The organism is Planococcus halocryophilus, assembly GCF_022489025.1.
GTDB classification, from domain to species: domain Bacteria; phylum Bacillota; class Bacilli; order Bacillales_A; family Planococcaceae; genus Planococcus; species Planococcus halocryophilus_A.
The window spans coordinates 286,466-344,136 of sequence record NZ_JAKVTG010000002.1; the positions used below are offsets into that span (position 1 = coordinate 286,466).

At 37.7% G+C, this 57,671-nt stretch carries 55 protein-coding genes (2 of these 55 running past the window's edge); 12 read left to right on the forward strand and 43 right to left on the reverse strand.

Annotated features, from left to right (window positions below; all coding sequences use genetic code 11):
• The 5 genes from MLE13_RS04290 to MLE13_RS04310 form a co-directional block, all read right to left on the reverse strand.
• Positions 1-48, reverse strand: the 5' end (the start) of a protein-coding gene (locus tag MLE13_RS04290) for a LacI family DNA-binding transcriptional regulator (RefSeq protein WP_240748278.1). The gene continues 990 nt to the left of window position 1, outside the view; 48 of the gene's 1,038 nt are visible here — the first part of the coding sequence; its start codon is at positions 46-48; its stop codon lies beyond the left edge, outside the window.
• A gap of 95 nt (positions 49-143) precedes the next feature.
• Positions 144-986 (reverse strand): carbohydrate ABC transporter permease, encoded by an 843-nt coding sequence (locus MLE13_RS04295; RefSeq protein ID WP_240748225.1) that lies wholly within the window; start codon positions 984-986, stop codon positions 144-146.
• 4 nt (positions 987-990) lie between these two features.
• Complete coding sequence (locus MLE13_RS04300) at positions 991-1,932, reverse strand: carbohydrate ABC transporter permease (protein ID WP_065528360.1); 942 nt, start codon at positions 1,930-1,932, stop codon at positions 991-993.
• Positions 1,933-2,021: 89 nt separating this feature from the next.
• Positions 2,022-3,308 carry an ABC transporter substrate-binding protein gene (locus tag MLE13_RS04305; protein ID WP_240748226.1) on the reverse strand — a complete coding sequence of 429 codons (1,287 nt, stop codon included), beginning with the start codon at positions 3,306-3,308 and terminating at the stop codon, positions 2,022-2,024.
• Between the two features lie 338 nt (positions 3,309-3,646).
• Positions 3,647-4,840, reverse strand: coding sequence for a DUF4317 domain-containing protein (locus MLE13_RS04310; RefSeq protein WP_240748227.1), 1,194 nt, complete (start codon positions 4,838-4,840; stop codon positions 3,647-3,649).
• Positions 4,841-5,284: 444 nt separating this feature from the next.
• On the opposite strand from MLE13_RS04310, the gene MLE13_RS04315 reads away from it, so the two are divergent.
• From MLE13_RS04315 to MLE13_RS04335, 5 genes are all read left to right on the forward strand, one after another.
• Positions 5,285-6,982 (forward strand): PQQ-binding-like beta-propeller repeat protein, encoded by a 1,698-nt coding sequence (locus MLE13_RS04315; RefSeq protein WP_240748228.1) that lies wholly within the window; start codon positions 5,285-5,287, stop codon positions 6,980-6,982.
• Positions 6,983-7,392: 410 nt separating this feature from the next.
• Entirely contained in the window at positions 7,393-8,652 is a 1,260-nt protein-coding gene (pgaC, locus tag MLE13_RS04320; protein WP_240748229.1) for a poly-beta-1,6-N-acetyl-D-glucosamine synthase, read from the forward strand.
• Complete coding sequence (locus MLE13_RS04325) at positions 8,610-9,068, forward strand: hypothetical protein (protein ID WP_240748230.1); 459 nt, start codon at positions 8,610-8,612, stop codon at positions 9,066-9,068. The genes pgaC and MLE13_RS04325 overlap by 43 nt, the downstream gene beginning before the upstream one ends.
• Complete coding sequence (locus MLE13_RS04330) at positions 9,065-9,943, forward strand: polysaccharide deacetylase family protein (protein WP_240748231.1); 879 nt, start codon at positions 9,065-9,067, stop codon at positions 9,941-9,943. The genes MLE13_RS04325 and MLE13_RS04330 overlap by 4 nt, the downstream gene beginning before the upstream one ends.
• A 350-nt stretch (positions 9,944-10,293) precedes the next feature.
• Positions 10,294-11,391, forward strand: a complete 1,098-nt coding sequence (locus MLE13_RS04335) for a hypothetical protein (protein WP_240748232.1) — start codon at positions 10,294-10,296, stop codon at positions 11,389-11,391.
• Between the two features lie 141 nt (positions 11,392-11,532).
• Here MLE13_RS04335 and MLE13_RS04340 read toward each other — a convergent pair whose 3' ends face one another.
• From MLE13_RS04340 to MLE13_RS04355, 4 genes are all read right to left on the reverse strand, one after another.
• The gene (locus tag MLE13_RS04340) at positions 11,533-13,686 is read right to left on the reverse strand and encodes a sensor domain-containing protein (protein ID WP_240748233.1); all 2,154 of its coding nucleotides are present in this window, start codon (positions 13,684-13,686) and stop codon (positions 11,533-11,535) included.
• Between the two features lie 181 nt (positions 13,687-13,867).
• Complete coding sequence (locus tag MLE13_RS04345) at positions 13,868-15,151, reverse strand: aminotransferase class I/II-fold pyridoxal phosphate-dependent enzyme (protein WP_240748234.1); 1,284 nt, start codon at positions 15,149-15,151, stop codon at positions 13,868-13,870.
• Positions 15,152-15,648: 497 nt separating this feature from the next.
• Positions 15,649-16,608: a nucleoside hydrolase gene (locus MLE13_RS04350; RefSeq protein WP_240748235.1), complete on the reverse strand. Its 960-nt coding sequence runs from the start codon at positions 16,606-16,608 to the stop codon at positions 15,649-15,651.
• Positions 16,609-16,773: 165 nt separating this feature from the next.
• Positions 16,774-17,370, reverse strand: a complete 597-nt coding sequence (locus MLE13_RS04355) for an ankyrin repeat domain-containing protein (RefSeq protein ID WP_240748236.1) — start codon at positions 17,368-17,370, stop codon at positions 16,774-16,776.
• Positions 17,371-17,547: 177 nt separating this feature from the next.
• Between MLE13_RS04355 and MLE13_RS04360 the strand changes: the two genes are divergently transcribed.
• Positions 17,548-17,685: a hypothetical protein gene (locus MLE13_RS04360; RefSeq protein WP_240748237.1), complete on the forward strand. Its 138-nt coding sequence runs from the start codon at positions 17,548-17,550 to the stop codon at positions 17,683-17,685.
• Positions 17,686-17,899: 214 nt separating this feature from the next.
• Complete coding sequence (locus MLE13_RS04365) at positions 17,900-18,589, forward strand: class I SAM-dependent methyltransferase (protein WP_240748238.1); 690 nt, start codon at positions 17,900-17,902, stop codon at positions 18,587-18,589.
• A gap of 608 nt (positions 18,590-19,197) precedes the next feature.
• Here the strand turns inward: MLE13_RS04365 and MLE13_RS04370 are convergent.
• A complete protein-coding gene (locus MLE13_RS04370) occupies positions 19,198-19,569 on the reverse strand; it encodes a winged helix-turn-helix transcriptional regulator (protein WP_240748239.1) in 372 nt (123 codons plus the stop codon).
• Positions 19,570-19,786: 217 nt separating this feature from the next.
• Here MLE13_RS04370 and fdhA point away from each other — a divergent pair, with 217 nt between their 5' ends.
• Complete coding sequence (fdhA, locus tag MLE13_RS04375) at positions 19,787-21,004, forward strand: formaldehyde dehydrogenase, glutathione-independent (protein ID WP_240748240.1); 1,218 nt, start codon at positions 19,787-19,789, stop codon at positions 21,002-21,004.
• A gap of 268 nt (positions 21,005-21,272) precedes the next feature.
• Here the strand turns inward: fdhA and MLE13_RS04380 are convergent, their stop codons facing one another.
• The 6 genes from MLE13_RS04380 to MLE13_RS04405 all read right to left on the reverse strand — a co-directional run bounded on the left by MLE13_RS04380 (position 21,273) and on the right by MLE13_RS04405 (position 26,984).
• A complete protein-coding gene (locus MLE13_RS04380; protein ID WP_240748241.1) occupies positions 21,273-21,764 on the reverse strand; it encodes a hypothetical protein in 492 nt (163 codons plus the stop codon).
• The gene (locus tag MLE13_RS04385; protein WP_240748242.1) at positions 21,761-22,360 is read right to left on the reverse strand and encodes a hypothetical protein; all 600 of its coding nucleotides are present in this window, start codon (positions 22,358-22,360) and stop codon (positions 21,761-21,763) included. Before MLE13_RS04385 ends, MLE13_RS04380 begins: the two co-directional genes overlap by 4 nt.
• Before the next feature lie 226 nt (positions 22,361-22,586).
• Positions 22,587-23,651, reverse strand: coding sequence for a DNA sulfur modification protein DndB (locus MLE13_RS04390; RefSeq protein ID WP_240748243.1), 1,065 nt, complete (start codon positions 23,649-23,651; stop codon positions 22,587-22,589).
• A gap of 4 nt (positions 23,652-23,655) precedes the next feature.
• A complete protein-coding gene (locus MLE13_RS04395) occupies positions 23,656-24,726 on the reverse strand; it encodes a DNA sulfur modification protein DndB (RefSeq protein WP_240748244.1) in 1,071 nt (356 codons plus the stop codon).
• Positions 24,727-25,118: 392 nt separating this feature from the next.
• Positions 25,119-25,757, reverse strand: a complete 639-nt coding sequence (locus MLE13_RS04400; RefSeq protein ID WP_240748245.1) for a recombinase family protein — start codon at positions 25,755-25,757, stop codon at positions 25,119-25,121.
• Positions 25,758-26,063: 306 nt separating this feature from the next.
• Positions 26,064-26,984 carry a phage/plasmid replication domain-containing protein gene (locus MLE13_RS04405; RefSeq protein WP_240748246.1) on the reverse strand — a complete coding sequence of 307 codons (921 nt, stop codon included), beginning with the start codon at positions 26,982-26,984 and terminating at the stop codon, positions 26,064-26,066.
• 312 nt (positions 26,985-27,296) lie between these two features.
• On the opposite strand from MLE13_RS04405, the gene MLE13_RS04410 reads away from it, so the two are divergent.
• Positions 27,297-27,896 (forward strand): helix-turn-helix domain-containing protein, encoded by a 600-nt coding sequence (locus MLE13_RS04410; RefSeq protein WP_240748247.1) that lies wholly within the window; start codon positions 27,297-27,299, stop codon positions 27,894-27,896.
• Positions 27,893-29,458: a recombinase family protein gene (locus MLE13_RS04415; RefSeq protein ID WP_240748248.1), complete on the forward strand. Its 1,566-nt coding sequence runs from the start codon at positions 27,893-27,895 to the stop codon at positions 29,456-29,458. Before MLE13_RS04410 ends, MLE13_RS04415 begins: the two co-directional genes overlap by 4 nt.
• Here MLE13_RS04415 and rlmH read toward each other — a convergent pair.
• Both rlmH and MLE13_RS04425 read right to left on the reverse strand, forming a co-directional pair.
• Positions 29,430-29,909: a 23S rRNA (pseudouridine(1915)-N(3))-methyltransferase RlmH gene (rlmH, locus tag MLE13_RS04420; protein WP_240748249.1), complete on the reverse strand. Its 480-nt coding sequence runs from the start codon at positions 29,907-29,909 to the stop codon at positions 29,430-29,432. The two genes, MLE13_RS04415 and rlmH, sit on opposite strands and share 29 nt — an antisense overlap.
• Positions 29,910-29,999: 90 nt before the next feature.
• A complete protein-coding gene (locus tag MLE13_RS04425; RefSeq protein WP_430905199.1) occupies positions 30,000-30,221 on the reverse strand; it encodes a CxxH/CxxC protein in 222 nt (73 codons plus the stop codon).
• Positions 30,222-30,601: 380 nt separating this feature from the next.
• Here MLE13_RS04425 and MLE13_RS04430 point away from each other — a divergent pair, with 380 nt between their 5' ends.
• Positions 30,602-31,351, forward strand: a complete 750-nt coding sequence (locus MLE13_RS04430; RefSeq protein WP_240748250.1) for an SDR family NAD(P)-dependent oxidoreductase — start codon at positions 30,602-30,604, stop codon at positions 31,349-31,351.
• A 290-nt stretch (positions 31,352-31,641) separates the two neighbouring features.
• Here the strand turns inward: MLE13_RS04430 and MLE13_RS04435 are convergent, their stop codons facing one another.
• The 14 genes from MLE13_RS04435 to rpsF form a co-directional block, all read right to left on the reverse strand.
• Entirely contained in the window at positions 31,642-32,847 is a 1,206-nt protein-coding gene (locus MLE13_RS04435) for a S1C family serine protease (RefSeq protein WP_346429152.1), read from the reverse strand.
• Positions 32,848-33,256: 409 nt separating this feature from the next.
• Positions 33,257-34,045 (reverse strand): MBL fold metallo-hydrolase, encoded by a 789-nt coding sequence (locus tag MLE13_RS04440; RefSeq protein ID WP_240748252.1) that lies wholly within the window; start codon positions 34,043-34,045, stop codon positions 33,257-33,259.
• Between the two features lie 13 nt (positions 34,046-34,058).
• Positions 34,059-34,868 carry a two-component system regulatory protein YycI gene (locus MLE13_RS04445; RefSeq protein ID WP_240748253.1) on the reverse strand — a complete coding sequence of 270 codons (810 nt, stop codon included), beginning with the start codon at positions 34,866-34,868 and terminating at the stop codon, positions 34,059-34,061.
• Positions 34,855-36,189: a YycH family regulatory protein gene (locus tag MLE13_RS04450; RefSeq protein WP_240748254.1), complete on the reverse strand. Its 1,335-nt coding sequence runs from the start codon at positions 36,187-36,189 to the stop codon at positions 34,855-34,857. Before MLE13_RS04450 ends, MLE13_RS04445 begins: the two co-directional genes overlap by 14 nt.
• Positions 36,180-38,006 (reverse strand): cell wall metabolism sensor histidine kinase WalK, encoded by a 1,827-nt coding sequence (gene walK / locus MLE13_RS04455; protein WP_240748255.1) that lies wholly within the window; start codon positions 38,004-38,006, stop codon positions 36,180-36,182. Before walK ends, MLE13_RS04450 begins: the two co-directional genes overlap by 10 nt.
• 4 nt (positions 38,007-38,010) lie before the next feature.
• The gene (gene yycF / locus MLE13_RS04460; RefSeq protein WP_065528579.1) at positions 38,011-38,718 is read right to left on the reverse strand and encodes a response regulator YycF; all 708 of its coding nucleotides are present in this window, start codon (positions 38,716-38,718) and stop codon (positions 38,011-38,013) included.
• A gap of 223 nt (positions 38,719-38,941) precedes the next feature.
• The gene (locus tag MLE13_RS04465) at positions 38,942-40,228 is read right to left on the reverse strand and encodes an adenylosuccinate synthase (protein ID WP_008497638.1); all 1,287 of its coding nucleotides are present in this window, start codon (positions 40,226-40,228) and stop codon (positions 38,942-38,944) included.
• Positions 40,229-40,360: 132 nt separating this feature from the next.
• Entirely contained in the window at positions 40,361-41,716 is a 1,356-nt protein-coding gene (gene dnaB, locus MLE13_RS04470) for a replicative DNA helicase (RefSeq protein WP_240748256.1), read from the reverse strand.
• Between the two features lie 12 nt (positions 41,717-41,728).
• The gene (gene rplI / locus MLE13_RS04475; RefSeq protein ID WP_240748257.1) at positions 41,729-42,178 is read right to left on the reverse strand and encodes a 50S ribosomal protein L9; all 450 of its coding nucleotides are present in this window, start codon (positions 42,176-42,178) and stop codon (positions 41,729-41,731) included.
• Positions 42,175-44,148: a DHH family phosphoesterase gene (locus MLE13_RS04480; RefSeq protein WP_240748258.1), complete on the reverse strand. Its 1,974-nt coding sequence runs from the start codon at positions 44,146-44,148 to the stop codon at positions 42,175-42,177. Before MLE13_RS04480 ends, rplI begins: the two co-directional genes overlap by 4 nt.
• 14 nt (positions 44,149-44,162) lie before the next feature.
• Positions 44,163-45,122 (reverse strand): YybS family protein, encoded by a 960-nt coding sequence (locus MLE13_RS04485; protein WP_240748259.1) that lies wholly within the window; start codon positions 45,120-45,122, stop codon positions 44,163-44,165.
• A gap of 214 nt (positions 45,123-45,336) precedes the next feature.
• Positions 45,337-45,573: a 30S ribosomal protein S18 gene (gene rpsR / locus MLE13_RS04490; protein ID WP_006830564.1), complete on the reverse strand. Its 237-nt coding sequence runs from the start codon at positions 45,571-45,573 to the stop codon at positions 45,337-45,339.
• Between the two features lie 49 nt (positions 45,574-45,622).
• On the reverse strand, positions 45,623-46,096 hold the full coding sequence (gene ssb / locus MLE13_RS04495) for a single-stranded DNA-binding protein (protein ID WP_008497641.1): 474 nt from the start codon (positions 46,094-46,096) through the stop codon (positions 45,623-45,625).
• A 50-nt stretch (positions 46,097-46,146) separates the two neighbouring features.
• Positions 46,147-46,434 carry a 30S ribosomal protein S6 gene (gene rpsF / locus MLE13_RS04500; protein WP_008427712.1) on the reverse strand — a complete coding sequence of 96 codons (288 nt, stop codon included), beginning with the start codon at positions 46,432-46,434 and terminating at the stop codon, positions 46,147-46,149.
• A gap of 178 nt (positions 46,435-46,612) precedes the next feature.
• On the opposite strand from rpsF, the gene MLE13_RS04505 reads away from it, so the two are divergent.
• Positions 46,613-47,170, forward strand: coding sequence for a DUF3267 domain-containing protein (locus MLE13_RS04505; RefSeq protein WP_240748260.1), 558 nt, complete (start codon positions 46,613-46,615; stop codon positions 47,168-47,170).
• Positions 47,171-47,183: 13 nt separating this feature from the next.
• Here MLE13_RS04505 and MLE13_RS04510 read toward each other — a convergent pair whose 3' ends face one another.
• From MLE13_RS04510 to mnmE, 11 genes are all read right to left on the reverse strand, one after another.
• Positions 47,184-47,564: a gamma-glutamylcyclotransferase family protein gene (locus MLE13_RS04510; RefSeq protein ID WP_240748261.1), complete on the reverse strand. Its 381-nt coding sequence runs from the start codon at positions 47,562-47,564 to the stop codon at positions 47,184-47,186.
• A 222-nt stretch (positions 47,565-47,786) separates the two neighbouring features.
• Complete coding sequence (gene ychF / locus MLE13_RS04515; protein WP_240748262.1) at positions 47,787-48,887, reverse strand: redox-regulated ATPase YchF; 1,101 nt, start codon at positions 48,885-48,887, stop codon at positions 47,787-47,789.
• A gap of 88 nt (positions 48,888-48,975) precedes the next feature.
• A complete protein-coding gene (locus MLE13_RS04520; protein WP_008427706.1) occupies positions 48,976-49,176 on the reverse strand; it encodes a DUF951 domain-containing protein in 201 nt (66 codons plus the stop codon).
• A 14-nt stretch (positions 49,177-49,190) separates the two neighbouring features.
• Positions 49,191-50,084 carry a mechanosensitive ion channel family protein gene (locus MLE13_RS04525; RefSeq protein WP_240748263.1) on the reverse strand — a complete coding sequence of 298 codons (894 nt, stop codon included), beginning with the start codon at positions 50,082-50,084 and terminating at the stop codon, positions 49,191-49,193.
• Between the two features lie 19 nt (positions 50,085-50,103).
• Positions 50,104-50,817 carry a DUF554 domain-containing protein gene (locus MLE13_RS04530; RefSeq protein ID WP_240748264.1) on the reverse strand — a complete coding sequence of 238 codons (714 nt, stop codon included), beginning with the start codon at positions 50,815-50,817 and terminating at the stop codon, positions 50,104-50,106.
• A gap of 129 nt (positions 50,818-50,946) precedes the next feature.
• Positions 50,947-51,780 carry a ParB/RepB/Spo0J family partition protein gene (locus tag MLE13_RS04535; protein ID WP_240748265.1) on the reverse strand — a complete coding sequence of 278 codons (834 nt, stop codon included), beginning with the start codon at positions 51,778-51,780 and terminating at the stop codon, positions 50,947-50,949.
• The gene (locus MLE13_RS04540; RefSeq protein WP_240748266.1) at positions 51,773-52,534 is read right to left on the reverse strand and encodes a ParA family protein; all 762 of its coding nucleotides are present in this window, start codon (positions 52,532-52,534) and stop codon (positions 51,773-51,775) included. The genes MLE13_RS04535 and MLE13_RS04540 overlap by 8 nt, the downstream gene beginning before the upstream one ends.
• A 221-nt stretch (positions 52,535-52,755) precedes the next feature.
• Positions 52,756-53,619, reverse strand: coding sequence for a nucleoid occlusion protein (gene noc, locus MLE13_RS04545; protein WP_240748267.1), 864 nt, complete (start codon positions 53,617-53,619; stop codon positions 52,756-52,758).
• Between the two features lie 86 nt (positions 53,620-53,705).
• Positions 53,706-54,419, reverse strand: a complete 714-nt coding sequence (gene rsmG, locus MLE13_RS04550) for a 16S rRNA (guanine(527)-N(7))-methyltransferase RsmG (protein WP_240748268.1) — start codon at positions 54,417-54,419, stop codon at positions 53,706-53,708.
• A 124-nt stretch (positions 54,420-54,543) separates the two neighbouring features.
• Positions 54,544-56,433 carry a tRNA uridine-5-carboxymethylaminomethyl(34) synthesis enzyme MnmG gene (mnmG, locus tag MLE13_RS04555; protein WP_240748269.1) on the reverse strand — a complete coding sequence of 630 codons (1,890 nt, stop codon included), beginning with the start codon at positions 56,431-56,433 and terminating at the stop codon, positions 54,544-54,546.
• A gap of 22 nt (positions 56,434-56,455) precedes the next feature.
• Positions 56,456-57,671 carry the 3' portion of a tRNA uridine-5-carboxymethylaminomethyl(34) synthesis GTPase MnmE gene (gene mnmE, locus MLE13_RS04560; protein ID WP_240748270.1) on the reverse strand. The gene runs 170 nt beyond the window's last position, so 1,216 of the gene's 1,386 nt are visible here — the last part of the coding sequence; the start codon falls outside the window, past its right edge — the gene reads right to left on this strand; its stop codon occupies positions 56,456-56,458.

Below are 57,671 nucleotides of genomic sequence, written 5' to 3' on the forward strand. Positions count from 1 at the left end.
CGGGGATACACCAGCCATTTTTGCGATATCTTTTATTTTTAAACTCATTTGTACACCCTCTTTTGCTTCCATAGTAAAGATTCTTATCATTATCATAATGAATCTGTAAATATTAAAGTAGTTTTAGAAACCAAAAGATGTGATTATTTAACTGAACCTTCTGCAATACTCGAGATAAACAGACGGTTAAACAATAAGAAGATAATGATTAATGGCACAGTTGCCCAGAATACACCAGATAAGATCATTCCAAAGTCAACATTAAACGTATTGCTCAAAGAAGCTAACGCTACTTGGATTGTATAATTTTCTGGATCTCTTAAAATTGTAAACTGCCATAAGAATTCGCCCCATACAGCTGTAAACACAATAATCCCAAGCGTTGCAAAGGCTGGCAAAATGATTGGCAGAACGATACTTCTGTAGATTTTAAAATTCGAGCAGCCATCTAATTTTGCGGCTTCTATCAACTCATCAGGTACAGAATCACTTACATATTGTCTCATCAGAAAAATTCCTAATGGATTCAAAAAGAACAAAATCATAACACCCGACAAGGTATCAAGTAATCCCGCTTTCGCAATTAGAAAATATTGTGGGATCAATCCAAGTTGAGGTGGAATGATCATGGTCAACAAAATCGTAATAAAGAGAAAGTTCTTAGCTGGGAAATGAAATTTTGCAAAAGCAAATCCCGCTAGTGAACTGATAAATAACACGACGAGGGTGACAATCGTACATAGCAAGAACGATGTCCATAATGCCCCGAAAAAATCAATTTGAAGAAGAACTTTTTGAAAGTTTTCGACTAGCAAGTTTCCCGGTGTAATCGTAGGTGGTATTGAGTTATACGCCGAGCTTGTTTGAGTTGCCATAACAAACATCCAATAAAACGGGAAAAGAGAAAGAGCAGAAGCAAGAGTCAGAAATAAATAAACAAACACTTTACCCATAGATGGTTTTCTTTTTTTAGCTGCTTTATTCATTTGTCTAGCCCCTCCTTCTCTTTTTGCCAATTCCAGATGTTAAGTACGTATTAATTGCAGCGAAAATGATGATGACCACTAGTAAGATAATCGCTGTTGCAGAAGCTGTTCCAAACGATTGAAGTTTGAATGCGTCACGGTATAGGTACATTACAACCGTCATCGCTTCGTCTCTCGTAAAGGCTGATGCTCCTAAAAATACCGTTGGTTCAGAAAACAGTTGGAGTGCACCGACGGTTGAAAAGAAAACCGTTAAAAGAATGAACGGCTTCAGCAAAGGCAAGGTAATGTGGATTACCTGTTGGAATTTGCTGGCTCCATCAATTGTTGCAGCTTCGTAGACATCATTTGGAATACTTTGAATACCAGCTAGATAAATAATCGTATTGTATCCAACCCATCTCCAAAATACCATGATGGATATGGCTATCTTTGTTCCCCACTCTGAAGTTCCCCAGCTTACTGGATCAGCGCCGAACAATCCAAGCACGTAATTTGCCAATGAAGACTGGTGGTCACTGAAAATAACACTAAAGATCAAGGCAACCGCAACCATTGACGTAATGTAGGGCATGAAGATTGTAACTCTAAAAAAACTTCTGAAACGGAGAAATGCTACGTTTAACAAAATTGCTAAAATGATACCGATCACAATCTGTGGAGCTGTACCGATTAAACCGATCACGATTGTATTATAGAGTGATTTCCAAAAAAGTGGATCTTCCAATACAATTTTAAAGTTGTTTAGTCCAACAAAACTCATTTCCCCTAGGCCATTCCACTTTTGGAAAGCCAAATAGAAACTAAAAAGTGCTGGATATAGACCAATAACGCCGAAGATGATGAAGAAGGGTGCGATATATAAGTACGCGGACACTCGGTCTTTCTTGCTTTCAGATAAATTCTTTTTCTTGCCTTTTTTCCCTTTTTGATAAGTAGAGTCCATTTTCACTCCCCGTTTCCGCTAAAAATAATAAGGATATGGCTTCCGCGAGGTCACCATATCCATTAACAAGTTTGTTTTGCTTATGCCTTTTAACGATTTACTAGATCTTGTGCACGTTTAACAGCTTCGTCCCACTCTTTTTCAGGGTCTGCTCCGTTTTGTACGTTTTTCAAAGCCGTTAGTATTTCGTTGTTTACAGGGAAGTATTTTACGCCTTTGTAGACAGCTGTATCAATATCTTGTGCAGCTTCAGCGAATACTGATGATGTTACTTGACCACCGAAGAATTCATCTTCGTTCGACTTGAATTCGTCCATTTCATAAACAGCTGGAGATGATGGGAACAATCCTTTGCTTTGGAATGATTCTAATTGGTTTTCAGCAGAAACTAACCATTCAGCAAAGTCATATGCTTCTTGTGCGTGATCTGTTTCGTTTGGAATCGCAAGGTACGAACCACCCCAGTTTGCTGCGAACTCAGTAGGAAGTGTAGCAACTTTCCATTTACCTACAGCATCAGGTGCGTTTCCTTCCATCCAGCCTTTTAACCAACCTGCTCCTAGCTCAACTGCAAATTCACCGTTGTTAACTGCATTTGCCCATTCAGGTGACCACATATCAAATTTCCCTACAACTCCAGCTTCATTAAGTTCAACTGCGTAGTCGTATGCTTTTTTCACGTCGTTACCAGATTCAGCGATCAACAATTCGCCTTCTGGATTCAAATACGTTTGTTCTGAAGCATCCAAGTAAGCTCTGTAAGCCATTTCGATACTATCAACAAAAGGTTTTCCAGTTTCCTCTAACACTTTCTCTCCAGCTTCTTTAAATGCTTCTGGAGAATTAATCAATGCTTCTACCTCTGACGGATCTGTTGGTAATCCAGCTGCCTCAAATACATCCGTACGGTAGTACAAAGCTTTTGGTCCGATATCTGTCGGTAAACCAAAAAGGAAATCACCGTCTGTGTTTTCTCCTGCATTCCATTTCCACTCTAAGTATTGATCTTGAACGTCTTTCGCGCCAAGGTCGTATAAGTTTTCAAAACTACCTTGTGCTTCTTTAAAGCGATCAAATTGATCAACTTCTAACATTGCAATATCAGGCGCGCCACTTCCAGCTGATAAAGACGTGAACAATGCATCGTGATGTTCTGCAGTTTCTGAAGCTTTTACTTTAATTGTTACGTTTGGATTTTCTTCTTCGTATGCTTTTGCTAATTCTTCGTAGTTAGTAGCTCCAAAAGACCAAAAGTTCAATGTTACTTCCTCATTGCCATCCCCTGAACCCTCTGATTTCTCATCTCCGCTACATGCTCCAAGTGCTAAAGAAAGAGCTAGTGCTGCACCAAGTACAGGCCATTTTTTGTTAATCAATGTGTTTTCCCCCTTGTATTTAAATAATTTCTCCTACCCCAAATGTAAATGCACTGTTTTCGATAATTAACGAAACCGGTTTCGTTAATCGATAAAAAAATTAGAATTAAACCGCTTACACTCATAATATATAATGATTTATCAGAGAAATCAATCTTTTTTTAAAAATAAATGAAAACCGGTTTCGTTAATTGTTAGAAATTTCTGTATCATTCGCTTTAGACCGGCTTTTGTAGCAAAAAAAAAGCAAGGTAACTATTCGTAAATAGTTCTACTCACTTGCTCTTTTCATATTAGATCATTAAATTTGTTGGCGGATTAATTGCTAACCGCTGACTTTACTCCAGTAAATCTTCAGAAATTAACTTAAATCCTTCAATCATTGTATCTTCTTCAACTTCAATTAACACACAACGTTTGCCATTGTAATTGACTTGTTTGACGTAACGTAAGTCTTGAGGATTGATAGCAATATCCGCTACTTTCGTGCTGATTTTGATGGATTTTGATGTGTAACTTGGTACGATATGACTGGCTTTCATCTCGTAGGTTTTGTCTTCAACCACTTGTTGAAAAGCTCTTTCCACTTTTTCTGTGCTAATGTCTTTCATGCCACTCGCTTTTAATACACGTTCTACTTCTTTAACGTCCATCATAGGAGTTTCTTCATCATCATCGTCGCTTTCCGCTTCGATGACTAACATTTGATTGATTTCATCGTATACACCCGCAAGTGTTCTCGAATCGACTTCGTCTCCAATGACCGCTTTGATGATTTCCTCGAATACGGCTTTATCTTCTTCAGCCGTAACGATTTCATCACCATTTAAGACATTTTCGATAAATTGGAAGTCAGGTTTATTGGCTTTGCTCGCTGCATACAAAACGTGATTGATATCTGCCGCATTGTCCGTAAAACTAGGGAACAAGAAACCGCCAATTGGCGAAGAAAGTTTAATAACCGGATCGACTAACACATTCGACTTAAATTCTTTCTCCACAAAATCAAACACTAATGAACTTTTTGGCAGTTCAGTTTGGTTCATACTGCTTAAAATAAACGGAGTCGTATATGTTTCATCTCGAAAGTCCATTTCGGACTCATCTGATTTGCGTTTTGTTGTTTTATGGTAATTTCCCCGAATGAACGTAACCACTATGTCTTTTTCATATTGAGAGTCTTGAACCATTTTTAACGCAATTCGTTGCATATTTTCTTTCCATTCTGCTACTTCTTTTGACTCAAGTCCCTCATACAATAAGTGTTGCGTGTGGTCAGTTTGCCCTTCTTCTTGCGGTTGAAACTTTACTTCAAACAACTTGATGTCTAGCTTGCCACCTAAAACTTTTTTAAAATTGGCAAGAAACAACTCTTGCTGCTCCCGGTCCAACAAGGAAAACGAGCGACTTTCCTCATGAAAAATCTCACTGCTTTCCTGCTGAATGTAGACGTTGTAAATATCAGTGATTTTTAGTAACTCGCTATCTAGTTTAAAACGCTTGCGAATATCGGCTACATCTTTATTGTTCATCTCTAATCCAACTCCCTAACTAATAAAATCCATAAAATGTAAAAAAAGAGGATCAAAGCTGTAATTTCACTTTTGATACTCTTTGATTATAACAATATTCAACGTTGGTATAGTAACACAGTCAATACTTGCGGTAGTCAAATTAGGAACAACTCTCCTTCCCTTTATGTACTCTTTTGATTTGTAGAGAAGACTCCTTTGCTGATATTACTTAGAAGCCATGTAACGTTAATAGAGAGTACCTATTCATTGGAACGGAATTTTTATCATTCATTTATCATGAATTGATGAAATCGTGCAGATAGTTTTTCCGCCTAGAAGTACGGGGTGTTATTGAAGATTGAACAAACAGACATATATCCTGATTATAATATTGAACGCTTTCGTTAATTCACTCTTTTATTATTTCGATGTATGATACAACAAAGACGAAGGGGGTAAAATATGAACTTACCAAACGGATTAACTTTAGTCATCAAAAATCAAGGGCAGGTGACAAGGAAAGTCGGCAATGCCGTTTTAAGTCCTTACGAGCAACGTTCAGTTTCCTTCAAAACAATCAATCAAGTGCGTGAAGTACTCCGGCTGGAAAGACAGCAGGTAATTCAATTATTTACAGATATTCCTCAATCTGTTTACGATTTATTGAACCATTCAGAAGCAGAACAAAAAGAGGAAATATCATTAGTTGATAATTTATTTTATCGAGATGAGCTTTTGCGCTACATGGATGAAATAGATAGCAAGATAGCCAGCAAGGCCGAGAAGACAAAAGTGATTGAGCATGAAGTTTTATGGGAAGTGAAAGTAGATGATGAACCCATCTATTCTACTCCCGTTTTTGCTATTTTTAGCAACGGGAAGCGAGTAGTTATTTATCAATCTTGGGATTGGTATATTTATGTCCGAGAAGTAGATACTGGAAAATTGGTTTGGAGATATGCGTTCGGTGCACCGAATTATGGTCGACCTCAAACAGCCGATGTGAATGGGGATGGTAAAATTGAAGTTTTTGGCGCATCCCATGATGGGCATGTTTATTGCTTGAATGAAGAAGGAGTAAGGATCTGGTTCCATTCAAATCTTTACTACCGCGAAGGAAGTGGCAATGTTACATCAGCAACCGAGTGGGGGATAACGGATTTAACGAAGAATTGGATCGAAAATTCCTTCCTAAGGATAGATGGAAACCATGCGAATCTGGTCATCACTTCTGGCACTGGAGAAGGACAAACCCGAAAGATAAGCTCCGTAGAAACCGATACCATATGGATCGCGGATGTGTTTTTAATCTTGCCTGATGCCACTTCGACCTACGAAATTCAACCTTTTCACGAATCCGATATTTATTACCAGCACGCAGGTCAACTGATGAAAGAATCAGACTGTTGGTATCTATACACAACCTGCTTTGATAATCAATGCGTAAAGCTCAACGCAAGCACAGGTGAATTAATATGGAGATTTAGTTCACTAGAGCAAAACGAACCATTTCCGGTAGTTGTGGATATCGATGGTGATGGGAAATTGGAATGTATTTTTAATAGTATTGACCACCATGTATATTGCCTAAACGCAGAAACTGGAAAACTACTATGGAAGAATAACGTTGGGTTCGGCATTGATTGCTTTGGTAGCTATGCCGATATGGACAATGACGGCGTATTCGAATATATCATAAACGGTCGAGGCGGGAGAACACTTTTCTTAGATGGGATTACAGGTAAGACGAAACATAAGTCTACGGATTGGTCAGTTTGGGCGACTAGTGAAACAAATTCAAGAGCAACTGCATTCGATTATGATACGGATAAAAAAGCAGTAGTGTTCGGTGGGTTAGCTGGATTTGTCTATTGTTTGGATGGTCGTGCAAATACCATTTGGCGAACCTACTTATCTGCAAATATGAGAGGTTCAACAACTATCTCGGATGTTAATTTAGATGGAGAATATGAAATTTTGGTCCCTGACATGATGGGAACTCTTACAATCCTTAATAAAAATGGTAAAGAAATTGGACAAGTTAACGTTAAGGGCGGAATTGAAGGGACACCTTTAGTTGGAGATTTGAACGGAGATGGAAAAATCGAATTATTCCTGACAAGTATTGATGGGTACGCAATCATGATCAGATTTGTTTAAAAAGTGCATCTGTACCTGTCTGTAGAAATCTATAATTGAGGCAACTGTTTATTAAGCAGCTTTAGTTCGATATTCAATCGAACTAAAGCTGCTTAATTTTTCGGAAATTTTTGTAATCCGAATACTATAAAAGAAATGTAAAAATCTACTTTTTTATATCGCCATGTAAATATCGTGATCTTTTCTACAAAAAAATCGAATTTACTTGAAATTCAAATATCAGAAAAATATAAAAATAGACTATTTTTTACTTTAATGAATCAATTTATGTAGGTATATGTAAACACATTATATTAATTTTTTATTTTTTATTATTGTATTGACACTTTATACCAACTTTGGTTATAGTAATGTTTAAATATTTTTAATATACAGTAAAATAAAATAATTTATAAATAGGAGGAATACGATTGGGAATTTCCGAACTCTTGACTGGACCATATAGATTTATGATGGGATTTGTTTTTTGGTATCCTTTTGCAATGGCTCTTTTTTGGATAGCCGGCTCTCTTCTTTTTCTTAAGACAAAAGAATCCAAAAACGACACTTTGGACATCGAAAATTTTGATTGGCCCATGGTTAGCATACTAGTTCCCTGCTATAACGAAGAAGAAACCGTGGAAGAAACCGTACGGAATCTTACTAACCTTTCTTATCCCAAAAAAGAAATTCTTTTGATCAACGATGGTTCGAAGGATAAAACAGGTGAAATAATCAAAAGGTTGTCAGAGCAACATGGCAACGTCAGAGCCATTCAGTTACATGAAAACCGTGGAAAAGCGAATGCTTTACAAATTGGCTTATTCGCTTCTAGAGCTGAATACCTGATTTGCGTCGACTCGGATGCCTTACTTGCAGATACAACTCCCTATTATTTGATTCATCATTTCTTTAAAAAAGGCGAAAGGCTTGGGGCTGTGACAGGCAATCCCACTATCCGCAATCGTAATAATCTACTTAGCCGGATGCAATTAGTCGAGTATGCATCTATTATAGGAGCGATTAAGCGGACACAGAGGCTACTTGGAAAAGTAATGACCGTTTCAGGAGTTGTTGTCGCTTTCCGCAAAAAGGCACTTGTAGACGTTGGTTTATGGGATCGCGATATGATTACTGAAGACATTGCAGTCAGTTGGAAACTCCAAAAGCGCTTTTGGGATATTCGTTATGAACCACGGGCTATTTGCTGGATGCTTGTGCCAGAAACTTTATCCGGTATTTGGAAACAACGGGTCCGCTGGGCGCAGGGTGGTCAGGAGGTTATTCTCCGCCACTGGAAAATTTTATTTAACTGGCAACAGCGTAGACTCTGGATAATTTATTTGGAACAATGGACCAGTATTTTATGGGCATTATGTTGGCTTTTTCTCACGTTATTATTGCTGTTTAAAGCTGAAACACTACAACAAATGCTCATTTGGTTTACATTTTCTTCTTTTGCATTAGTATTTATCAGTTTAATTCAATTGTTTATTACACTCTTAATTGACTCTCGTTACAATCCAAAATTGAAATACTATTTTTGGGCAGCGTGGTACCCGGCCCTTTATTGGATGATTAATACAGCCGTTGTTATGGCAGCCATCCCACGCTCTATCTCGTCACGTATAAAAGGAGGTTATGCTACATGGAACAGCCCAGACCGCGGTATAAAGAAGAAAGTTTCATGATCGTAGTTAAGCGCTCGTGGTTTTATACTTGTGCTGATGTTATTTTTTCACTGTTTTTTTGGTTATATAGTTTGGTAGTGGTTTTATTTTTTTTATCGGCCGCTTTCTACTCTAATAACAACTTAACAAGAATTTTAAATGCTTCACTTAATACGGTTAATCAAGATATCCGTATTTTGGTTATTACGGGCTTTGTCGTTTTCCTTGTTTTGTTCGCATTGCTTTATGTAAACCATATTTATAACAAAAAAAGATTTGGTCCATTAGAGAGACGGTGCTATCCTAGTCCCGTTAATAATGCAGAACTTAAGAACTTAGGGTTATTAGATAGCGAAATAATAGAGAAGCTGCAAAGTGAAGATTATACCGTTTTCGATACGAACCCTATTACTCCTCTTGGAGGTGGCAAGCTGTGACTAAAAAGGTTGTTATTTGGTTAAGCATAATCGCATTGATTAGTCTATTTTTTATATCGCGAAAAGAACTTTTTGTCGAAGCTTTCTCAGAAGATAAACCTGCTATGTCATTTCCTAAAGAGTTAACGGAAAACGGCTGTCTCGGGTTGAATTATCACAGAGTGCAAGACAATAGTGTCCTTGTTAAAGCGGCTCGGAGCTTTCTTCAATCTAAAGAACTAGTACAATACAGCGTGCTTGAAAGTGAATTCAAAGATCAGATCGACGCATTAATAGAAGCTGATGCTGTATTTTTGAATGAAAAACAGCTATTAAAAGCAAAAGAAGAAAATGATTTCCCTGAAAAATGTGTATGGATTTCATTTGATGATGTTGACAAATCAGTTTATGAAAATGCCTTTCCTATTTTGAAAGAGGCAAACGTCCCTTTTACACTGTTCATTATTGCGAGACATGTCGGAAGCAAAGATTTCAGTAGTCTGGAGATGGCAACCTGGGATGAACTTCGGGAAATGAAAGAAAGTGGATTAGCTGACTTTGGCTCCCATACCTTTGATATGCATCGATTTGAAAGTGAGCCTATTGTACCCGTCTTTCTAATGCCAGACCAAATAGAAGCATTTGAGAAAGATTTAGAAAAAAGCGTAGAAAAAATAGAAGCAGAACTTAAAGTCACAATCAAAAGCCTTGCATATCCATACGGCAATACCAATGAATCGATTATTCGTGCGATTAAAAAGCAGGGCTTTGAAGCTGGATATATTTTAGCTCCCCAAGTAATTCAGCCAACCGATGATAACTTTCGCATTAATCGAATTATCGTTAACAAAACAACGTTTAACAAAGTCCTTCTTCCTTATCTAGAAAAAGAATAGATGTGCACGAACAAGCAATTAAATTATTCACAAAGCGAAAGACACAATTCCCGTCTTAATCTTCTATAAGAAAGTTTCTTTCCGTAGGGTAAGAGTCTGACTTAGTCGTCAATCTATTCTAGGAGAAAAGCTTTTCTTTTTTTATTTATTTAATTTACTCCAGAGAGTATCACTCAAATTCGATAGAGATTTAAAGTTTAGGCTGTTATACAGATCATTTGGATATTCCTCTGCTGCAAATGAGTTTTTTTAACTTACGACATTAAATTCGATCCATTTTTGTATCTAAAAGAGTCTTCAAATACTGCTTTTTCCGCAAATAGGAAAGAGTATACAAAAGGCGGGATAAAATGAAAAAATATTTGCTAGTAACAAGCTTTTTTTTACTAGCTAGCTGTTCACCTCAGCATGCTCAATCCATTGAGGACATTAGACAATATACGCATGGAATTTCCATTATTAATAATTCGGTAATTTGGTCTGAGAAGAGTGATGAACAACGTAAGAATGGTTGGACTCATGATATTTATAAAAAAGAAATTGAGCAATCTCAGATAGAACCACTTGTTGAAAACCCTGAAGCACAGGAGCCCGCAAGTGCAAGTTCAACTAAAGAAACCATCATTATCACATACGAAGATGGCTTCGATACCAAAAACAGCATTTCCCAACGCTTTAGAATCTATGATTACAATTGGCAAGAGTTATATGAAGCAACACTATTTGACGGAGGACATTCCGGGCATGTTGCTTCGACAAATACGCAGCATGTCATTTTTTGGTCTAATCGCTGGATTAACGGTGGTGGTATAGACGAACTTGGTACTGGTAAAGAAGTCATTGTCTCTACAATTTCAAATGAAGGTGAACTATTACACGAAATAAAAATTTCACAAGCAGATGACCGCGATAGCTGGCCAATACTTGCCGCTTCTGACGACAACGCGCTGCTCATTTGGCAACATTTCAATGACAAAGCAACAAAGGCAGCCCTCTATTTCGCAGTTTATAACCCTGCAACCAATGAACTGACTCAAGCTCCAGCTGAACTCTTATCACAAGTAGATTTTTATATGTATAGCGTCTCGTATGTAGAGGCAACCAAACAATACGTAGTCGCAGCACAGACGAATGAAGGCGGAACGTTAATTTTACTCTCAAAAGATGGGGAAATTATTGATCAAATTGATGCCCCCGACCTTGTCAGAGAAGCGACTCCTGCTATACAGGAAAATATACTTGCCTTTCCACAAATGCCGTCTGGCTACTTTACCGTTCATGTTCTTAACAACCAGCTGCAGTTACAACCATCTAACATATTAGATATAGAATGGGGAACAACAGGAACTGCAGGCATTTTTTTAGATGCAGAGAATATGTATTTTGGAACTTTGAATAAGGAAGGATTACAGGAAGTTTTTGTAGAAATTGATGAAGAGGAACAATAATACTTGACTATAAAAAACCTGCAAACCTATTTAAGAAATTTGCACCTTAATACATTAAATCCCTCTAACTAAAAAACAGACAGAGAAAAAAATTTCTTTTTCTCTGTCTGTTTTATTTGAGTATCTTATTGTGAAATAATCTCATTTCGCAACTATTTCAACTGTTTCCAATACTACCGAAAAATCATTATCGGCTTTTTCAACATCCCACTCCGTACGATCAAGTAAAGATGCTATTTGATCTACAGGTACTGGACGACTGAAATAATAGCCTTGTGCTAAATCGCAACCTTCTGATTTAAAGTAGTTGTATTGCTCCGAAGTTTCTACTCCTTCAGCTACAGACTTTAAATCCAATTTTTGCGCCAAGCTAATGATAGTCGAAATAATAGAGGTGGTCTTTTTATTTTTAGATAGATTTCTAATAAAGGACTGGTCAATTTTTATCGAATCGATTGGAAGATCCTTTAAATAAGATAAAGAAGAATAACCAGTTCCAAAATCATCAATCGAGATTCGAACTCCTAGGTCTTTCAATTTATTCATCGTGTTTATCATGGATTCCGTGTTTTCCAAGAAAACACTTTCTGTTAATTCGAGTTCTAGTATGTTTGGATCTAACCCTGTTTCTTGAAGAACTCGTTCAACAGTGTCCACAATATCACTATTCACAAACTGCTTGATCGACAAATTCACTGCAATATGGAAAGGACGACCATACGTATCGTTCCATTCTACGGCCTGTTTACACGCCGTTCTAAGTACCCATTCTCCGATTGGAATGATTAATCCTGTTTCTTCTGCAATCGGAATAAATCGATCTGGTGGAATGATTCCCCACTGTGGATGTATCCAGCGAATAAGCGCTTCTGCCCCGTACATAAGCCCTGTTTTCGGGTCTATTTGTGGCTGATAATACATCACCAATTCGTTATTACCTAACGCATTATGAAGGTGTTCTTCAAGCCCAACTCGTTCCTCAAACGAACTGTTCATCGAATTGGTAAAGAACTTGTAATTGTTGCCTCCCAATACTTTGCTGTTGTACATAGCGATATCCGAATTTTTTATCAATGCTTCTATGTTTTCACCATCTGTTGGATAAAAACTAATACCGATACTCGATCTTAAATACAATTCATGCTGATCGATAAAAATTGGTTTTCGAATTTCTTCTAAAATTCTCTCTACCACTCGAGAAACTTCATCTTTTTCTCTTTCTAACAAGATGACAGTGAATTCATCCCCGCCTATACGAGATACAATATCTCCTCTAGAAACACAACTAATTAATCGTTTCGCAATTTGCTGCAATAATTTATCACCCACAGCATGACCACGAGTATCATTCACCATTTTGAACTTATCTAAATCAATGAATAACACGGCAATTTCTTGTTCCAATTCCACAAAACTTTTTAGTTTCTCAGTAAACTGAAGACGGTTAGGAAGACCAGTTAATGTATCATGGTAAGCCAAATACGTACTTTTTTCTTCGGCTTTTTTACGATCGGAAATGTCCTGTATGGCACAAATGGACATTTTTTGTCCTTCTCTTTCTACAAAGTTCACATTGATTAACGTAGAAATGACATGTCCATCTTTATTGACTAGCTCTGCTTCAAAGTTATTTATTGGGCTCCTTTTTAAAAAGCCCTTAAGCAGAGTCATCCGACGTCGCTCAGAAGTTGCTAATAAGTCGATTAAGTACTGTGGGTCTTTTCCAAAAAGCTCATTGGATGCTGGATTGGTTTCTAAAATTTGATGATCTTCTTTAGCAACAATGATTGGTACAGAAACTAAGTTGAACATATTGTTCAAAAATTCACCTTTGTCCTGGTTTTCCGCTTCTGCGATTTTACGTAACTTATTTTGAAAAAAGGTCTTGCGGTTTGCTCGTTCCATAATATTTCCACCAGCGACACATGTAACCAAAAGTACCCAAAGAAGCAATGAGAGGATCCCAATTTCTTTTGTACCGATTAATGCGAATTGGTAAATAGTAACATATATAAGAGTGGTCAAAACAGCTATTTTAAACCTCAATCTCAAAATAAAGAATGAAAATAAACTAACTATAACTATTCCACAAATTGCTAAAATGCTATTTCCTAATATAATATGACCAACAAAAACGACACTCAGTCCAGCAAGTCCATTAGAAATTGCCGTCATTAATTGATAATACTTCGTAAAGCGATTAGCGTTTAAAACGATTAAATTCAAAGTAAATACTGGATACAAAACAAGAACTATCACTTGAAAAATCTGCGAATAATGTTGTTGTATACTCATGTACGAAAATATTCCTAAACTAAGCCACGCTAAGTAGGATAAAACAATCCCGATTTGGTTAAACAGACGAACTTCGCTATCATTAAAAGATTTAAATTCGCTCTCTAGCACTCGATCCCGAAAACTTAAGGTCAATGGATGAAAAGACAATTCAAGCTGGCCTCTACTATTATCCATAACTTCACATAACTCTGTGCATATCTAATTGTTTAGTTTCTTCGGCATTAACCTGATGTCTACGACAAATTTCTTCTAAAGCGTTGACTGTATAATCAATCTGATCTTTGCTGTGATTGTAATTGACGATTAACCGGATTCTTCCTTGATTCATTTTCACAGCTGGAAAGACAATCGGAGTCGAGTAAACACCAACATGATAAAGATCATTGACAACTAATCTTAATTTATTGTGATCTTCAATGAACACAGGAATAATTGGACTTCTGCTAGTCCCAAGGTCAAATCCTTTAGAAATTAATGAATTTCGCATGTAAGTATTTTTAGCATGCAGTTCATCAATTAATGACGGGTTGTTTTCTATTTCTTCCAGTGCAGCTAAAATAACTGCGGCATCGACAGGTGTTAAGCAGGCTTGAAATAAATAGGCGTCGGAAAATCGGAGCAATGAGCAATATTTCTTATCTGCTGCAAGAAAGCCCCCAACAGAAGCTGTCGCTTTGGATAAAGTAGACATAATGAAATCAACTTTGTCACTTACCCCTTGTTCAAAACAATAACCTCGCCCTTTGTCTCCATAAATACCAAATGTATGTGCTTCGTCCACATACAAATAAAATTTGTGCTTCTGTTTCAAGTTTGTTATTTCTTTGAGTGGAGCTAAATCCCCGCTCATTGAATAAGCTGATTCAACGATGACAAATATGTTTTCAAATGAGTCCTCATATTTTGTCAATTTCTTTTCAAGATCGGCAACATCATTATGTTTAAACGAAATCGTTCTTTTAGCATTCGATAACCTTATACCATTAATAATAGACGAATGACTTTCACGATCAAAAAGAATCAAGTCTTTACTTCCGACCAACATTGAAATAGCACCCAAGTTTGCAGTAAACCCTGTTGGAAAAAGAACCGCACTTTCTTTTCCTGTCATATCACTTATTTTCTGTTCTATTTTTTTATGCAAAGTTGTCATTCCACACGAAGATGCGGAAGTCCCAGCACCAGTACCAAACTGACTTAAAGCACGGGTAGCCTTTTCAATGACGTTCTTATTACGGTTTAAGCTAAGGTAATGATTTACATTCCATAAAACACATTCTTTTATTTCACCTGATTGTTCTGTTATGACATTCATCAAAGTAGCAGGACCATTTTCCAAATATCGGTCATATTCGTTATCAACTTCAACAAAACCATGAAGCGTTTTGGCTCTTTCCTCAAGATTAGTGATACCTTTCAAATAAGTAAGAACTTCCCCGATCGTAACAAATTCATTTGTCATTTAAATACCCCCATCACATATTGTTGTTTATTATAAAATCAAGCAATTAGTTCTATCGTAGCGCTATGTAGTCCTATTGTAACACTATTGTAAATTTATTCAATTAATTTTTTTCAGATTCTCAAAAATATACTAATTTTAATGCTAAATTTATAAAAAACCTTGTCATATCAACGTTTAATCGTTTTACTACTCCCAAATATTCTTGTATTAAATTGTCTTTTAATCTATTTTCACTTGAAAAAAAGCTAGATACTTTCTTTTAAGTAAGTATTTAGACCTTTAAAAGCTTATACTTTTCTAATGAAAATAGAAAAAATCCCTAACTGATTTATTTTTAAAAAGTCTATGTGTCTACAATTAATTTATTTAAAAAGGACTAATAGACCCTCTAATTACCAAATAACTTTTATTTAAAAGCTATATAAAAATAGCGTCTTTAAGTCGGTTATTTGACTTAAAGACGCTATTTTTATATGACCTTTAAACCTTGTTTATTATTTCAACTTATCTGAAATAACTTCTACTGCTTTTACAAATTCGGCAACAAATTCTTCGCGATTAACGCTGTGAAGAACATGCACGTTCGGTACTTTACCAGAACGATTCGTATAATCCACAATTGTCGCACCCGCTGTTAACCCTTCTAATGCTACTTCCACATAACAATCTTGTCCTTTAAAGTATTCGGGTTTCAATAAATACATAACGGCACAAACGTCGTGGAAATGCAGCACTTGATCATAATTTTCTTCGTGGAAAGGTGTTCTTTTAATAACATCCAAATAATAGGTCACCAAATGATAAGCTTTTTCTGCAAATTCCGTACCAATAGCTAAAATATTTTTCGCTTCATCAACTGTTACAAATGCTTTATGTGTGACATCTAACCCACTCATCACAATCGGAATACCTGAACGGAACACGATTTCTACTGCGTGCGGATCCACATACGCATTAAATTCTGCGCTTGGCGACATATTGCCACCTACTGCAGCTCCACCCATCCAAGAAATCCGCTCGATGTTCGATTTTACTTCAGGATGTGCTAATAGCAACGCTGCCACATTGGTTAGGGGCCCTGTTGCGACAATGGTGATTTTCTCATCACTCGCCATAATGGTTTCAAGCATGGCTGTTACAGCTGAACGTTTACTTATTGGTAAGGTTGGCGCTGGAAATTGCACATTTCCAAATCCACTTTCCCCGTGAATATCTTCCGCCACTTCTAATTCTCGGAAAATCGGCTGTTCCAATCCACGCGCAATTTCCACATTCGCCCCGATATAACTCAAGAAAGAACGGGCGTTGTAATTTGTTTTGTCTTGTGAGATATTCCCAGAACATGTTGTGACGAGTCGCACGTCCAATGCTTCTTCACTAGCAAATGCTAACGTCAGCATCATTGCGTCATCAATTCCCGGGTCTGTATCGATAATAATCGGTATTTTAGTCATTGAAATAAGCCACCTTTTCAAGATTTTGAATTGCATCCTTATGCCTTAATACAATCAATATTAACCCAAATATGATGTTAATAAAGTTAACTAAAATGTAGCTAAGTGAGTGATCATATCCCATAAATAAAAACGGATATACATAATCGCTATATCCGTTTTTTCTTATTCTTCTAACAGTTTAATCATTGCGGTATAGTTTTTCTCCTTCGCATAATCGAGCGCTGTTTTACCCGAGTTGTCACGAAGTTCTTTATTCGCATTAAATATTACTAGTTCCTGTACAATTTGCTGATATATTTCTGAACCATCCGTCAGAGCGACTGCTTCAATCAATGCCGTATAGCCAAAATTATTTTGATGATCAATATTTACTTGACCATCTTCTAAAAGTAGCTTCACATTGTTTAAATGTCCTTTTTCAGCAGCAGGTATTAGCGCATTGCCACCATAGCGATTTACACTACTTTGATCGGGTTCTGCATGCTCGATCATATACGTTAAAATCTCTGTTTTCCCTTGGGCGCCTGCATATAAATAGGGACTATCTTGAATATCATCTTGTTGATTAATGTCGGCTCCCGCATCAATTAAAAGTTTCGCTATCTCGATATGATTGCCATGAGTCGCAATTAATAGCGGCGTTTCCTTTCTCGTATTTGTTTCATTTATTGGATACGACGGATCCTGTAAAATTTCTTGCACTTTTTTTAACTCGTTGTTTTCGACTGCTTGAATAAGTTCGCCTGAGTGTTGCTTCACATTCTTTTCCCCTTCCTGACTACATCCTGTTATTAGTAACAATATGCTTGCGACAAGGCCCATAAAGCGGTTCATACAAAACCTCCCTTACGCGATATAAAAATTAGAAAACAGCAAATTACCATTCAAGCAGTTCCTGCTTTATACTAATCTTACTCACTAAAGGGGGCAGACACAATGTCCGAAATGGCAAATGATTTTAAAGATGCGTTGATCGCTAAAGCAAAATGCTTGTCTACTAGTTCACTGTATATGTTGAAGTATATGGCGATTGTTCTTGTGCCACTATACATCATTTATTTAGTTTTAAATTAAGGCACGTTAAAAAAGGCGATTCCGTTTGAATGGAATCGCCTTTTTGGTATCGACTTTGTAATCGTAGCTGTGCATTTCTAACTAAAAGCTATAGCTACATTAAAGAATTCTGTTGATTTTTATAAATTTTTTAAAAGGTATTTTCACAATTTTATTGAATTAGTTCTTATAAATAGTTGCTTCGATCGTTATTTGAAATCTTAGGAGGTTAATCATGAATAATAGCCAGCCTGATTTTAATTCTGATTTTGCTCTGCACTATGATTCTTTTATTCGATTAGCAGTTCCTGCCTATGACCAATTATTTTCGATGGCTGATTCTTTTTTTTATCAACCGAAAAAAACTTCTTCAAATCTGCTGGTCGTTGGAGCCGGAGGAGGAGCCGAGTTGCTTTATTTTAGTCAACTCTACCCTAGCTGGTTTCTTACGGGAGTGGACCCGGCTGAACAAATGCTGAAAATTGCTTTGCATAAAATACAGCAAGCAGGGACCGAGCAACGCGTCAAATTGCATCAAGGATTTGTTCATGAATTGCCAGCCGATAATAAGTTTGACATGGCTACTTGCATACTCGTTTTCCAGTTCCTGCCGGATGACAATGCTAAGCTCAACTTGTTAAAAAGCGTGGCTGAACGGTTGGAACATGGGGCTCCCTTTATTCTTGTGAGTATATACGGAGACAAAGACTCTACTGAATTTAACAAAAATTTTACTGCCTGGAAAGAGCGTTTTCGAAGTAATGGGGTAAACCCCGAAGAGAGTGAAGACGTACAAAGGATTCTTAAAATGCCACTCATTTCAGAAGAGCGGATAAAAGAATTACTCGATGAGGCGGGGTTTTGCAACATTGTTAAATTTTACTCTGCCTACCAAGTTGGCGGCTGGGCAGCTGAGTTGAAATGACTGATCGGCTAACAACGAGCCTTTTAGTTCCCACTGCTACTTTATTTCCCGAGAAATAAGTTAGATTTTGTACTGGTTATAGAATAAAGGCAATAATCCGTCTCATTAGGATTATTGCCTTTATTCTTGAAGATTTAGCTGGGAATACTAGAAGAAATACGCTACCTATGCCCATTCGATAAACTTCATTGAAAGTAAAAGGAATGCAATTTAAAGTTAGATCTACGTACCTAAGTAAGGTTAAATTTATTAAAACTGCTTTTCTGTAGAATTATCTTCCTTACTTTTCAATTCTGAATCTTTTGGTATTAAGGTATTTGTTTTCTTGCATTGATCACTAAACATCGGGCTCTTTATATTTGAGGTTATTCTACTTCTATTTTTCATAGTTAAATCATCAAACTTAATACCATAAAGGTTTTCAGCTATTAATTCCGATAAAGTTTTATTAATTTTGATATTCCTAATGTCTTTCACTAATGAGTCCTTTTCTTCTCTTTGAGTATCCAATTTTTCAATTGCTTATGATAAATGCTACTCACCTGAATGAAGGACTGTAAGAAATCAGGAACTAGATATGTTGAACTGATCATCCCACGAAGGAATCCTCACCGATTTTTCGCAACAGGAAAGTGTTTGATGTTTTTCTTTCCCCATTCGTCCATCATTAAAACGATTGGAATTAGGCTTTCTCCTAAAGTGGTTAACGAATATTCTACCTTCGACGGAACTTCAGCAAATACTTCCCGATGGACAACCCCGTCCTCTTCTAACTCTCTGATTTGAGTAGTCAGTACCTTATGTGAAATTTTGGGAAGTAAGCGGTTAATCTCACTAAAGCGCAACACACCCTCTGTTCCCAAATAATAAATAATAATGATTTTCCACTTGCCGCTAATAATTGATAAGGTCAGTTCCTTTTCGCAATTAAATTCACCACTCTCGATTTCCCTTTTTATTTCTGACCTCAGATCACTCATAAGACTGCCCCCTTCTTCCATTTCTCCCTGAAAGTATCCTTTAGGTAACCTTCTCACAAAAAAGTGCGTTATTCCATTAAAAAGAATTATAATTTAGAATAGATTGAAGATAGAGAATATTTAATGTAATTATTGAAATTTTTCCCCCTTCTCCGATGCTGCCCCGGTGTAAAGATTATATCTTTATAGGTAAAAAATTAGATAGGAGCTGACAGAAATGGCAGGAAACAGAGCGGTTGTATACAGAGGTGCTGGAACTGTAACGGTTGAAGATATTAGCTACCCTGAATTAATCATCAGAGACGGTCCCGGGGTAAATCCGTTGAATGTAGGGCGTAAATGTGAACATGGAGTGGTTGTAAAAGTCGTTACAACGAATATTTGCGGAAGTGATCAACACATGGTGCGTGGCCGGACGACAGCTCCTGAAGGGCTTGTACTCGGCCATGAAATTACAGGAGAAGTCATTGAAGTCGGCCGTGATGTTGAATTTATAAAAAAAGGTGACCTGGTGTCTGTTCCATTTAATATTGCTTGTGGCCGCTGCCGCAGCTGTAAAGAGCAAGATACACATATTTGCGAGAACGTAAACCCGGATCGCCCAGGGTCTGCTTATGGTTACGTAGACATGGGTGGATGGGTCGGCGGGCAATCGGAATATGTAATGGTCCCTTATGCAGATTTCCAGTTGCTGAAATTTCCGGATAAAGATCAAGCGATGGAAAAAATACTTGATTTAACGATGCTTTCCGATATTTTCCCGACGGGCTACCACGGCGCTGTGAGTGCTGGTGTGAAACCAGGAGCTACTGTCTATGTTGCCGGGGCTGGCCCTGTAGGTTTAGCCGCTGCCCATTCTGCCCAACTACTGGGTGCATCCGTTGTCATCGTGGGGGATTTAAACAAAGAACGCCTTGCACAGGCCCATAGTTTCGGCTGTGAAACTGTAAATCTTCGGGAACATCCGAACCTTGGGGAACAAATTGCTCAAATCCTAGGCGTCCCAGAAGTGGATTGCGCTATTGATTGCGTAGGCTTTGAAGCTAGCGGACATGGCGAGGGCGCCGGAGAAGCACCAGCTACCGTACTAAATTCCATTATGGAAGTGACTCGTGCAGGTGGACGTCTTGGTATACCTGGACTCTATGTAACCGGTGATCCAGGCGCTGCCGACGAAGATGCTAAAAATGGAACCTTGAAGGTGCGCTTAGGACTTGGCTGGGCAAAAGCTCACACGTTTGTAACTGGCCAAACTCCGGTTATGAGATATCATCGTGACTTGATGAAGTCGATTTTAAGCGGAAAAGCACAAATTGCCAAAGCGGTAAACGCAACGGTCATTACTTTAGATCAATCACCAGAGGCATACGCTGAATTTGATCATGGAGCTTCCAAGAAGTTTGTCATTGATCCCCATGGACATTTCAAAAAGTAAGCTGCTTTCTCCTCTGCTTATGGAATATGGAAATTCCGATATGAAAAAGCGCCAGAATGATGATTCTGGCGCTTTTTTTATTTTGGAAAGGTGGGTACTTGCACTATATCTTCGTACAGGGAACCTCATTTACTTATGATAAGGTTCACCGTAGTAACAATAAGCACAAACATGCATTCGAAAATACTATCTATATTGTTATTTAAAACTAACATACACTATTGACTAAACAAATAAATTTTAAGACCGCCATTCTAATTTGGTGGTCTTAAATATATTCTTTATTTACATCAATTATCTTTTTATATAGTTTGGAAAGGGACTGGAATCCAAGTTTATTCAAATAAGTATAGAAAGAATATGTTTCATCGATTTCAATTTTTTCACTTATAATTGTAAAAGTAATTCCTTGTATTTGAAAAGATTTTGAATGATTATTAATATTTTTCTCATCAGATTCATTTAATAACTCTTTTATAACTGCTAATTTAGCATGATAATCCATATACATCTCTGCAATACTTATGATAACTTTAGGCAAATCAGTAATAGGCGTAAATAATATTTGAATTGCTTTTGCCCTATCTTCCTTTTTTAATTCTTTATATATTTCATAATGAACATGAGTGACTTTGTAAGGAAAGATAAGAGTTAGTTTAAAGGCTAAAAAGATTGGTAAACCCAAATCAATAAACCGTAGAAATATTCCTAATGGTATTACAAATACTATAAAAGTAATTAAAAATACCGTTGTACTCATCTATCTTTTCCTCCTTCTAAATTCCCCTCACCTAATTTAGGTAGTTTTTCTCTTATTTGGCTCTTCCTTGACTCAAAAGATACGTTCTTTTTTAATTCTTTAAAATTATCTTCTAAAAAAATTTCGGTATCATCAATCATATTATAATATTTTTTTTCTCTCTTATTAAAGGTAAATATATAATCAAAGAATGCATTTGCACTAATAAAATAAGCACCTAGTTTTATCCAAAATAAAATTGATAATTTACTCAGCAGTATCACTTCATACACATAACCCTCATCATTTAAAACAATATTTGCTTCTCCCATAAACCCAAGTATACATACTGATACCATTACCGCACTTATTATTAAACCCATCCATCTAAATACGTTTGTAAAAAAACTATATGTATCCATTCCAAATAAATATTCTATTAAAAGTGGTAAAAAAAGCAGAAATATTGTATTAAAAAATATTGTATTACTTACTTCTTCAGTATCGGATAATTCTCCTACATTAAGTACAACTAATAAAAGAAGAACTACTACTCTCAAGCCAAGATATTTTTGTCTCTTATAATGGTTGTCAAAGAATTTATCAACACTGACCAATTTGTTACAACCCCTTTCGATTGATTTAATTCTAAAGTTCGACAAACTTTAGAGAACTCCTTTACCTGCTTTAACACCATATAATTAATGAAAATATATTTTTATCCCAGTTCAGTTTTTTAATTTCAAAAAATTATTAAAGGAAGCGTTAAATCTACAGTAAGACTTTAACGCTTCCTTCAATAAAAATATTAATTTAATATTAAAAGTGAAAAAATTATCTAAATTATAATAGTTTTTTTTCTATTATTTCTTTGAGGTCTAAAGTTGTAGTCTCTATAAAAGACTTATATTGGTATGGACTATTCTTTCTGCTGTCCATCATATAAGGGAGCCAATCTCTATTTTTTACTGACCAATTTATTAATTTTAATTGTTCAACTTCATCTTCCCAAGTTTCTAACCACTTAATTTTATTATCATTTTCAACTATTATTGCATCATTAATGTATAAAGCTATAGCATTTTGTATAGGTTCGTGACCTAAAACATGCTTTAATACATCACCTGGAACAGCAGGAAGAGAACGGAAGAATATACTGAAAAATTTATTCAAAAATGAAAATATCTCATCATATTGCTCTTTAATTTGTGCTTCATTTTTTTGATTTGGCGATTCTTTACCAAAAATCATCAAATTAATAAATTTTTTCAGTCTTACACTGGTAATGAAGGTAGTATTGGTAGGTCGTACTATACGACTTTTGTTAAATTCTACAGTTGCGTTTTTTAAAGCATCTGAACTATGGTATAGCTCTCTGACTAATAAATTATATATATCTCTAGTGTCATAATTAGTAACTAAAGACCTTGATACTCTTTTAGCATTTGTGTTTATATCAGTGAAAAGTTTTTTTTCTTCCTCTAATGTCAACCCAAAATATATTTGTACAGTTAAGTTGCTTTTTATCAACTTTTCTTTTGCTTCACTACTAATACTGACTTTATTCAAATATTGTTCAATTCCCTTTATTCTATGCTGACCATCTATAACTACTAACTTGTTATCTTTAACAATTTCGAGAGTCGATGTACTGACTTCATAGAAATTTGTCGGGTCTCCTCTATAAGAAAGTACAATTGATGGAAAGAAGATACCTACTGAGCTATCAATAGAATCTAAGTATTTTACAATTTTAGGTAGCCTATGATAACCTAAATCTCTATTAACTTCATGGTTAATAGTATAAATTTCCAAAACCTCTTCTATACTTAACTGAGTTGACATTATTCCTTTATCATTTCTATTAATTAAAGTATTAATAGTTCCTTTTGCTAGCACATTAACCATAAGATTAGCTCCTCACTTCTTCATATTTTTTAGTTAAGAACTCTGAAAAATCTCTAATTGTTCTTCCTGTACTTCCAAAATTATATTTTTTAGTTTTTCTATTATATTTTGCAGACAATTTTTTAAATTCTTCGTTTCTGTGAGTCCAGTCAACTTTAGCAATCACATCTTTAAACAAGTCTTCCATTTTTTCGTAAGGATGTTTGGTTTGAACTGTATAAATAAATTTTGCAATCGCCACTATAATATTGGAACTCATAATAATATACTTATCTCTATTTCCAGCATCAATAGGGGCATATTGTCTAAATAGTGTTACGAAATCTTCTGTCTTTTTTTTATATTCTTCGTAGTTATCTTTAGTGATAGCTGATTTAGAATTTCGACTAAAAACACCATCGTTTAAAGCTTTAGCAACAGCATATAAGGTCGATGCTGTCATTAATTTTGTTCGGGTACTTTTGGCTCTACATTCTATTAAATCTATAGGCAAATTATTTACTACTTCTCGAACCAATTCGCCATACATATCATCTTTCTTGTACATTATTAAAAGAGTATTGTTCACTACCGATGATTTAGTATTTATGTCTGTAAATAATTGTCTTTCTTGTTCAAGTTCTAAATCCATGAAAATTTGTATAGTCATCGGAAAATTTAATAACATATGATATAATTCCTCATTACCATTGCTTACTTCCATACGTCTTTTTAAAAATTCAAATGCTCTTATTCTATGTTGACCATCTAAAATTATTAATCTTTCATCCATGCTTAAACTGTAAGCTTGTCTTCCTTCATCAAATACCCCTTGACCTCTTGCCGAAAAAATTAAAGGCGAAAAATAAATATCATTGCCATCTAAGCCATATTGAATATATTGTCCTATACTTGCAACCTTATTTTCATCTAATTCTCTTTGAACTTTTAAATCTACTTCTAAAAATTTGAGAATATCGTTCACTGTACATTGAATAGTTATGACCTCTTGATTAAATTGCTCCCTTTTTATTCCACTCATCGTTATATAACTTTTTTTAACTTCTGATGATAAACTAGATAGGTTTAAAGTCATTTTCAGTTCTCCTTTATGTTTTTTTTGAAATAATTAAAATAATCATAACACTCTTTATTAATTGTTGTGTGTTTTCTTGTCTATTCCCCGAAAATAATTTTAAATTAATAAAAATATCAAATTTACGTTAATTTAATTGAATTAAATCACTTTATTCAACTATTTTTATGTATATATTTTATTATTCTTACTCTCTTTATCCGTTAATTAGTTTCAACTTTCTTAACTCTTTTCTTATATAGCTATTTTTTAAAATTTATCACTAATAAAAAGTAATTAGCTCCCTATAATTGTAAACAAATTGGAGTGGTTATAGTGCTATAGTCTTTTTTAACTATTATCGCAGTGGTCTTGGTGAAAACTATCCCCCATTAAAAATAGAACTCTCATAATTAAGAGTCCTGTAACATTTTTTCATATTCTTTAATGACTTTATAAAACGAGTTCTTTTTTAATCCCATTGATGTCATAAATTCTATTCCAGTTGTTTCTTTATCTCTCCAAATTTTATATTTTGATTCAAGAATAAGCCTTTGTTCTTTATTTAAAACACTTAGGTTTATTTTCGGTCTTCCTAGATGTTTACCCGATGCCTTAGCAATAGCTATCCCTTCTGCTTGTCTTTGTAAGATGTTCATTCGTTCCCGCTCACTTACAAACGCCAACACCTGTAATACTAAATCACTCACAAATGTCCCTAACATATCTTTATATTGAGTAGTATCTAATAACGGCATATCTAGGACTCTGATATCAGCTTTTATATTTTGAGTAATATCCTCCCACTCTCTCTTTATTTCTTTTGCATTTCTTCCAAATCGGTCAATAGACTTTATATACAATAAGTCTCCCTTCCGAAGACAACTTTTCAAGGATTGATATTGAAGTCTGTTGAAATCTTTCCCACTTTTCTTATCAATAAAAATATCCCTCTCATTTATACCTAAATCTTTTATTTCTTTTAGTTGTCTTGCTTCATTTTGTTCTTTACTTGAAACCCTCACATAAGCAAAAACTTTAGTATTAGACATATAAATCCCCCTAATTTTGTTGATATAAGCTTATTCTTTTTACAAACGTTTATATAAGAGTAATTCCACATTTACAAACTAAGATTTAGGCTGTTCTATAGAGTTTCTAAAGGTATACCTTTTTAAACGTAACTTCTGTAAGCTACTTCTGTCTTCTTGATAGAGTTAAAATTTCCCCTTATTTATGCACGTCTAAATTACCTTTAATAAGGGGATTTGAATATGATTTTTATCTATTTTGCATTTTATAAAAATGACAGATTGGAAGGACAGGAGTGTGTTTTTCTACATAAAATTTATCTTTTATTAATTTTCTTGAAGTTCTTTCCATTCAATGAGGAGATTAGGTAATAAATTTTCTTTAGGTAGGTGCAGTTCTTGAATCCACTTATTTCTAGCATAATATGTTGAGCCATACAGCTCTTTAGTTTTCGTAATGCCCAATGACTCTCTTATAATATTAAATCCTAAAACTGTTTCTATTCTGTTTATTTTTTGTCCTTCTAACCAATCACAAGAAACAATTTGGGATTGTGATTCTTCAAATGAGATATCACCCATTACCTTTTCAAAATTCAATTTAAAAAATTCAAAAGTTAAGATTTGTACAGCTTGTCTTTCAGAGCTATATTTTTTAATTGAGTTTAATGGTGGTCTAATTTCCATTCTTAATATCCCAAAAGTTTTTTCTATTAGTTCTGCCGATTGTTTTTTAGCTTTGCACTCTTTTTGCTTATCATAAAACATGATGCTACTGCTTTTGTTTTTATAAATAACTGTTTCACTATGATTTATTAAGTATGTTTGTTTATAGGGCAACTGCTTTTTTCCAAGAAATTGAATATAGTCATTCACTTTATTTCCCACATAAAAATTCCAACAGATATCTATTCTCTGGACAATCCATTCCGTCTTACTAATTTCTACTCCCAATAAACTATGAAGTTCTTGTTGAAGTTTATCCCAAAAAACATTAATATCTTTTAGCTTTATAACATTGACGTTTTCTCCAAATAAAAATTTAGGTATAGATACTTGAATTATTAAAAGTCTTGTATTGGTGATATAGGTTATGTATGGAATGTTTTTTGTTTTAATTTGATATGTATCATTCAGCTCGCCAGTCTCATTATTAAAGTATGTAATTGTTTTTAGATTTTCTATGTTAGTAAATGTTTCTTTGCTTATAGCTATATTTTCTGACTTTAGTCTTACTGTATCAAACAAGTTCAAAACTCCTTTCTGTAATTTGATAATGAATTTCATATGTTATAAGAAACAAAAAACTATGTATTAATCCCGTTTTACTTAGTAGCTATTGTTACTTGTGATATTGATTCGAAAATAATTGTAGAGAGATTGTCCAAAAATAATTCAAATTGATTCTCTTTTGATTTATCCACCTTTTTACCTCCTTCCTTTCTTATAACCCTATAGTAGCATAAAGGTAGCATTATGTCAATAGTTAATGCTACTTAACTTGACTAAATGCTACTTTCATGCTACAATAAGTTTATGTACAAGATTGGAGTGTAAACATTGAACAATTTAAGTTTTGGAAAAGAATTAAAATATTTGAGGAAACAAGCTGGTATTCCTTCTAAAGTTTTATCGAAAAAGGTTGGCAAAGCAGTAACCTATGTTTCTCAACTAGAGAGAGAACTAATTAAAAACCCTTCTTATGATACATGTATTAAAATTTTACTAGAGTTAGGTCTTGATATAACAGAAGCCGAAAAAATGTTAAGTTACTTCGACATTAAATCTAAAGAAGCAAAAGAAGCTGAATATAAATCGACCTTAATGCAAGATAGGGAAAATAGTTGGCAAGCTAATTCAGATTATTACGTTAAAAAATTTGAACAAATCGAAAAAAGTAAGAGCTTATTTTTGCAACTTGCTGATAAAAGATTTAGTACCTTGGGACAATATGATAATTCAAAAGCTAACAAGGTTTTGGATAACTTAAATAAAATTTTAAATAGCGAAGAAAAATCCGATTTCTTTTTTTCACTTTTCGAAAATGATTTCTCAAAATTGAACCTCACAGAGACTGAATTAATATTAAGGAAAATTGATAAAGATTATAAACAAATAGTTACAAAAAAAATAATAGAAGAAATGGATGGAATAGAATGAACGAAACGAAAGTAGCATTATATGTAAGAGTATCTACAGAAGAACAGGCAACAGAAGGTTATTCAATTGCAGGGCAAATTCAAATTTTAAGAGATTATTGTAATAAAAATGATTTCAAAGTAGTGAAAATTTATAAGGACGAAGGAATCAGCGGTAAATCTACTGAAAGACCTTCCTTACAGGAGCTACTTGAAGACTCTAAGCATAATAATTTTGATATGGTTATGGTATGGAAAGTTTCAAGATTGTCTCGTAAACAAGTCGATTTTCTCAATATTCTTGACCATTTTCAAAAAAACAATATTAAACTTTATAGTTATAGTGATAATATTGATGCTTCAACTCCAATGGGAATAGCTATGCTTCAAATGCTAGGAACGTTTTCAGAACTAGAAAGAAATATGATAGTAGAGAATGTAAAGATGGGGATGACTCAAAGAGCAAAAGAAGGAAAGTGGAATGGCGGAAGTGTGCTTGGATACTCTTCTAAGGAAAAAAAATTAGTTATTAATGAGAATGAAGCTTATATTATAAGATATATTTTTGATTTATATGTAAGCGGTAAAGGCTTTAAATCCATTGCCAACCAATTAAACCATGAAGGTTATATGACCAAGAGAAAAGCTAATTTTTCTACAAATTCTATCAGGCAAATCATTATGAACCCTATTTATTCTGGTTTAATTCGCTTTAATCAATACGAAGATTGGAATGTTAAGAAACGGGAGGGGAAAAGTGAAAATATAGTTTTAGTCAAAGGGGAACATCAACCTATCATTAGCAACGAAGTATGGGAGAAAAGCCAAGTTTTATTTATCCAAAGGTCAAGTAAACCCGCCAAAACCTTTACAGGAAATTTTCCTTTAACAACTCTGCTTCGTTGTCCAAAATGTGGACAAGGCATGATTGGACATAAGTCAAAAAAAGGTAAAAATTCTAATGAATACTTACGTTACTACCAATGCGGAAATTTTCATTATAAAGGTAGTGCAGTGTGTAAATCTAATTTACTAAATGCTGATTTGGTCGAAGAATTTGTATTTAAGCGTTTAGAAGAAATCACATCTCAGCCAACGGTGCTTGAATCTATTGTAGAGAAAGTAAATGATAGAATTAGCAAATTAAAAAATCCTATTAAAGCTAAACAAACAAACATAGAGGAAAGAATTTTCAATACAGAAAAAAACATAAAAAAGTTTTTGTCAATTATCGAAAATAGTGATAATCCACCTGACTCAATATTAGAAAAGCTTAACGAGCTAGATAACGAAAAGAAAATTCTTCTTGAACAAATGAAAGAAATTGAATACGAATTAGGAAGACCTATTATAAAAGAAGTATCGTTGGAGCAGATACAGCAAGTCTTATCTATGTTTTCAAAAATTCTACCAAATATTTCTCATGAAAAACAGAAGAACCTTTTACACTCTATTATTAATAAAATTACTGTTAATGAAGGAAATTCCCCACAAAAAAGAAGCGTCAAAGATATTGAGTTATACTTTGACGCTTCTCCTAATAATAACTATGTGTTTACTTATGGTACGGTTCACCCTTCATAATCCGAAACGCCCGATAAACCTGCTCCACCAAAATTAACTTCATCAATTGATGGGGAAACGTCATCTTCGAAAACGATAATTTTTCATCCGCCCGCTTTAATACCTCGTCATGTAACCCAAGCGATCCGCCAATAACAAAGACAATTTTGCTGCGGCCATAGGTCATTAACGATTCGATGTCTTTTGCAAGCTGCTCCGAAGTTTTCATCTTTCCATCAATTGCTAATGCAATGACATACGCGTCAGCGGAAATTTTCGCCATAATTCGGTCGGCTTCTTTCTTTTTGACAATTTCCATGTCCGCATCACTCAATTGCTCTGGTGCTTTTTCGTCTGCAACTTCAATTTCATTAATTTTTGAATAGCTTCCAAGTCGTTTTGTGTACTCTTCGATTCCAGCTTTCAAATATTTCTCTTTCAACTTTCCTACACTGATAATTGAGATATTCACAACTTATCCCCCTTCACATTAAATTTACAAACAAGTTATGCACAATAGTTATACACATACTAACACCCAATTTCTACATATTGTGCTCGATCAGGCGTTTGCCACAAGATACGTTGCAGCCTCTTTGCAATAATCACAAGTTGTGGATAACTTTTCTGTTTCTGATAATTCTGTTAGTATAGGGTAATTTTTAGTCTCTGCTACGAACACGTCCAACGCATGCTCCACGTGGGTTTTACAGCATTTTATCTCCATTATTTCCACCTCTTTCGATTTCCGAATATTCCACATAGTTATACACATTTCATTCATCTTTATCCACACCCTATTTTAACAGACCAAAAGAGTTCCGGATAGCGGAGCTTTTATCCTCTTGTGGATTGTTAACAATAAATTTACACGTCAAAAGTTATCCACATGCTTTTTCTGCTTTTCCGAGCTTTCCTTCTTCTCCTCGAAATTTCAAAATTTAATATTTGAATAGTATTAGTTCAAGACAATGAAAAAACGGAAGGTGACAACTCCTACGGAAAGAACGAAGTAATGAAGTGAAAAGTGGGGGTTGGATCCTTCATATAAGACAAGATCTATGTCCCTTAAATGGTGTGTACTTAGATTTCCTTTGGTTATACGAATGTTATATACTGATTTCACATACTTATCACTTTACTATGATACTTGGAGGAGATCTCATGATGTTCGAAAACAAAGTAGTGATTGTTAATGGTGGAACGGATGGAATTGGTAAAGAAGTAGTTCGTTTCTTTTGTAAAGAAGGGGCTACTGTTCATTTTACTGGAAGAGATCGTAACAAAGGCTCTCAGGTTGAGAGTGAATGCAACGAAAGAGCCCATTTTTACCAAGTCCACAACGAAAACGTGGAAGAAATCGAAAGCTTTTTTAAAACACTTGAAAACAATGAACATCATGTTGATATTCTATTCAACAATGCTGGTATTCTGTCTACAGGAATGGGGCCTTTGTCTCGAGTAAAGTTAGATGACTGGAACTATTTAATTGCTGTCAATCAAACGGCTGTCTTCGCCTACATGAAATATTCTTTAGTCGTGATGAGTAAGCAACGAAATGGCGTCATTATTAATAATGCAGCCATCCTTGGAAACGACAAGGTTAATCCTATGCTACCAGCTTATAGCGGAACAAAAGCAGCAGTTGTCGCGATGACTCAAAGTACGGCACTACGCTTTGCTAACCTAGGAATTCGTGTAAATTGCATATCTCCTGGCCCTACAGAAACTGACCTAGCCATTAATGCATATGGCGGGATAGAGAATTATGAAAAACAATCAAAGGGACACCCTAGAGGAAGTTACGGGAAACCAAGTGAGATTGCAGAAGTCGTTCTATTCTTAGCTTCAGACAAAGCATCCTATATAAACGGTGCAGAAATAGTCGTAGACGGTGGCTACTCCTTAAAATAAACAAATTCAGAGTATATTTCCTATCTTAAAAAAGAACCTTTCACTAGTGAAGGCGCGTCTACGGGGTAGGCGAAGCGAGAAGACAGGTGATCTTCCTGGCTTCTCGTGAGAGCCAAGGAGGGGCGATTTTGGCTCCTCCTTTGCGACGAGCTTGCGCAGGAGCAACCATCTTTGCTCTACACAAAGCGACCGAAGCGATAAATTTCCACAAAAAAACTGCAGACTACTCGGATTACCTGAGTTTGTCTACAGTCTGAACCGGCATAGCAACTTTTATGCCGGTTTTTATTTTACAATGCTGAATTATCCACAAGCTTTAAGTTGAATTCGATTAACTCACCATCTCGATACGCTTTAACGGTCAGTTCATCACCGATTTTCTTTTTATTGTATAAATGCTTTCGCAACTCGATAATATCATCTATTGCGACACCATCCATTTCAATAATCACATCAAACTGCTCCATACCCGCCGCAGCTGCAGCAGAACCTTTTATCACGGAATTGACTACGACACCCGTTACCACGTCTTCAGGAAGGTTTAACGTGTCCTGACGAGAAGCTTGAGGCACTTGAACCAAATCCATCAACGTCACACCCATTGCAGGCCGAATCATCTCCCCATTTTCTTCAATCGATTCGATCACAGGAATCGCAGAATTGATGGGAATCGAAAACCCAATGCCCTCCACTTGCGAAGTTGCGATTTTCATCGAATTAATGCCGATCAATTGACCTGCTAAATTGACCAATGCGCCGCCACTGTTTCCTGGATTAATCGCCGCATCTGTCTGTAACACTTCTGCTTGCCAATCTTCTTGACCGTCACCATTCAAATCCACTGGCACCGCTCGATCTTTACCAGAAATGACACCCGTCGTCACCGAACCTGAAAAATTTAGACCTAACGGATTACCGATCGCGATCACTGTCTCTCCTTGTTTTAAGGCATCTGAATCTCCAAATTGAGCAACTGCCTGCACTTTAGCTCCGTCCATTTCGAGTACAGCCAAATCGGTCCAAATATCACTTCCTACTAGCTCAGCTTGAACTTTAGAACCGTCCGACAACGTTACTTCAATACCACTGGCTCCATCAATAACATGATAATTGGTAACGACATAAGCTGTGCCATTATCATTTTTATAAATAACACCAGACCCCGTGCCAACAGCTTGTTCTTGTTGCTCTGATTGCGACCAAAAATCCCCATTTGCTTGCAAATTACTAACTCCTACGACCGCATCCGCCGCTATATCAACAGCCTTCGTCACATCTGTCATGATATTAACCGAAATCGCTTCAGAACCTTCTTTAGCGCCCTGCTCCACAATTTGCGTGTTACTAGTGCCGTTATCCGGTCTCAGCTCTGGTAACGTATAAAACAATAGCCAGACCAATAACGCACCCACCACTACTCCGCCTACACCTGCAGCAAACACACCTAAACGACTCTGTCTCTGTCTGCCGTTCGGTGTTTGATTGTAATAACCCACCGCACTCATCCTTCCTCTATCTTCTCTATCTGTTTACCCCGCTTGAACCATTTATAAGACCTTTATCATTTCAGTTTAAAAATTTCGTGTGACCAAAGCAAGCTGCAAAACCTATTTCCACTCTGCTCGTCGTTTATAGAACAGTCTCTCTTAGTTACTTGGAGTGTAAGCGCTCTACTCCTGCGGGAATAGTGCTAGCCGGAGCCACTGGACTGAGCAAAGCGAAGGAAGCGGCAGAGGTTGCACCCTTGGCAGCTAGTACCGCGACGTCCTGTCGCACTAGCTGCATGACTCACATCCTGTGAGCCCGAAAGCGAGCGCTGGAACGGAAAGCACTCTTATCAATTTCAATTTACAACAAAAAAAGCCATCCAAAAGTCACTTTCATGACCTTCGAACAGCTCTTCTCTTACACAACAATTAATTTAGTCGGTATATTGGCATCCGTATCAAACAGATTCACATATTCTCCGGTGATAATCCCTTTTGACTGCAAAGTTTGCTCAACACTCATACGCGCTAAATCTTTCATATTATTATCTTTACTCAAATGCGAAAGATAAATACGTGTCGGTTTTTCAGCAATCACTTCACTCATCGCCACTGCCGCATCTTCATTCGACACGTGACCCACGTCACTCAAAATCCGGCGTTTAATCGACCATGGGTAACGCCCCATCTGCAGCATTCCTACATCATGATTACTTTCAAACACATACGAATCAGACGCTTGAATAACACCTTTCATCCGGTCGCTAACATAGCCTGTATCCGTAATTAACGACAGCTTTCGACCATCTGCATGAAACACATAAAACATGGGATCTGCCGCATCGTGCGACACCGCAAACGATTCAATATCCATCGAGCCAAAAGTTTTAATCGTATCCATATCAAAATGGAATCGCTGCTCTACAGGAACCGCTCCGATCAACCCATCCATCGCAGACCATGTTTTAGCGTTGGCATAAATCGGCACCTTATGTTTGCGTGCTACAATCCCAAGCCCTTTAATGTGATCGCTGTGTTCATGCGTGACCAAAATGCCATCCAAATCGCTCATTTTTTTACCGATTGCAGCAAACAACTCTTCCATTTTACGACCACTGAGTCCTGCATCGACTAAAAAAGAATGTTCTCCGTTCTCGATATATGTGGCATTGCCGCTTGAACCGCTGGCTAATACACTGAATTGCATAGTAAAAATCTCCTTACTCTACTTCTTCTGGTGGTTTGTTCAATTCAATAACTCCGTCTTTTACAGCATTCACAAAATAATCTTGTCGGCTACCGTCTGAAAGTTCGCCTTGAACATGCCAAGTCGGAACAAACATTTGGCGATCTTTTGATACTTGTACGTGCACAGAGTAACCTAATTCTGTATTTCTAATTTTAGTTCCATATTCTAGCATGTTTTTTTGGTAAAGTGTATGAATTGCGGTGACCGCTGTCACTAAGCTTTTCGGCTCTTCATTTTCGATAATATTGGTGAACATTGTTTGTTCATAGCGGACAATATTCCCCTCATTATCCCAATACACCGTTACTTTCCCATCATCACTAAAATAAAGAATTTCACCTGCAAGCTTCTGAAAATACACAGCTTTATTTAACTCTTTATCAATTTCCCATAACTCATAGGCAGTGCCTTCATACACATTTTGTTCCATAAACGTAGTTACCGCTTTCGCACTTTCTGGATCACCGACTGGTGAAACAGCTTTTTCATACGAAACCTGCAGTTTTTTTCCATCTTGAATATTAACCTGGACATTTGCTTTAGGTGCTTCTTTAGCCGTGAATATTTTTGTTTCTCCACGAATATAGGGCATCCCTTCCACGTTTTCAGGAAGATTTGAATAGGTGATTTTATCTGCCTGCAACTTTTCATCCACTGAGGATTCAGAAAGCACTTCTACATTTTTCGCTTCTGTATACCGATTCAAATACAAGGAATACAAAAAGACATTTAAAATAGAAAAGACAATGATAAAAATGGTCTTGGTTTTATTCCAATCCAAGTTCTCGCCCTCCTGTCAATTCCGTTGGCAGCTCTGTCCAAATACCATTTGTTTTAACGTACCAAGTTGGCTCAAAAATAATAAAAGAATCATCTTCGCTTCTCGTTACATGATAAGCAGGCGTAACGTCCGTTATCGTGGATCGTTCTTCTTCTTCCATTTGACCGAGAGCTTTCAACACATCTTCTCCTGCGGCCAGTACAACCACTCTTTTTTCTGCTTCTGAATCTAGTTGATAAGCTGGCCGAACATAACTATAAACTTGTTCTACCCCGTCATCTATTCCCCACATAAGTTCAAGGTTTGTTGTAGTTGAGTTGCTGAAGACCGGTAAATCGGCTACGTACAATTGATACTCGATTTGTTGGTTCACTGAATTCATACCTGCGTATAAATACTGATCCGTCCAGCCACCATGTGCATTGATATAGTTAAGCGAATCGAATAATAAATCGGATGGAATGGCGGGATCTGTTGTTTCAGCTTTTGGCTGAATGTACTTTATACTTTTGGTGTTCTGATTTTCTCTCATAAATGCTCCAGAATCATCCGTATACTCTTGCGTTTTTAAATCAGCTGAGAATACTAATTCAGGACTATCTAGTAACGCTTCTGCAAATTTCGAAGTTGAAATTTCATCTAGTAAAAAACCAATACTCGTTTTCTCGACTTTATCTTTTTGCACATAAACCGGCAATACACCAATTGCATCATCTGTGACATAAGTATTATAGTCAACTGCTTGATCTACAACTTCTGTTTGAAACTGGTACAAGTCTTCTACGCGAAGATCGCCTTTATAAATTCTTCCTGACAAAGTATTAATAAAGTATAAAGCGGGACGGTCATTAGCTGGCGCATCCCATTCAATAATGAGTCGGTCAAAAGAAGATTCTGGAATCGTTGTATCCACAATATTATTGATCGAGTCAAAAACTGGCAATGGAACTAATCCTGGGTAGTAAACAAGCGCTCGCTTTGAACTATGCATATAAGATTTAATTGTCGCTGGAGTTGCTTCATCTTGCACCATTCTTATATTGCTAATTTGCCAATTCTTTAAGGACTCAACAAATACATTAATATCGTTTTGGTCGCTAGTTCCTGTGACATTTTCGTCATTATGAAATAGCAGTTTTACAGGACGTACAATTTCTTCCGTGTTTTTCGTTTCTGAAATCGGCATTTCTACCGTAGTAGTTGGTTCAATAATTTCATGTGTCGGTGTGAATGTCCAAATAGTAAAGGTTAACGCAAGACTCAGTAGGATGAGTAAAAACAAAGCGATTGACTTTATATGTTCTACATATTTCAATCCCACTCACCCCCGTCGTCTTCTTCAAATGGCAACGTAAAGAAAATACTTGTTCCTTTTCCTAGCTTACTCTCTGCCCAGATGACGCCCCCGTGAGCATTGATCATTTCTTTGGAAATGGCCAATCCTAATCCCGTGCCACCCATTTCACGTGATCTTGCACGGTCTACGCGATAAAACCGATCAAAAATTCGATCTACATTTTCTTTTGGAATCCCCATTCCTTCGTCACTAATCTGAATCAATAGGAATCCTTCTTCTACCGTCATATTAAAGCGGACTTTCCCACCTTCAGGAGAATACTTCAATGCATTCGAAATAATATTGTCAATTACTTGCGTTAATTTATCAGGGTCGATTTCTACAAAGTACTGCTCTTTAGGCAATTGACGTTTAAAATTCACTTTGTGTGACTTCGACATTTCAAAACGATCGATGATGCGGTTGAAAAAGACGTTGAATTCGACCATTTCTTTGCTCAATTCGGTGTCACTCGAATCCATTTTCGATAATTTCAGCAAATCGTTTACCAATCGAATCATTCGCTCTGTTTCCGTTTGCGTTACATTCAAAAAGTTCGGTGCTAAGTCTGGGTCCTGCCATGCCCCGTCAGCCAATGCTTCTAAATAACTGCGCATTGTCGTCAAAGGAGTTCGCAATTCATGCGATACATTGGCAACAAACTCACGACGTTCAATATCAATTTTTTCCTGCTCTGTATTGTCATGCAAGACCGCAATCAGTCCATTAACAAAACCTGTTTCTTTTTGGATGACAGAAAACGTTGTTCGTAATAATGTACTTTGCTCATACGAACTCAAATCTAAGGTAACAGACTCTTTCATATCAATTAAATCTTCGAAAGTATATTCTTCTTCGAGACCTAATACACTCGTTACCGGTCGATTTATAACCGTTTCACGTGAAACATTAAGCAGTTGAAGCGCAGGATCATTGATCAAAATAATTCGTCCTCGTCTATCGGTCGATAACACTCCATCCGTCATATTGGAAAGGACAGACGCCAGTTTACGGCGCTCGCTTTCTGTCGACTGTTGAGATTCCTGCAATCGATTTGTTAAATGGTTAAAGGCTCGAGCAAGTTGACCAATTTCGTCATCGCTATAAACCCTTACCTTACGAGAGAAGTTACCTTTAGCCATGGCTTGCGCTTGCCTTCGCATATCCGCAATCGGTCGTGAAATTGTTTGAGCCACTAAAATCCCTAAAATTGCAGTAATGGCCAAAGAAATCGTCGTACCTACTGCAAGAATCGAGTTGATATCATCCATTTGGTCATAGACATTTTCAATCTCGGCTTCAACATATAAAGTCCCGAGTAAGGTGCCACCTGTCGCAACAATCGGCAAGGTTCGCACCCAAATTCGCTCTTCGCTTTCCTTATCTACATAGGTCTGTTCTAAATCGACTTCTCCTATGATGGATTGCCGAACTAAGTCATTTGTTGAGCGCTGCCCGACGAGTATTTGGTTTTCAATGACTGAAGATGCGAGAATGCTATACCGTGTATCAACTACACGTATTTCATTAATATCATCTGATTGAAAACCATATAATACAGTACGCAATGTTTGCTCGAGTGTTGAATTTTCTTCTGTACGTTCTTTAATCATTTCTTCACGCACACTAAATTCAATAATCTCCATACGATCTTTAATGGAACTCTCAAAGTTCCCTTTCAAGGTTTCTTCAAGCTGCTGAGCGAAATACAGACCGATGATCTGCATGGCCAGCAAAATCAGCAAAATATAAATTAACACAAACTTCACATGTATCGACTTTAAAAAATTTACTTTAGACATTTAACTACTCCTGTTCAGGATTTCGTAAATAATACCCTACGCCACGACGTGTCACAATCCATGCCGGATGACTTGGATTGTCTTCAATTTTTTCACGCAGACGTCTGACGGTAACGTCTACTGTACGGACATCGCCAAAATAATCATAGCCCCATACCGTCTGCAACAAATGCTCACGCGTCATGACTTGTCCGATATGCTTGCCAAGATAGTGAAGAAGTTCAAATTCACGGTGAGTCAATTCAATCGTTTCCTCACGTTTTAACACAAGATAAGCATCTGGTTGAATCGTTAAAACACCTACTTGTATATCATTGGAATTTTGCCCCTCTTCTTCTGCAGGCGCTATATTTTGTCGACGCAAGTTAGCTTTCACACGCGCGATCAATTCACGCGTTGAAAAAGGCTTCGTGACATAGTCATCTGCACCCAATTCTAAACCTAAAACTTTATCAATTTCAGAGTCTTTCGCTGTTAACATAATGATTGGGAAATCGAACTTCTTGCGAATTTCACGACAGACTTCCATCCCATCACGATTTGGCAACATAATATCTAATAACATCAAATCGGGTTGGATTTCACTTGCAATTTTAATCGCTTCGTCCCCGTCATATGCACAAACTACATTAAAGCCTTCTTTTTTTAAGTTAAATTGTAAAATATCTGCAATCGGTTTCTCATCGTCTACAACTAAAATTGTTTTACTCATCATTTTTCTCCCCTTTTTCTTCCCATCTACACCCTTTTTCTTGTCATTGCCCGTGCTTTACTACCCTATACTTTATCATTGTTTAGGGCATTTCGCATCTATCAGTAGCTACCCCCCCTCTGCCTCAAACGCTCAAAACGTATGCGCAATCCACAAAACATCAAAAAGCAGCCGCCCATAGGCGACTGCTTAGCTTGTATCATAACTACACTAGTTTAGAAGATTATCTCCAAACACTTGTAACGATGTTTGTTTGGTTGCGGTCAGGACCGACAGAGAAAATCGAAATTTGTACGCCCGTCAACTGAGAAATACGCTCTAGGTAATGACGTGCATTTTCTGGCAACTCATCTAATGATTTGCAGCTTGTTACGTCTTCAGACCAGCCTGGAAGCTCTTCGTACACTGGTTCGCACTCATCAAGCATGCGTAAGTTTGCTGGATATTCTGTGATCAATTCCCCTTGGTAACGGTAAGCTGTACAAATCTTAACCGTTTCAAGACCTGACAATACATCGATCGAGTTAACTGTTAAATCTGTTAAGCCACTAACACGTCTCGCATGACGAACAACTACGCTGTCAAACCAGCCAATACGGCGTGGACGTCCAGTAGTCGTCCCATATTCTTTACCGATTTCACGGATTTGTTGACCCACTTCATCGAATAATTCCGTTGGGAACGGTCCATCACCAACACGTGACGTGTACGCTTTACATACTCCGATAACGTGTTGAATTGTTGTTGGGCCAACTCCAGCACCGATTGTTACTCCACCCGCTACTGGGTTAGAAGATGTTACAAACGGATACGTTCCTTGGTCGATATCAAGCATAACGCCTTGAGCGCCTTCGAACAATACACGACGTCCATTATCAATTGCATCGTTCAATACTTTTGATGTATCGGTTACGTATTTAGCAATTTCTTGGCCATATGCATAATATTCTTCCATAATTTCTTCGACAGTAAATCCTTCTGTTTCATAGAATTTCTCGAACAGACGGTTTTTCTCGATCAAGTTCATGCGCAGTTTTTCTTCGAACACAACATGGTCCAATAAATCCGCCATACGAATTCCGACACGTGCTGCTTTGTCCATATAAGCAGGTCCGATGCCTTTACCGGTTGTTCCAATTTTATTTGCTCCGCGTCGTGCTTCTTCTACTTCGTCTTGCTTAATATGGTATGGCAGTAAAACGTGTGCGCGGTTTGAAATGCGCAAGTTTTCAGTTGTTACGCCACGCTCATGCAGACCTTTTAATTCTTTAACAAGCGCTTTTGGATCTACGACCATGCCGTTTCCAATTACCGATGTTTTCTCTTTATAAAATATCCCTGAAGGAATCAAATGCAATTTATACGTTTCTCCACCAAAAATAATCGTGTGTCCAGCGTTATTACCACCCTGGTAACGTGCAATTACTTCTGCGTGTTCTGATAGAAAATCAGTGATTTTCCCTTTTCCTTCGTCTCCCCATTGCGTTCCTACTACTACGACTGACGTCATAATTCCGCACCTCCGTTAGGCATATGCCCTATCTCAAACAGTGTTTATTGTACCAATTAAATGCAAAACCGTCAATACAAAACAGAATAAAACACGAACATATAAATGTGTTACCACATTTAATGTTCGTGTTTAAAAGTCTCCGCCAGATTCATGTTGACTCCAGTCAATGGTGACGAATTTATTATATTCTTTCACAAACGCTAGTTTAACCGTACCTGTTGGACCGTTACGTTGTTTTGCGATGATAATTTCAATCATGTTTTGATCTTCTGTTTCTTTGTCGTAATAATCTTCTCGATACAAGAATGATACAATATCGGCATCTTGCTCAATACTTCCAGATTCACGCAAATCCGACATCATCGGGCGCTTGTCTTGTCGTTGCTCTACTCCACGAGACAACTGTGACAATGCAATAACCGGTACTTCAAGCTCACGCGCTAATCCTTTTAATGAACGGGAAATGTCCGAAACTTCTTGTTGACGATTTTCACCGGATTTGCCGGGTCCTTGGATCAATTGAAGATAATCAATCATAATCATGCCGAGTCCGTATTCTTGTTTCAAACGCCGGCATTTTGCACGAATGTCATTCACGCGGATACCTGGTGTATCATCGATAAAGATTCCGGCATTGGATAAACTCCCCATCGCCATCGTCAACTTGCGCCAGTCTTCATTTTGAAGTGCACCGGTACGAAGCACTTGTGCATCAATATTGCCTTCTGCACAAAGCATACGCATGACTAGCTGTTCCGCCCCCATCTCCAAACTAAAGATGGCGACATTTTCGTCTGTTTTAGTCGCGACGTTTTGTGCGACGTTCAAAGCGAAAGCTGTCTTACCAACAGAAGGCCGTGCAGCTACGATGATCAAGTCGTTTCGTTGAAACCCTGCTGTTACCTTATCAAGGTCTCGGAATCCCGTAGGAATACCTGTAACGTCTCCTTTACGGGTATGCAGCAACTCGATATTATCATAGGTCTTGACCAGAACATCTTTGATGTGGGTAAAGTCACCGGCTTTTTTCCGGCTCGATACTTCCATCATTTTCTTTTCTGCTTCGGAAAGCAACGCTTCTACTTCATCTTCACGTGTAAATCCATCTTCTACAATTGTCGTGGCTACACGGATCAATCGGCGAAGCAACGCTTTTTCTTCAACAATATGCGCATAATGCGCAACGTTTGCAGCTGTTGGTACTGCATTAGCGATTTCCGTTAAATACGATAACCCGCCAATGTCTTCTAATTCTTTTTTGACAGAAAGCTCTTCTGTCACGGTCACAACATCAATTGCTTTTCCGTGATCCGCTAAATTCAGCATCGTCTGGAAAATCTTTTGATGGGCAATGCGATAAAAATCTTCTGCCATGACGATTTCAGCAACCGTAATTAGAGAAGGTGGTTCTAAAAAAATGGCACCAATAACCGATTGCTCGGCTTCATGGTTGTGCGGGGGGACACGATCTATCGCTTCGTTCATCGGTGTCTCACCTTACGCTTCTTCAGTAACATGAACTCGAAGTGTAGCGATCACATCCTGATGTAACTTTACAGGAATATTCGTATAGCCAAGCGCACGAATAGCATCGTCCAGTTCCATTTTGCGTTTGTCTAATTTGATGCCATGTTTTTTCTCAAGTGCCGTTGCTACTTGTTTTGTTGTAATTGATCCGAAAAGACGTCCATCTGCTCCAGATTTTGCAGTCAATTCGATTTTCAAACCTTCAAGTGTTTCTTTTAACTGTTCTGCTTCTTGACGTTCTTGGTCAGCTTCTTTTTGTTCTTTTTTCTTTTGACCATCTAATTTACTGATTGTTGCCTGGTTTGCTTCAATTGCTAAATTATTTTTTAATAGGAAGTTATGTGCATAACCATCTGCTACGTTTTTAATCTCACCTTTTTTGCCTTTACCTTTTACGTCTTTCAAGAATATTACTTTCATTCGTTTGTTCCTCCTTCAGTATCTTCTAAAATTACCGCTTTTAATTGTTCAACGGCTTCTTCTATTGTTGAATTTGGCATTTGGGTAGCCGCATTTGTTAAATGACCCCCACCGCCGAGGTTTTCCATAATTATTTGGACATTTACTTCGCCCAGTGAACGGGCACTAATGCCAATGCCACCTTCTGGCCGCTCAGCTACGACAAAGGACGCATTAACGTCTTTCATCGTTAACAAAATATCGGCTGTTTGTGCGATCAATACCGGACTGTAGACGCGCTCAGACTCGCCTTTTGCAATGGCAATACCGTTGCTGACAAATTCTACTGTCTGAACGATTTTAGCACGTTCAATATAAGTTTCTAAGTCTTCTTTTAATATACGTTGAACGAGTACTGTGTCAGCTCCATTTGAACGCAAATAAGAAGCGGCTTCAAAGGTGCGGGCACCTGTTCTTAACGTAAAACTTTTCGTATCTACGATAATCCCAGCTAGCATCGCTGTCGCTTCTAACATGGACAATTTCTCGTGCTTTGGTTGGTATTCGATAAGTTCGGTAACCAATTCAGCGGTCGAAGACGCATAAGGTTCCATATAAACGAGCATCGTGTTGGTGATAAACTCTTCACCTCTCCGGTGATGGTCGATTAAAACAACTCGTTCCATCCGTTGTAACACGCGTTCATCAATAACCATTGACGGTTTGTGTGTATCCACAACAACAAGAAGTGAGTTCTCAGTCATTTCAGCTAACGCCTCTTCAGGAGTTATAAACTGAGAAAACAATTCGGGTTCTCCTTCGATGGCTTCCATTAATCGCATGACGCTGCGATCGTAGGCATCAAAATCAATGATGATGCGACCTTTGATTTTATTCATGGCCGCCATTTTGGCTACGCCAACTGCTGCGCCTATTGAATCCATATCCGGCATTTTATGTCCCATTATAAACACTTGGTCACTTTCTTGGATTAAATCACGTAATGCATGCGAAATGACACGCGCCCTGACCCGGGTCCGTTTTTCAACCGGATTGGTTTTGCCGCCATAAAATTTAACTTTTCCACTCGGATGCTTGATCGCCACTTGATCGCCACCACGGCCAAGAACTAAGTCTAAACCGGATTGAGCAAGACTGCCCAGTTCAACTAATGAAGCAGATCCGGCACCGACACCGATACTCAAAGTTAATGCCAAATTATCTTTAGAGGTAACTTCACGAATATCATCCAAAATAGCAAATTTCGATGTCTCAAGCTCTTTTAAGATCGATTCATTAAATACAGCCATGAACCGTTCCGACGAAATACGCTTTACGAAAATCCCATAATCTGCACCCCATTGGTTGACCAAGGAAGTGACTAAACTATTGAGATTGCTTCGTGTTTGATCATCCATTCCTTGCGCAAGTTCGTCGTAATTATCGATGAATAAGATTCCGATAACTGTGCGATCCGCATAATATAGCGATTCGATTTCGACTTGTTCTGTAATATCAAAAAGATAGAACAAACGGTCATCCGCTTTATAATACACGCGGTATTTCCGATCGCCTAACGCAATGGTCAATTCTTTTTCTTCTGATTTCACAAGTGGATGAAAGTCTTCAGATAATGTATAAAGCGACTCACCGATTAATGTATCGTATTCTAGCATCGAAGTCATATAAGGGTTTGCCCATTCGATGTCATACTGTTCATTGACTAGCAAAATACCAATCGGCATTTCGAGCAAAGCTTCTTCTCCGACTTTTTTCATTCGGTACGATAATGTTTCAATATGCTTTTCTGTGGCCTCATAAACTCTTTTTTCGGTCACCCAAGTGGCTGTAAAAGCCAGCACAAAAAGCAATGTAAAAATACCTGCGGCCCATTCTGACCAAAGCGAAATCAGAATCGCTGCGGCCATGCCGAGAGCTAGAAGTGCGATAAGTGGATATCTAAGTTTTCTTTTTCTGAAAAAAGCCGACATTATTCTTCAGCTCCTTATTTTCCTTTGAACTCGTGTGCTCGTTTAATCCAACCTCGGATATCGAATCCAAGATCTACGATTCCGACAATACTCGTAAATGACTGCAAGGGAAATGCCAAGATTGTGACCAGTACCGTCACCCATTTTGGCCAGCCTTCCTGGTGAATGTAGTAGTGGTAAAAAGAAACACCCTGCAAAAACAACAGGAATTGGAGCAGCACGGTGGCATTGATGAAAATCATGTACGCCATTGTTCCAGGTTCAAACTCTGATAACAACGAAACAAGCAACACGATTAAATAATACCATAAAACAGATTTTGGCAATTTCATGTTCCGAAAAGGCGGAAATTTAGGAGCCATAATTCCAAAGCGTTTCAAAATCGGCAATAGAATCAGCAATAACACCCACACAATTGAGAAAACCACTAATACTAGTAAAACAGGCAATAAAGTTTCAAATGAAAACTGCAATTGCCCAACTAGTTCATTATAGTCTTCCATATAAGCGTCAGAAGCTCCTAATTTTTCCATCATGACAATAGCTTGTTCATATGATTCATCAAAGATCGAAGAAAACTCTTCCAACACATTGATCCCAAATAGCCAAATTGACGCCACATATTGGACCATCAACGACATCAAAAAGACTAAACTAGCACTCATGAACATAAATAATTTGCTTTTCTTATAATAAATCGAAATACCAATTGCCAATCCTAGAGGCACGAGGATCAATGCTAAAGGTAAAGATAAAAGGCCACCGATGATAAAGGCTAGTATCAAGCAGACTGCTGCGAAAAGCGCAGAAGCTTTCCAAGGATATTTCGCACTGTACCAAGCAATTGGCAATGCCAAAACTAACGTACTTACTATACTTAAAACAGGCACGTAAACCGAAATTGCCAGTAACACGGTAAATACGGTTGCCATCATCGCCCCATTGGTAAGTTGTCGCGTTTGTTGATTTTGCATATGACTGGATTTCCCCTTCTTTCGGGTATATTTCATCCTTGTAATTGTACCATGATTCAAGAACCTGAACAAAAGGAGCCGTCCCCCGTAAGGAGATAACTGCTGTAAAACAAAAGTGATATTAAAATTATGATTTTTGCTATCATCATTTAATATTCCCGTCATATTTCATTGCATAAAAAAAAGACCGGTTTCCCGGTCTTAAGAATCGTAATTATCTTTCTTCCGCAACAAACGGTAGAAGTGCCATGATACGTGAGCGTTTAATAGCGATTGTCAACTTACGTTGCCATTTAGCGCTAGTGCCTGTAACACGACGTGGCAAGATTTTCCCTCTTTCAGAAATGAATTTCTTCAAAAGATCAGTATCTTTATAGTCAATGTGCGTGATGTTGTTGGAAGTGAAGTAACAAACCTTTTTCCGTTTTTTTCCTCCGCGACGTGGTGCCATATCGAATTACCTCCTTTACTTAATGATTAATCGTTAGTTTCCGTCCATCTTAGAACGGTAAATCGTCATCCGATACTTCGATCGGGCCGCTACCGCTTGAGAATGGATCTTCATCTACACGAGTATGGTTTTGCTGACTTGGGCTTGGTGATTGGTTCTGTTGATAGGAAGGCTGCTGTCCTTGTGAACGATCCGTATTGGCGCTTTTTGGTTCAAGGAATTGAACGCTGTCCGCCACTACTTCTGTTGTATAGACGCGTTTCCCGTCTTGTCCCTCGTAGCTACCAGTTTGGATACGGCCTTCAACACCTGCTAAGCTTCCTTTTTTAAGGAAATTCGCTGTATTTTCAGCTTGTTTGCGCCAAACGGTACAATTAATGAAATCAGTTTCGCGTTCACCTTGAGCGTTCGAGAAAGTCCGGTTTACAGCTAGTGTAAATCGAGCAACCGCCGCGCCGCTTGGTGTGTAACGAAGGTCTGGATCTTTTGTCAGTCTTCCGACTAAAACAACTCGGTTAATCATCAGAATTCAACCTCCTTCAAGTCAAAAAAAATTCAGTGTCTGTATCCTGTTTACGCGTCTTTGCGTACAGCGATATGACGAATAATGTCTTCGTTAATGTTCGCAAGACGTGTGTATTCGTTGATAGCTTCAGAACCAGCGTTTACTTTTACGATTTGGTAGAAACCTTCACGTAAATCGTTGATTTCATAAGCTAAACGACGTTTACCCCACTCTTTCGACTCGATGATTTCAGCACCGTTTGTAGTAAGGATGTCGTTAAAACGCTCAACTAGAGCTTTTTTCGCTTCTTCTTCAATTGCAGGCTGAATGATATACATTAATTCATATTCTCTCATCGTGTTGTCACCTCCTCATGGACTTGGGCCCTGCTGTATCCAGCGGGCAAGGAGCAAGCAATTCATAAATATTACTCACATCACTGTATTGTATCATAGTAACTAAGCTCTCGCAAGCATGTTTTTGACTTTCAAATCAGCTATACTTTTCACCATAGATTTCAAAGGACGTGAAGCCATGACAACTTCTCGAATCATCGAGTTAAAGATGGATGAAATAGCACCTAAAGCACTGTGGTTTAATGCCGCTTTGCTGATTGTATTCGCTGTTTTTTACCATCTTTTTAACGAGCCGCTATCGTTCGGCTTTTCTTTAATAGGAATTTCTTTGTTTGTAACTGGTTATTTGGTGTTGATTGTTTTACATGAACTTTTTCACTTAATCGGCTTTGTGTTATTCGGTAAAGTGCCAATCTCTTCATTGAATTATGGTGTAAACCTACAACTCGGTATAGCGTATGCCACTACGAATAAACCTATCCAAAATCACGCTATGCGCAAAGCATTGCTCTTGCCTTTTTGGGCTACTGCTTTTGTTCCGACTGTTTTAGGGTTTTGGTTCGATAGTCAAGTCCTTGTATTTCTAGGCGCTATGCTGACCGCCGGTGCTTTTGGCGACTTTCTCATGTATACCGAATTGCGCAAAGAAAAAAACGCGGCATGGATCCTTGATGATCCTTCGTTGCCGCGTCTTCATGTATATGATCATTACCCGGATCACGAAAGCACTGAGTAATCTCGGTGCTTTTTTATGCCATCGAATACCGTACTTCCCATTTCCCAGTCGGGATTTGTTTTTTCAATAACTTTTCATCTTTTGCAAGATAAGCAAGCGTTTCGACAACTTTGCCATCTACTTCTACTTGAATTTTCTTTTTATCGTACAAATCCATTTCTGGATTTCCCGAATAGTCCTCAAGATAATCTAGAGCCGGCCATAAAACTTCCGGAATGTCGTATATTTCTCCTTCAACTTGGCAATCACTCGATAAAACCATTGCTGGGTAACCCATACCGGTGTCATATAAAGAGCCTTTTGCCAATGCACGTTCTTCCACTAATTCAGCTTCATCCAAATAACTATGATACTTCCCGCCTTGTTTCAGCGTTCCGTATACAAATAACAACATTTTCTATTCCTCCATGCAAAAACCGGATGCGGTGAGGCATCCGGTTATTTTTTAGTTTTGTAACCTTTCGTTCAAAGGAGCATAACGGTCGTTTCCGATTTTAGTCTTATCCAGCTGCAACGACCTGCTCCTCGGGCCGTAAGCCACTCCAGCTGTGCGGCCAAGAACGCCGCTTCGCCAGATCGTCTTACGCCGGTCGGAGCATAACGGTCGTTTCCGCTTTTAGACGTTAAATCTAAATAGCATTACGTCGCCGTCTTTGACGATGTATTCTTTACCTTCTTGACGTACTTTCCCTGCTTCTTTTGCTGCTGCCATAGATCCGATTTCGACCAAGTCATCGTAGGCAACTGTTTCAGCACGGATAAATCCGCGTTCGAAGTCAGAGTGAATAACGCCGGCACATTGTGGTGCTTTCATGCCTTTTTTAAATGTCCATGCACGAACTTCTTGAACGCCCGCTGTGAAATACGTCGCTAATCCAAGTAAGCTGTATGAAGCTTTAACCAATAGGTCCAAGCCAGATTCTTTAATGCCTAACTCTTCAAGGAACATTTCTTTTTCCTCGTCTTCAAGTTCAGCCATTTCTTCTTCGATTTTTGCACAAATCACGATTACGTCTGCATTGTCTTTCGTTGCAAAATCACGTACGGTTTGAACGTATTCGTTGTTATCAGCATCTGCAATTTCATCTTCTGCAACATTTGCTACGTAAAGCATTGGTTTGATCGTTAATAAGTTCAACCCTTTTGCGATTTTTAACTCATCTTCCGTGAAATCGATTGAACGTGCCAATTGGCCGTTTTCGAAAGCTTCACGTAATTTCATAAGCACTGGCTCTTCTGCAACTGCGTCTTTGTCTTTTTGTTTCACTAACTTCGCTGCACGTGCAATGCGCTTTTCGATGCTTTCCATATCAGCTAAGATTAACTCTAAGTTAATGACTTCAATATCAGAAATCGGATCTACTTTACCTGTTACATGCGTAATGTTGTCGTCAGCAAAACAACGAACAACTTGGCAAATTGCGTCAACTTCACGGATATGAGATAAGAATTTATTTCCTAATCCCTCACCTTTACTTGCGCCTTCTACGATTCCTGCAATATCCGTAAACTCAAAAGCCGTTGGAACGGTTTTTTTCGGTTCCACTAATTCCGTCAATTTATCAAGACGCTCATCTGGAACTTCAACAATTCCAACGTTTGGATCTATTGTACAGAACGGGTAGTTTGCCGCTTCGGCACCCGCTTTAGTTATTGCATTAAATAATGTGGATTTCCCCACGTTTGGTAACCCTACAATCCCTGCAGTTAATGCCATAGGATGCACAACCTTTCCTCTATATAAAACGAATTATTTTTTACACAACCATTCCATTATAAGAACGAAACTTGAAATTGTCCATTTTTCATTCACTTTCAGCTTTTACTAGAACCTTTTTCATCTTTTTATTAAATTCCATACGAGGTAGCATCACACTATGCTGACAACCTTCACATTTAATCCGGACGTCTGCTCCCATGCGGATAATTTTCCATGCATTTGCTCCACAAGGATGGCCTTTTTTCATTTCCACTATGTCATTCAGTCCAAAGTCCTTCATTTCCATGAATTTTTCTCCTTTTATTCATTTTTAGCATTTTTCGTTATGTTAGATTCACCAGGCGATCGCTGTACCATCAGCATGCGTGGGTAAGGAATTTCGACTCCTCGTTGATCTAAGAAATCTTTTAAATCACGACGTATTTCTCGTGCTACAGCAAAATGCTGCATTGGCATCGTTTCTGCTGTAATTCGCATAACCACTTCCGTCGTCGTTAAATTTTGCACCCCTAGCAACTCAGCAGGCTTGATAATTTGTTCATATCGTTCCTGTAAGCTATTTAAAAACTCCATAATTAATTCTTCTACACGCTTTATATCTGATTCATACGAAATATTGATGTCAACTACCGCAATTGAGTTGTGAATTGAAAAATTCACAACATCCATTATATTGCCGTTTGGGAAAATAAATAATTCCCCAGTCCACGCCTTTACCTTCGTTGTCCGTAATCCAATTTCTTCTACAGTTCCTTCAGCAATACCGATACGAACATAGTCCCCTACAGAAAACTGGTCTTCAAAAATAATAAAGAAGCCAGTAATCACATCACGCACTAAGTTTTGTGCGCCGAACCCTACAGCTAATCCTAGTACCCCTGCACCAGCGATGAGTCCTGTAATATCGATTGTAAAGGTCGCTAGTATAGAAACAACTGCTATGAAATAAACAACATATGCCACGACATTTGACAATAATTTTGATAAAGTTTGTTGTCTCCGCTCATTATAAACAAGCGGGCCTTTAATGCGGACAGAAAAGGTTTTCCGAATTAACATACGCAATACTTTCACCAACACAATTGCAGCTACAGTGATTAAAATCACTTTCAAAAAAACAACGAACAACCCTATCCACATGGCTTCGTCAGACAGCACGGTTAAAATCCGTTGTGTTATTTTTTCAACATTCACTCTTTCACCTTCCCGGTTTTTACATCAAATTAAAATTATACATAACCGAAACGACTACCCCGACTACTATTATCCCTGGCAATAAGTTTGCTACTCTAATCTTTGTTACACCCATCAAATTTAAACCAATGGCGACAATCATAACACCGCCTGTTGCGCTCATTTCTAAAATAAACATATCTAGCGCATCGGCAGGAATCGCCAAACTAATTTGAGTAGCAAATAACGCGATCAATCCTTGATAGACAAATACAGGGATTGCCGCAAGCATAACGCCAAATCCAAGTGTAGAAGCTAAAATAATAGAAGTAAATCCATCTATAATCCCTTTAGAGATTAGGACCCCATGCTCATTACTGAGGCCACTTTCCATCGCCCCAATGATCCCCATTGCTCCAATAACAAATATTAACGTCGCTGTTACAAATCCTTGCGCTAAACTACCTTTACTTTCTTTTGCTCCCAGTATACGTTCAATCCAATGACCAAAATCATTTAACTTACCTTCTAAATTTGCCCACTCTCCAATAACTGTACCCAGCACTAAACTGATGATGACAATTACGAAGTTTTGACTTCCTAACCCCATATCCAGTCCCAGAACAATTACTGATAAACCAATTACATACATAACCGTTTCTTTCATTTTTTCAGAGATATTTCGAAGAGCTCTTCCAAGTATGGTTCCTACTATAATTAATACTGCATTTATCAATGTTCCTAAGAGAACCATTACATTTCTCCCCCTTCACCCTTGCTTCATCTACAGCAAGTTCCTCTTCTCCCTCTTTTGAGAGCATTATTTAGTTTTCCAATTATCAAAAACAGAACCTATTCCCCTGTTCTGGGAAATAGGCACTCGTCAGCTTAATAATTCTAAAATCCGTTCTAAATCGTCTTCCGAGAAAAATTCTATCTCAATTTTCCCTTTGTTCTTGTTTTTCTTAATTTGAACTTTTGTACCAAAACGATCTCTCAGTTCTGATTGTTTTTCTTCTATAAAAATATCTTTCTTTTTTTCAATTGTTTCACGTGGAACATTTTCATTTAAACGTTGCACTAGATTTTCCAATTGACGAACATTCAAGTTTTCCTTAACCACTTTTTCAGCAGTTTCCGGAATAAGTTTCTTGCTTCTCAACCCTAATAATGTACGTCCATGACCCATCGATAATTCTTTGTCAGATATGAGTTTCCGAACATTCTCGGGCAATGACAAAAGACGAATATGATTGGCGATATGAGGACGACTCTTGCCTAATCGGAAGGCTAGCTGCTCTTGAGTTAAGCTTAAAGCTTCCATTAACTTTTGGTAAGCTTCCGCCTCTTCAATCGGCGTTAAATCTTCACGTTGAAGATTTTCTAATATAGCAAGTTCCATCATTTGTTGATCTGATAAATCTTTAATAATCGCTGGAACTTTCTTCAACTTCACCAACTTCGCTGCACGGAAACGACGTTCTCCAACCACAATTTCATATTTTTCTCCTGCTTTTCGTACGACAATCGGCTGTAAAATTCCATGTTCTTTAATGGATTCGGCCAATTCATCTAAAGCTGCTTGATCAAAGATTTTCCGTGGTTGATATGGATTGGCTTGGATTTCGCCAACATTGATTTGATTTACTTTATCTATATCACTGATTGTCTCTCCTGGAAACAATGCATTTATGCCTTTTCCTAATCCTTTAGCCATTATCAATCACTTCCTTTGCCAATTCTAAATACACTTCTGCGCCTCTGGATTTTGGATCATAAATAATAATTGGCTCTCCATGGCTCGGTGCTTCACTTAATCTTACGTTTCTTGGGATAATGGTTTTATACACTTTATCCTGAAAATACTTTTTCACTTCTTCAATTACTTGCACGCCTAAGTTTGTTCGTCCATCTAGCATCGTCAATAATACACCATCAATCATTAAATCATGATTTAAATGTTTTTGTACTAAACGAATCGTACTTAACAATTGACTTAGTCCCTCTAATGCATAGTATTCACATTGTACTGGAATAATGATTGCATCAGAAGCTGTTAAAGAATTCAAGGTCAATAAACCTAAAGACGGCGGACAATCAATGATTATGTAATCGTACATATCTTTGACTTCTTCTAATGCATTTTTTAAGCGGGCTTCTCTTGAAATAGTCGAAACCAATTCGATTTCTGCTCCTGCTAAAGAAATGGTAGCGGGAACTACATGTAAATTTTCTACCTTTGTTTCCATTATTGTATCTTTTACAGCGATGTCATCGATTAACACTTCGTAAATGCATTTATCAACATCACCTTTATTGACGCCTACCCCACTGGTAGCATTTCCTTGAGGATCGATATCTATTAAAAGAACTTTTTTGCCTAAATACGCAAGGCAGGCACTTAAGTTCACTGAAGACGTTGTTTTTCCTACGCCGCCCTTTTGATTGGCGATCGCAATAGTTCTACCCACACTTGCACCAACTTTCTTTATTACTTTCTTTATTTTACTTCGGAATCTTTATTTTAGCTATTTTATTGGCGTTAAAAACAGCTTAATGAAACATTTTTTTGATGTAAATCGGAAACTTACGTTATAGGAGCTTCCTATTTTTCTATTGTATCAAAATTTTTCAACAATACGATGTTCTAATCATTAAAAAAGCTCTCTCCAAACTTGGAAAGAGCTTTTCGTTATTTTTTTTTCGGAATTTTCACGGTAATTTGATAGTATTCATCGTGTTCTTCTTCTTCTGTAGTTAAATCAATACCACTTTTAGACACCATACTTAATGATTCTTTAATCGTATTCATCGCAATGCGCATATCTCTACTGAAGGCTTTTTTACGTGCTTTTGGTTTTTTTGGCTCTGTTGAAAGCAATTTAGTTACTTTCGCTTCTAATTGCTTTACGTTCAAGCTTTCTTCAATGGTTTCATCAAATAACTTTTTTTGTTGTTCTGCATCTTTTACTTGCAACAAAGCTCTTGCATGCCGTTCTGTTAACAGTCGATTAAGTAAAGCTGTCTGTATTTCTTCCGGCAATTTTAACAGACGCAGCTTATTCGCAACTGTCGATTGGCCTTTACCAAGACGTTGTGCTAGAGCTTCTTGTGTAATTTCTTGTATATCTAACAAGTTCCGGTAAGCATGCGCTTCTTCTATCGAAGTAAGTTCTTCGCGTTGGAGGTTTTCTATCAAAGCGATAGATGCCGTTTCTTTATCACTCAAATTACGAATAATAGCCGGTACTTCTGTCCACTCGAGCGATTTCATTGCACGGAAACGTCGCTCACCGGCGATTATTTCATATTCGCCTTCTCTTTCAGAATTTCTGACTACGATCGGTTGAATAACACCATGGACATGGATGGTCCGTGCAAGTTCTTCGATCTTTTCTTCATCGAAAATTGTTCTTGGTTGATATTTGTTTGCATGTATTTTATCGAGCGGCAATTTCATAACTTCTTCTGACGCTTTGTGTTCTGCTGTTTCCTTCTTCGCTGTATCATTTGCTTTATCTCCGCCTCCGAAGAAACGAGAAAAAGGACTTTTCATCCTCAAGCACCACCTTTTACAAGCTCACTTTATAGCTGAATATTAATCACCTTATTGCTCTCAAACTTAATGTTCCACGTGAAACATTAAGAGATTGGTGATTTGTTTGGAACTCCAGCTTTCCGCGGATATTTCTTTGGTGTTTCTTTGAATTTTTTAAATACTTGAATGTAACGTTCGCTTTCTTCTATCGGTAATAAGAAAGAGTGAACGGCTTCTAACTTTACACCTAGTTTTTGCAATGCTTTTTCCGCATCATCTAATTCATCAGAAGCTGAGGCTGCTTTCATCGCTGCAAAGACGCCGCCCTTTTTAACAAGCGGAACACATAATTCAGCGAGTACGGATAAACGCGCTACAGCACGCGCTGTTACGACATCGTAACTTTCACGGTGAGTAGATTGTCCAAAATCTTCTGCTCTCGAATGAACAAATTGTACTTTAGTCAATCCAAGTTCACCACTCAAATGCTGAAGAAATTGAATGCGTTTGTTTAAAGAGTCCACTATCGTAACCTCAATATGGGGAAAACAAATTTTTAGTGGGATACTGGGGAATCCTGCACCGGCACCAACATCACAAATTTTCATTGGTTTTGTGAAATCTAAGTAAAATGCTGCAGTTACAGAGTCATAAAAATGTTTTAAATACACAGCCGATTGTTCAGTAATTGCCGTAAGGTTCATCTTGTCGTTCCACTCGACTAGTTCTTTATGATAGATCCTGAATTGCTCAAGTTGTGTATCGGTTAAGACGATCCCTTTTTCACTGAGGGCATCTTTAAACTGTTGTTCATTCAAACTAGCTTCCTCCCTCTTTCTTGCTCTTTATGTAAATTAAGAAATGGACTGGTGTGAGCCAGTCCATTCTATTGTCTAGCTTATGCCTTTAGTTGCTTTAGAAGAAAAAGTTGATTTTTCTTTATTAAACAGAGATTTTTGCAATCTTTCCTTGTTCAATATACACCAATAAGATGGATATGTCAGCCGGATTAACACCAGAAATGCGTGACGCCTGCGCAATTGACAACGGGCGAACTTCTGCTAGCTTGCCGCGAGCTTCAGTGGCAATTCCAGAGATTGCATGATAATCGATATTATCAGGAATCTTTTTGTTTTCCATTTTTTTGAGTTTATCCACTTGCATCAATGATTTCTCAATATATCCTTCATATTTGATATGAATTTCAACTTGTTCTTTTACTTCATCCTCAAGGTCTACAGGAGAAGCGGTTAACTGTGAAATCATGTCATAAGTCATTTCAGGACGCTTCAATAAATCCGCTCCACGAATGCCATCTTTTAATTCACTGCCCCCTGCGTCGCGAATCGCTTGCTGGGTCGTTTCATTTGGCTTGATCATGACGCTTCTTAAGCGTTTAATTTCTTCTTCAGTCCGCTCTTTTTTCGCAAGAAACTTCACATACCGCTCTTCTTTTACCATGCCAATCGCATATCCCAGTTCAGTTAAACGCATATCTGCATTGTCATGACGTAGCAATAAGCGGTATTCAGCACGTGATGTCAGTAGACGGTAAGGTTCATTTGTTCCTTTGGTGACTAAATCATCGATTAATACACCGATATACGCATCCGAACGACTTAAGATCACTTCTTCTTTGCCCAACACTTTTGCTGCTGCATTGATTCCCGCCATCAGTCCTTGACCAGCTGCTTCTTCATAACCGGATGTACCGTTAATTTGGCCAGCCGTATAAAGATTTTCGATTTGTTTTGACTCTAATGTCGGCCATAATTGTGTTGGCACAATCGCATCATATTCGATGGCATATCCTGCACGCATCATTTCGGCCTTCTCAAGCCCTGGAATCGATTCTAACAGCTTCCGTTGGACGTGTTCAGGTAAACTAGTTGAAAGGCCTTGTACGTAAACCTCACGCGTATTACGACCTTCTGGTTCTAAAAAGATTTGATGACGCGGCTTATCATTAAAACGCACCACTTTGTCTTCGATTGAAGGGCAATAACGCGGACCCGTCCCTTTAATCATTCCCGAATACATAGGTGACAAATGAAGATTGTCATCTATTACTTGGTGAGTTTCTTCATTTGTATACGTTAACCAGCATGGCAATTGATCCGTAATGTATTCGGTCGTTTCATAACTAAATGCACGCGGCACATCGTCTCCAGGCTGAATTTCCGTTTTGCTGTAATCGATGCTGTTACTATTTACACGCGGAGGTGTTCCTGTTTTAAACCGAACCGTTTCAAAACCTAGTTTCTCCAGGTTTTCTGCCAATTTAATAGAAGGTTGCTGATTATTCGGTCCGCTAGAATAACGCAGATCCCCAATAATGATTTCCCCACGCAAGAAAGTGCCTGTCGTAATCACGACAGATTTTGCCCGGTAAATGCCTCCTACTTGAGTAATCAGGCCTTGAATTTTACCATCTTCAACGATCAATTCTTCTGCAATTCCTTGGTGCAAGCTTAAGTTTGGCTCTTCTTCCATCAAGCGTTTCATTTCTTGTTGGTAAAGAACTTTATCGGCTTGTGCACGCAGTGCGCGAACAGCAGGACCTTTAGCTGTATTCAACATTCTCATTTGAATGTGTGTTTTATCGATAACGCGCCCCATGGCTCCGCCAAGTGCGTCTATTTCCCGTACGACTATACCTTTCGCTGGCCCACCAATAGATGGGTTACATGGCATAAATGCGATCATATCCAGATTCATCGTTAAAACAAGCGTTTTAGCGCCCATTCGCGCAGACGCAAGAGCAGCTTCCGCTCCTGCATGTCCGGCTCCTACAACGATGACATCGAACGTGCCTGCTTCGTATTGTGGCATGTTCGTTCATTCCCTTCGAGTTTTATTTCCCTAGACAGAACTGAGAGAATAATTGGTTTAGGAGACCGTCATCTGCGGTATCTCCAATAATTTCACCAAGAAGTTCCCACGTTCGAGTAACATCAATTTGAATCATATCTACAGGAACTTCCATTTCAGCGGCTTCAATGGCGTCTGAAATGGTTTTATGTGCCTGATGCAACAATGCAATGTGGCGCACATTGGATACATAAGTCATGTCCCCTGCTTCGATTTCTCCTTTGAAAAACAAAGCAGCAATCGCCTCTTCAAGCTGATCAATGCCTTCTTCTTCAACTAACGAAGTCGTCACTAACAATTTATCGCCAGCTAACTTCTGCACTTGTTCCAAATCGATTTTCTGCGGCAAGTCGGTTTTATTGATCACGACAATATAGTCCATATCTTTAACCGTTTCAAACAACAGTTCATCTTCTGGCGTCAGCGCTTCTGCATAATTTAACACGTAAAGGATCAAATCAGCTTCTTTTAACACTTTTCTTGAACGTTCAACGCCAATTCGCTCTACAATATCTTCTGTTTCACGAATCCCGGCTGTATCAACTAAACGCAATGGAACACCACGGACATTCACGTATTCCTCTATTATATCACGGGTGGTTCCCGCGATTTCTGTGACAATTGCTTTATTTTCTTGAACAAGACTGTTTAAAAGAGAAGATTTTCCGACATTAGGACGTCCTAAAATGACGGTTGAAAGTCCTTCTCTCAAAATTTTTCCTTGTGAGGATGTTTGCAGCAATTTATCGATTTCCGAACGAACCCATTTCGATTTTTCCAGCATAATCGGACGTGTCATTTCTTCCACATCGTCGTATTCTGGATAATCGATATTTACTTCCATTTGCGCAATCGATTCAAGTAAGGCTTGACGCAATGTGCCAATTAACTTTGATAGTTTGCCTTCCATTTGGTTAAGTGCAACATCCATGGCACGATCCGTTTTTGCGCGGATCAAGTCCATAACCGCTTCTGCCTGAGACAAATCGATTCGGCCATTTAAAAATGCTCGTTTCGTAAACTCGCCAGGTTCAGCAAGTCTTGCTCCTGCACGTAGCGCCAGTTCAAGCACTCGATTTACCGAAACAATTCCACCATGACAGTTGATTTCAATAACATCTTCACGGGTGAAGGTTTTAGGTGCTTTCATGAGCGATACCATAACTTCTTCCGCGATTTCCCCAGTCGCTGGGTCTTCA

Bases quoted from the DNA above. Each gene is read 5' to 3' on its own strand.
- MLE13_RS04295 (WP_240748225.1), bottom strand. From the start codon at position 986: ATGAATAAAGCAGCTAAAAAAAGAAAACCATCTATGGGTAAAGTGTTT.
- MLE13_RS04300 (WP_065528360.1), bottom strand. From the start codon at position 1,932: ATGGACTCTACTTATCAAAAAGGGAAAAAAGGCAAGAAAAAGAATTTA.
- MLE13_RS04310 (WP_240748227.1), bottom strand. From the start codon at position 4,840: ATGAACAATAAAGATGTAGCCGATATTCGCAAGCGTTTTAAACTAGAT.
- MLE13_RS04315 (WP_240748228.1), top strand. From the start codon at position 5,285: ATGAACTTACCAAACGGATTAACTTTAGTCATCAAAAATCAAGGGCAG.
- MLE13_RS04325 (WP_240748230.1), top strand. From the start codon at position 8,610: ATGGAACAGCCCAGACCGCGGTATAAAGAAGAAAGTTTCATGATCGTA.
- MLE13_RS04335 (WP_240748232.1), top strand. From the start codon at position 10,294: ATGAAAAAATATTTGCTAGTAACAAGCTTTTTTTTACTAGCTAGCTGT.
- MLE13_RS04340 (WP_240748233.1), bottom strand. From the start codon at position 13,686: ATGAGTATACAACAACATTATTCGCAGATTTTTCAAGTGATAGTTCTT.
- MLE13_RS04345 (WP_240748234.1), bottom strand. From the start codon at position 15,151: ATGACAAATGAATTTGTTACGATCGGGGAAGTTCTTACTTATTTGAAA.
- MLE13_RS04350 (WP_240748235.1), bottom strand. From the start codon at position 16,608: ATGACTAAAATACCGATTATTATCGATACAGACCCGGGAATTGATGAC.
- MLE13_RS04360 (WP_240748237.1), top strand. From the start codon at position 17,548: ATGTCCGAAATGGCAAATGATTTTAAAGATGCGTTGATCGCTAAAGCA.
- MLE13_RS04365 (WP_240748238.1), top strand. From the start codon at position 17,900: ATGAATAATAGCCAGCCTGATTTTAATTCTGATTTTGCTCTGCACTAT.
- MLE13_RS04370 (WP_240748239.1), bottom strand. From the start codon at position 19,569: ATGAGTGATCTGAGGTCAGAAATAAAAAGGGAAATCGAGAGTGGTGAA.
- fdhA (WP_240748240.1), top strand. From the start codon at position 19,787: ATGGCAGGAAACAGAGCGGTTGTATACAGAGGTGCTGGAACTGTAACG.
- MLE13_RS04380 (WP_240748241.1), bottom strand. From the start codon at position 21,764: ATGAGTACAACGGTATTTTTAATTACTTTTATAGTATTTGTAATACCA.
- MLE13_RS04390 (WP_240748243.1), bottom strand. From the start codon at position 23,651: ATGGTTAATGTGCTAGCAAAAGGAACTATTAATACTTTAATTAATAGA.
- MLE13_RS04395 (WP_240748244.1), bottom strand. From the start codon at position 24,726: ATGACTTTAAACCTATCTAGTTTATCATCAGAAGTTAAAAAAAGTTAT.
- MLE13_RS04400 (WP_240748245.1), bottom strand. From the start codon at position 25,757: ATGTCTAATACTAAAGTTTTTGCTTATGTGAGGGTTTCAAGTAAAGAA.
- MLE13_RS04415 (WP_240748248.1), top strand. From the start codon at position 27,893: ATGAACGAAACGAAAGTAGCATTATATGTAAGAGTATCTACAGAAGAA.
- MLE13_RS04425 (WP_430905199.1), bottom strand. From the start codon at position 30,221: ATGAATGAAATGTGTATAACTATGTGGAATATTCGGAAATCGAAAGAG.
- MLE13_RS04430 (WP_240748250.1), top strand. From the start codon at position 30,602: ATGATGTTCGAAAACAAAGTAGTGATTGTTAATGGTGGAACGGATGGA.
- MLE13_RS04440 (WP_240748252.1), bottom strand. From the start codon at position 34,045: ATGCAATTCAGTGTATTAGCCAGCGGTTCAAGCGGCAATGCCACATAT.
- walK (WP_240748255.1), bottom strand. From the start codon at position 38,006: ATGTCTAAAGTAAATTTTTTAAAGTCGATACATGTGAAGTTTGTGTTA.
- yycF (WP_065528579.1), bottom strand. From the start codon at position 38,718: ATGAGTAAAACAATTTTAGTTGTAGACGATGAGAAACCGATTGCAGAT.
- MLE13_RS04465 (WP_008497638.1), bottom strand. From the start codon at position 40,228: ATGACGTCAGTCGTAGTAGTAGGAACGCAATGGGGAGACGAAGGAAAA.
- dnaB (WP_240748256.1), bottom strand. From the start codon at position 41,716: ATGAACGAAGCGATAGATCGTGTCCCCCCGCACAACCATGAAGCCGAG.
- rplI (WP_240748257.1), bottom strand. From the start codon at position 42,178: ATGAAAGTAATATTCTTGAAAGACGTAAAAGGTAAAGGCAAAAAAGGT.
- MLE13_RS04480 (WP_240748258.1), bottom strand. From the start codon at position 44,148: ATGTCGGCTTTTTTCAGAAAAAGAAAACTTAGATATCCACTTATCGCA.
- MLE13_RS04485 (WP_240748259.1), bottom strand. From the start codon at position 45,122: ATGCAAAATCAACAAACGCGACAACTTACCAATGGGGCGATGATGGCA.
- rpsR (WP_006830564.1), bottom strand. From the start codon at position 45,573: ATGGCACCACGTCGCGGAGGAAAAAAACGGAAAAAGGTTTGTTACTTC.
- ssb (WP_008497641.1), bottom strand. From the start codon at position 46,096: ATGATTAACCGAGTTGTTTTAGTCGGAAGACTGACAAAAGATCCAGAC.
- rpsF (WP_008427712.1), bottom strand. From the start codon at position 46,434: ATGAGAGAATATGAATTAATGTATATCATTCAGCCTGCAATTGAAGAA.
- MLE13_RS04505 (WP_240748260.1), top strand. From the start codon at position 46,613: ATGACAACTTCTCGAATCATCGAGTTAAAGATGGATGAAATAGCACCT.
- MLE13_RS04510 (WP_240748261.1), bottom strand. From the start codon at position 47,564: ATGTTGTTATTTGTATACGGAACGCTGAAACAAGGCGGGAAGTATCAT.
- ychF (WP_240748262.1), bottom strand. From the start codon at position 48,887: ATGGCATTAACTGCAGGGATTGTAGGGTTACCAAACGTGGGGAAATCC.
- MLE13_RS04520 (WP_008427706.1), bottom strand. From the start codon at position 49,176: ATGGAAATGAAGGACTTTGGACTGAATGACATAGTGGAAATGAAAAAA.
- MLE13_RS04530 (WP_240748264.1), bottom strand. From the start codon at position 50,817: ATGGTTCTCTTAGGAACATTGATAAATGCAGTATTAATTATAGTAGGA.
- MLE13_RS04535 (WP_240748265.1), bottom strand. From the start codon at position 51,780: ATGGCTAAAGGATTAGGAAAAGGCATAAATGCATTGTTTCCAGGAGAG.
- noc (WP_240748267.1), bottom strand. From the start codon at position 53,619: ATGAAAAGTCCTTTTTCTCGTTTCTTCGGAGGCGGAGATAAAGCAAAT.
- mnmG (WP_240748269.1), bottom strand. From the start codon at position 56,433: ATGCCACAATACGAAGCAGGCACGTTCGATGTCATCGTTGTAGGAGCC.